This window comes from Paraburkholderia sp. GAS448 (assembly GCF_050435685.1).
GTDB lineage: Bacteria > Pseudomonadota > Gammaproteobacteria > Burkholderiales > Burkholderiaceae > Paraburkholderia.
The window spans coordinates 1-57,671 of record NZ_JBNDKT010000011.1 but is presented as its reverse complement, the minus strand read 5'-3'; the positions used below and the strand labels follow the sequence as shown (position 1 = coordinate 57,671).

Below are 57,671 nucleotides of genomic sequence, written 5' to 3'. Positions count from 1 at the left end.
ATTTTCGTCAAGTATAAATACATGACAAATTTAGTCAAGTATCCCTATCCCCTTTCCGGTTATATAAAAGATAGAAGTCTGCCCTGTCAGCCCGTCAACCGCGGACGCAACGCCGCAATCAGGCCGCGGCAGGCCGCCTCGCACTGGTCGAGCACAAGCTCGAAACCTGCGTCACCGCCAAAATAGGGATCGGCGACTTCCCGGCGGTCCGCCGCCGGCGCAAATTCCATCAGCAGCCGGATCTTGTCGCGTTGCGCCGGTGGGCAAACGCGGTGCAACGCGTCGACATTGGCGCCGTCCATCGCGATCAGCAAATCGAAGCGCTCGAAATCGATGGCGCCAATCTGGCGGCCGCGCAACACTGACAGGTCGTAGCCACGCTGGCTCGCGGCGCGCTGGGCGCGCTCGTCCGGCGCCTGACCAATATGCCAGTCGCCGGTACCGGCCGAATCAATGACGATTCGTTCCGTCAATTTCGCCTCCGCCACCTGATGCCGCATCACGGCCTCCGCAGTAGGTGACCTGCAGATGTTCCCAAGACAGACAAAGCAGATGGAAACGGTTTTCATCGACGAACCATGGTGTGGCGGGATGACGACCGCCAAACCAGCGGCAACAAAATCGCGATTATACAAAGCCTGGCGAAATCACGTTTGAACTCGCCGAGCTGTATTTAGAAGGTGGGCGGTGCCGGTAGCGAAGCCGTCTCGCGCATGTTTTTGGTCGCCGCACTGGCGTCGTCGACGAGCCCGTACGACACCGCGCGAGCGAGTTCGGCAGTCAACTGACCGGCAGCGAGAGGTGCCTGAGACGCGCGCGAAGCGGCGTCGCTGCAAGCGTGAATGTAAGCGGCGGCGGCAAGCGGGAGGATCACCGCGAGTGGCCAGTACACCAATATTGTCTTTTTCATGATGTGTCTTATCTGGGATTGAGGCATGTGAGTTCGTGACCCACTTTGCCCAGTGGAAATCATAGATGGAGACGCAATCAGGAAAAACCCACCCCCGCGAGATACAGAGTTGTCCAGGATGAAACAGTGAGATCGTGGCGTTCGTCTTGCGGCGTCCGGATCCCGTGCGCTCACGAAAGAAATCCTTACAAAATCGAACAAAGCAGCCGTAACAAACAGGATAGAAAGGTGTCTTACCGACACGAAAGCTTTGCAGACCACCCCGCCATGAAACGCATTACCTCGATTTTCGCAATAGCGGCCACGGCCGCACTGGCCGGTTGCGCTGTGTACCCGGACGGCACGCCGGCGTACGGCGGCTACGCTCCTGGCTATGATCCCGGCTATGGCGATGGTTACGGCTATGGCGCTGCGCCCGTTCCGCAGTCGAATGTCTACCTGGGCTTTGGCGGCTACTCAGGGCCGTCGTACCACGATCATGGATACGGTCGCGGCTATGACCGTGGATATGATCACGGCTACAACCATGACCGGCCGCCTCCGCCGCCGCCGCAGCAGCAGGGCCACGGTGGCGGGCCAGGGCCGCAGGCGGGTAACGGATGGCGCGGCGGCGGGACCCCTGGCGCGGGAGTGGGGCGTTCGCCCCCACACGAAGGTGGCGGTCAGGGCGGCAGAGGGGATCGCGACTCTGGAAGGCAGAGTGCGCAGGACTACAACAGCGGCGGCAGCCGCCATTGATGCCCCGGTTGTCCGCCAAGCAGAGCGGCGCTGTTCTCCCCGCGCCGCTCTGCTTTCCTGAAACACAACGAGTCAGCCGATATAGCTGCGCTGAGCCGCGTACAACTCGCGGAAGGTCCGTCCGACTGGGGCGGGCATATCGCGCGTATTGGTCCAGCCCGAGCCGAGCGGCAAACGCGCAATCGCGCGCCGCTGTCCTCCCATGCGCTCGAGGATCCGTACTGCCAGCCTGGTCAACATCGCATAGGCATCCGGATGCAGCGCGAGATAACCCCATACCGCCAGCCCGAGCCGTTCACGCCACGGGCGCAGATGGCGCTCCATCTGCTTCTCCCGCAGTTTGCGCAGGAGATCCGAAAGCGGAATGCCGACCGGGCAGACGCTGTTGCACTCTCCGCATAGCGTCGCCGCCTGCGGCAGATCAAGCGCCTTGTCGATGCCGACATAGCTTGGCGTCAATACTGAGCCCATCGGCCCCGGATACACCCAGCCGTAAGCGTGGCCGCCTACCTTCTGATACACCGGGCAGTGATTCATGCAGGCACCGCAGCGGATACAGCGCAGCATTTCCTGGAAATCGCCACCAATCAGCCCCGTTCGCCCGCCGTCGACCAGCACCACATACATGTGTTCCGGGCCATCCTGCTCGTCAGGCGCACGCGGCCCGGTGAGCACCGAAAAGTAATTGGAGGTCGCCTGACCCGTCGCCGAACGCGGCAGCAGACGCATCGCCGTCGCGAGATCCTCGAGTGTCGGCAGGATTTTTTCGATACCCGTGACGGCCACATGGAAGCGCGGCATCACCGTACACATGCCTTCGTTGCCCTCGTTCGTCACCAGCGCCACCGAACCCGTCTCCGCAATCAGGAAGTTGCCTCCGGTCACGCCCATACCGGCTGTCATGAAATGCGGACGGAGCATCTCGCGCGCCTCGCGCGTCATGTCGGGAACCTCAGTCAGTCTGGGCCGCTGGTGCGTCTTCGCGAACAGGTCGGCGATCTCATCCTTGTCCTTGTGGATGACGGGCGCGATGATGTGGCTCGGCGCTTCGTTGTCATTGATCTGCAGGATGTACTCGCCGAGGTCGGTCTCGATCGACTGAACGCCCATTTCGCCGAGCACGGCGTTCAGGCGCATTTCTTCCGTGACCATCGACTTTGTCTTGATCACCTTCTTCACATTGTGCTTTCGCGCGATATCCGCGACAAGACGCGCGGCCGCCTGGGTCGTCTCCGCGTAGAGGACGGTCACGCCACGGCGGGTCGCCTCGCGCTCGAAGGTTTCCAGCCAGACATCGAGGTTTTCGAGCGCACGATTGCGGCGCTCCATGAGCGACGCGCGCGTTGCCTGGAAATCGATCTCGGTGATCGCAGCTGCGCGGGCCGAAACGAACTTCGTCGACAGCTTGGTGAGATTCTGCTGCAGACGCTGGTCGGCGAGCTTCTGGCCCGCGCGCGCCTTGAACTGCATCGATTGGACTTGCATGGCGGCCTTGGGAATCCGATAAGTGACGAACGGGCTGCGGAGCGCTGCAAGAGGTCAGGCGTCGCCGGCGAGCACCTGCGCAATGTGCAGCACGCGCGTCGTGTTGTCGCCGGTGCGTCGCAGGCGCCCTTCTATATTGAGCATGCACCCAAGGTCGCCAAGCACGACCGCACCGACGCCGCTGGTCCGGATGTTCGCGCACTTTTCGTCGACGATCGCCGTCGAGATGTCGCCGTATTTCACCGCAAATGTGCCGCCGAAGCCGCAACAGTGCTCGCAGTCCTTCATTTCGTTGACGGGCACGCCCACCTGCGCGAGCAGCGCGCGTGGCTGCGCCTTGACACCCAGTTCGCGCAACCCTGAACACGAATCGTGATAGGTCACAGGCCCTTCAAACTCGCCAGGCACCAGTTTGACGTGCGCCACGTCGGCAAGAAACGCCGTCAGTTCGAACACTTTGGGCTGAAGCCTCCCATAGCGGCCCATCAATTCCGGATCGTTCCGAAAAAGATCGCCGTAATGCGCACGGATCATGCCCCCGCAAGACCCCGACGGCACGACGATATAGTCGAACTGTTCGAACTCGCGCAATGTCTTCTCAGCGAGATCACGCGCGATGCGGCGCTCACCCGAGTTGTAGGCAGGCTGCCCGCAGCAGGTCTGGGCAGGCGGCACCACGACTTCGAAACCCGCACGCTCAATCAGCTTGATGACCGAAAATCCGATCTCCGGACGCATCAGGTCAATGAGACAGGTGACGAACAAACCGACTCGCATAAGCGCTCCTTCGGGAAAACGTCCCCGATTATCCGCTGTTTGGCGTGCAACTCCAACGCCAACGGCCCCGGCAAGCGCACAGTGCCGCAATCGGAGTTCCGCCTCGAACGGCGTTCGCTTTTTTCACAATACGAGATACAATTAGTTTTCCGTTGTCTGATGCGTCATCTGATTTCTCCCCATGAGCGACACCAACCCGGATCCCAAGACTTCGATCCAGGTGATCGAACGCATGATGCGCCTGCTGGACGCCCTTGCTGCGCATAGCGACCCGGTCAGCCTGAAAGAACTCGCCCAACGCACCGAGCTGCACCCTTCGACCGCCCATCGCATCCTGAACGACATGGTGACGTGCAGGCTGGTCGACCGGTCCGACCCGGGCACGTACCGGCTGGGCATGCGCCTCCTCGAACTCGGCAACCTGGTGAAAGCGCGCCTGTCGGTACGCGACGCCGCACTGATGCCGATGCGCGAACTGCACCGCCAGACTGGCCAGACGGTCAATCTATCGGTCCGTCAGGGCGACGAGATCGTCTATATCGAACGCGCGTATTCCGAACGCTCAGGCATGCAGGTCGTGCGTGCCATCGGCGGGCGGGCGCCGCTCCACCTGACTTCTGTCGGCAAGCTGTTTCTCGCCGCCGACGAATCGACCCGCGTACGCGCCTATGCCACCCGCACTGGCCTGTCGGGTCACACGCAGAACAGCATTACCGATCTCGCCAAGCTCGAGCGCGAATTGCTGCATGTGCGTCAACAATCCTGCGCGCGCGATAACGAAGAGCTCGAACTTGGTGTTCGCTGCATTGCGGCAGGCATCTATGACGATACGGGCAAGCTCGTTGCCGGGCTGTCGCTGTCCGCACCTGCCGACCGGCTGCAGGATTCCTGGCTCGGTCAACTGAGCCAGACCGCACTGGTCATTTCAGAGTCGCTCGGCTATCGGCCTGAAGCGCAACCGGGACAGGCTCACGCCCAGCACGCGTAACCGTTCGTTGCCCTGTTTCGGCTCGGCCGCATAAGCAAAAAGCCCCGCAACAGCGGGGCTTTTTGCTTTCAGACAGCCGTTCGCGAACAGCAAACAACTCAGGTACCCGAGCCGCCAGCGTCGGCGCTTGTGATATGCCCGTCACCACCGTTGTCCAGCCACGTACGCAAGCGCGTCGCATCGGCGAAACGCGAATACTTGCCCGACGAATCGAGCAGCACGATGATCATCGGATGGCCATTGATGGTTGTCTGCATCACGAGACATTCGCCCGCTTCGTTGATGAAGCCGGTCTTCTGCAGACCGATATCCCACGTCGGGTTGCGCACCAGCGCGTTCGTGCTGTTGTACGCGAGCATGCGCTTGCCCGTGTTCACCTCATAGCTGCGGTCAGTCGAGAAACGACGAATCATCGGGTATTGATACGCCGCGTTCACCATCTTCACGAGATCGCGAGCGCTCGAGACGTTCTGGCTCGTCAGACCCGTCGGGTTCTCGAAGTGCGTGTCGTTCATGCCGAGAGCCTTCGCCTTCGCGTTCATCGCCGCGAGGAACGCTGGCCGGCCGCCCGGGAAATAGCGCGACAGCGCGGCCGCCGCGCGGTTTTCCGACGCCATCAACGCGATATGCAGCATGTCCTCGCGTGACAGCACCGAGCCGACAGACAGGCGCGAGCCCGTGTTCTTCTCGTAATCGCGATCTTCGTCGGTAACCTCGATCTGCTCGGTCATTGCCGCTTTCGAGTCAAGCACCACCATCGCGGTCATCAGCTTGGTGATCGACGCGATCGGCACGACGGCGCGCGAATTTTTGTCGAAGAGCGGTTCGGACGAATTCTGATCGACCACGTACGCCACGCTGGAACGCAACATCAGTGCGTCGGGCGTCTCATGCAGCCCAAACGCCTGACCGACGGTGGGTTGACGCGGTTCGAAGGCGACCCTGCGCATGGCCAAATGATGGCGGCCGTTCATCGTGTAAGAGACGCGCTTTTTCTTCACCACGGTGCGCGGCGCATCATCGGCGTTCGCCGCCACAGCTTTCGCTGTCTTCGGCGACCCGGCTGCTGCCGCAGCGGTCTTTTTAGCGGAACGGGTAGCCTTCGCCGGCTTGGCGGGCGCGGTGGTCGACGCGGCAAAAGCGTCGATCGGCGCTGCGAACGCCGCTGTGATGACGAGGGAAGCGGCCACCGACAGAGCGGTGCCCAAGGCCGCGCCGTGGATCACTTTCAGCGACGAAAACATGTCGGTTTTCATTGGTGTTCTGTATAGAGCGGCTCGAGTTGTCCGCAAGTGTAGTAAAGCCACGAAAAATTAGCAATATTAAGCACTTAAACGCGCTCTTTAAACCGGCTTGTAAGGTCCGATTGTAAATTACCAATAAGTACGGCGCGCCCGATCAGAAAAAACGATCAGAAGCGCCGGAATTCGTTTGCGCATCAAGCTGAGCTCGATATCTGACTCCCAGCATAACGGCAAATTCGAAACAATCTTGATCAGGGGAAATACGCTGTCGTTACTGACAACCGGCATCCGGATGCCGGCCTGATGGCCGGGAACGGCCTCCGGGCTGCCGTCGACGTCGCTCCGCAACAGTCTTAAGCAGTCGCTGCGGAACCTCGTACGCGCATTCGACCTTGAAGTACCTGTAACGTTCAATGACAGATTTTGGTTTACTTGCCTTGACGATTTCCGGCCTCCAGGCTGGCCTGCTTCCCTATCGCAATACGCCCGCGGCAGTGCGCCGGGAGCCAGCATTTCGCGCACCAGCGCGGTGCGACGACTTTTTCCGGCGCGGTCATCCCAATGTCATAGGTACTTCATAACCTGTTGTTTCATCGATAATTTCTCGCTATTGTGCGACGCACAAAAAGTGCTTGACATTCAAAACGGCTGTCCTAAAATGGTAACCATTGTTGCGATGCACAAAACATCGTTACCGATTGTGTAGTTGACTGGTTTTGCCATTAACCCAACACGGTCTGCACCAGACGGATCGTATTCCAGGAGCGTAAACATGACTCTGCTGACCCCTGAGCAAATCGCCGCAGCACAAAAAACCAACCTCGAAACCCTGTTTGGCCTGACGGCCAAGGCGTTCGAAGGCGTCGAAAAGCTCGTCGAACTGAACCTGCAAGTGGTGAAGTCGACGCTCGCGGAAAGCCAGGAAAATGCACAACGTGCTCTTTCGGTGAAGGACGCGCAGGAACTCCTCACGCTGCAAGCCAGCCTCGCGCAACCGGTGGCTGAAAAGGTCCTGTCGTACGGCCGTCACGTGTATGAAATCGCATCGGCAACGCAAGCTGAATTTGCCCGCGTCGCTGAAGCACAGTATGAAGAGCAGAACCGCAAGGTGCAGTCGCTCGTCGAGAACGTCGCGAAGAATGCTCCGGCCGGTTCGGAAACCGCTGTCGCTGTGATCAAGTCGGCCATCACCGCCGCCAACACCACGTACGAAACGGTCCACAAGGCTACGAAGCAAGCCGTCGAAATCGCTGAAAGCAACTTCAACGCAGCGGCTACCGCCGCGTCGAAGGCTGCCTCCCAGGCAGCAGCGCAGGCATCGCGCTCCGCCAAGAAGGCTGTTTAAGCTAAACGGACGTCGGTAACCTCCAGACGAAGCAACAGCGCCACGCAGTTCGCCGTGTAACGCGGCCACTGCGTGGCCCGACGCTCCGATACGTTCGAACAGTGCGTATCGTTTTCCCGGCCACCGCCGGGTTCTTTTTTTGGAGCGCCGGTTTTGTCGGCTGTCAGGCCGGCTTTCCTGGCGGTTGACCGGTCTGCCGTTACATCCCAGCCGAAAAAAACGGCGCGCCCCATCAAGGGCGCGCCGTTTTGCCTTGTCCCCTGCGGGGGTTACTTCTTTTTCTGCGGAGGCAGATCCGTACAGACGCCTTCATACAACTCGGCAGCCATACCGATCGATTCGCCAAGCGTCGGGTGCGGGTGGATCGTCTTGCCGATATCCGTCGCGTCCGCGCCCATTTCGACGGCCAGACAGACTTCGCTGATCAGGTCGCCAGCGTTCAGACCGACGATGCCGCCACCGATCACGCGGTGCGTCGCCTCGTCGAAGATCAGCTTCGTGAAGCCTTCGTCGCGGCCATTGGCAATCGCACGGCCCGAAGCGGCCCACGGGAACACCGCCTTGCCGTATTTGATGCCTTCGGCCTTGCACTGGTCTTCCGTCTTGCCGGCCCATGCCACTTCCGGATCCGTGTACGCCACCGACGGAATCTGCAGCGCGTCGAAGTACGCTTTCTCGCCGTGCGCCACTTCCGCGGCGACGTGCGCTTCGTGCACGGCCTTGTGCGCCAGCATCGGCTGACCGATGATGTCGCCGATCGCGAAGATGTGCGGCACATTCGTGCGCATCTGCTTGTCGACTTCGATGAAGCCACGGTCCGTGACCGCAACGCCCGCCTTCTCCGCACCGATCTTCCTGCCGTTCGGGCTGCGTCCCACTGCGACGAGCACGAGGTCATAACGTTGCGCTTCGGCCGGCGCCTTTTCGCCTTCGAACGACACGTAAATACCGTCGTCCTTCGCGACGGCTCCGGTCGTTTTGGTCTTCAGCATCACGTTCGCGAAACGCTTGCTGTTGTACTTCTCCCAGACCTTGACGAGATCGCGGTCAGCGCCTGCCATCAGAATGTCGAGCATTTCGACGACTTCGATCTGCGCGCCGAGCGTCGCGTACACGGTTGCCATTTCGAGACCGATGATGCCACCGCCGACGACGAGCATGCGCTGCGGAATCTGGCGCAACTCCAGCGCGCCGGTCGAATCGACGACGCGCGGATCGTCCGGCATGAACGGCAGCTTCACGGCCTCCGAACCGGCTGCGATGATCGCCTGTTTGAACTTGACGACCTTCTTGCCGCTTTCGGTCTGCACTTCCATATGGTGCGGATCGACGAATGTACCGGTGCCCGTTACGACTTCGACTTTGCGCATCTTCGCCATGCCGGCGAGGCCGCCGGTCAGCTTCCTGACGACGCCCGACTTGAAGTCGCGCAGCTTGTCGAGATCGATCTGCGGCTTGCCGAACGTGATGCCGTGCGAGCCGAGCGCTTCGGCCTCATCGATAACGAGGGCCGTATGTAGCAGCGCCTTCGACGGAATACAGCCGACGTTCAGACACACACCGCCGAGCGTCGCATAACGTTCGACGAGCACGGTCTTCATACCGAGGTCGGCCGAGCGGAACGCAGCCGAATAGCCGCCGGGGCCCGAGCCGAGCACGACCATGTCGCACTCGATATCCGCGTTGCCCGAAAAACTGCCGGCCTGCGGCGCAGCGGTAGCCTGCTTCTGCGCTGCCGGTTGTGCGGCCGCTTGCGCAGGCGCTTTCTCAGGCTCTTTCGCGGCTTCTACAGACGCTGCTTTGGCCGATCCGGCACCGGCCGACTCGACGATAGCGATGACGGTGCCTTCCGATACCTTGTCACCGGTTTTGACCCTGACTTCCTTGACGGTGCCAGCGGTATCGCTCGGTACTTCGATGGAAGCCTTGTCGGATTCGAGCGTCATCAGCGCCTGTTCAACCTCGATGACGTCGCCCGGTTTGATATTCACTTCGATGACATCGACATCCTTGAAATCACCGATGTCCGGTACCTTCACTTCGACGAGACTCATTACTGTCCCCTTCTCTTATTGACCGGGTTGATGACGGAGCGCCGCCGAAAGATTGTTTTCATCGGGCCTGAAAGCTGGCCTTTACCTACTTTTCTTTGGAAGACGCCCCGAAGGAAGTCCCCTTGCGGGACAAGGAAAAGTAGGTGCCGCCCCGCACAGGGGCAGCGCCAATTGACCGACGAGAAAGCAGGTTCAGCGAGCGACGTGGATAAAAGTCAAATCCACGTCCCAGCGCCAGCGCGTCCAAGCAACAATCAAAGAATCACACGCCGGAAATCGGCAAGAATCGCAGCAAGATAAGCGTTGAAGCGAGCCGCTTCAGCGCCATCGATCACGCGATGGTCGTAAGACAACGACATCGGCAGGATCAGCCGCGGCACGAACTGCTTGCCATCCCAAACCGGCTTCATCGCGCCGCGCGACAGGCCGAGAATCGCGACTTCAGGCGCATTGATGATCGGCGTGAAATGCGTCCCGCCAATCCCGCCCAGCGACGAAATCGAGAAACATCCGCCCTGCATCTGATCCGGCTTCAGCTTGCCTTCGCGGGCTGCCTTCGACAGATCGGCCATTTCCTTCGCGATATCGACGAGCCCCTTCCTGTCCGCATCGCGGATCACCGGCACGACGAGCCCATTCGGCGTATCGGCGGCAAACCCGACGTGGTAGTACTGCTTGAAGACGAGGTTGTCGCCATCGAGGCTCGCGTTGAACGTCGGGAATTTCTTCAAGGCGAACACCACCGCCTTGATCACGAATGCCAGCATCGTGAACTTCACGCCAGCCTTCTCATGTTCCTTGTTCAGTTGCACGCGCAACGCTTCGAGTTCGGTGATGTCCGCTTCGTCGTTGTTCGTGACGTGCGGGATCATGACCCAGTTGCGATGCAGGTTCGCGCCCGAGATCTTCTTGATGCGCGACAGCGGCTTCGGATCGACCGGACCGAACTTCGCGAAATCGACCTTCGGCCACGGCAGCAGATTCAGCTCGCCGCCACCTGCTGCAGCCGGCGCAGCCGCCGGTGCCGCGCGCTGGCCTGTCATCACACCCTTCACGAAAGCGGTGATGTCGTCCTGCGTGATGCGGCCCTTCGGACCCGTACCCTGCACACGCGACACATCCACCCCCAGCTCGCGTGCGAACTTGCGCACTGAAGGCGAAGCATGGCTCGCGCTGCGTGTACCGCCCTCGCCCGCCGGAATCAGCGGGGCCTGAGCGAGCGCAGACGGCGCGGCCGGAGCCGGCGCAGGCGCCTGTGGCGCATCGGACGGCGGCTCTACTTCATGCTTCGGCGCCGGCGCAGCAGCAGCTGCGCCACCCGCGCTTTCGAGCAGCACGATCACGGAGCCTTCCGACACCGCATCGCCCACCTTGACCTTGATTTCCTTCACAACGCCGGCGGCCGGGCTCGGCACATCCATGGTCGCCTTGTCGGACTCGAGCGTGACGAGCGACTGTTCCTTCTCGACCCTGTCGCCGACCTTCACGCCGATCTCGATCACCGGCACATTCTTGTAGTCGCCGATGTCGGGCACCTTCACTTCCTGCACAGCGCCGCCCGCAGCGGGCGCGGCAGCCGGCGCCGCGGCCGGAGCAGCAGGCGCCGCAGCGGCAGGCTGAGCCGCAGCCGGGGCTGCCGCCGCGCCACCTGCAGCGCTTTCCAGCACGACGATCAGCGAGCCTTCCGACACGTTGTCGCCGACCTTCACCTTCACTTCCTTGATCGTGCCCGCAGCCGAACTGGGCACATCCATCGTCGCCTTGTCGGATTCGAGCGTAACGAGCGACTGCTCTTTTTCGACGGTATCACCCGCCTTCACCAGCACCTCGATCACAGGGATGTCCTTGTAATCGCCGATGTCCGGGACTTTGACTTCGATCGCTTGACTCATTGTTAGTGTCTCCTGGGCCGCGCACGCCTCCCTGCCTTTTCAGGCAGGGAGACGCACGCATGGCACTCGGGGGCGATGCCTTAGACGGTCATCGGGTTGGGTTTGGCAGGATCGAGGTTGTACTTCTTGAGCGCCTCGGCGACGACCTTGCGTTCGATCGTACCTTCGTCTGCGAGCGCATTCAACGCCGCGACGGTAACCCAGTAACGATCCACTTCGAAGAAGTGACGCAGCTTTTCGCGCGTGTCCGAGCGGCCGAACCCGTCGGTACCGAGCACGACGAAGCGTTGCGGCACGAAGGCGCGGATCTGCTCCGTGAGCGCACGGACGTAGTCGGTCGATGCGATGACCGGACCCTGCGCGTCCTTCAGCAGCTTCTCGACATGCGAGAGCTTCTTCTCTTCGGTCGGGTGCAGCAGGTTCCAGCGCTGGACTTCGTGGCCTTCGCGCGCGAGTTCGGTGAAACTCGGCACGCTCCACAGGTCGGCTGCGACACCCCAGTCGTTCTTCAGCAGGTCGGCGGCAGCGATCACTTCGTTGAAGATCGTGCCCGCGCCCATCAACTGGACACGTGGCGCCTTCTTGTCAGCGTCGGCTTTCCTGAAGGCGTACATGCCCTTGATGATGTCGGCCGCTACGCTATCGCCCTGCGGAATCGCCGGGTGTTCGTAGTTCTCGTTCATCACCGTGATGTAGTAATACACGTCGTCCTGGTCAGCGACCATGCGGCGCAGGCCATCCTGCATGATGACCGCGAGTTCGTAGCCGAACGTCGGGTCATAGCTCAGGCAGTTCGGCACCGAAGCGGCCCACATGAGCGAGTGCCCATCTTCGTGCTGGAGACCTTCGCCGTTCAGCGTCGTACGGCCGGCCGTGCCGCCGAGCAGGAAACCGCGCGCACGCATGTCGCCGGCGGCCCATGCCAGATCGCCGATGCGCTGGAAGCCGAACATCGAATAGAAGATGTAGAACGGGATCATGATCTCGCCGTGCGTCGAGTACGACGTCGCGGCTGCGATCCAGTCACACATCCCGCCGGCTTCGTTGATCCCTTCCTGCAGAATCTGGCCGGTTTCCGATTCGCGGTAAAACATCAGCTGGTCGGAATCTTCCGGAACGTACTTCTGGCCTTCCTGATTCCAGATACCGATCTGGCGGAAGAGACCCTCCATACCGAACGTACGCGATTCGTCCGGCACGATCGGCACAACGCGTTTGCCGAGCGACTTGTCCTTCAGCAGGATGTTGAGAATCCGCACGAACGCCATCGTCGTCGAGATCTCGCGGCCTTCGCCCGTGCCCTTCAGCAGCGGCTCGAACGCGGCGAGATCCGGCACCGGCAGCGATTCCGCCTTCCGGCGACGCGCCGGCAGATAACCGCCCAGATCCTGGCGGCGGCTGCGCATGTACTCGAGTTCCTTCGAACCTTCTTCGAACTTGAGGTACGGCACGTGGACGAGATCGTCGTCGGAGATCGGCAGACGGAACTGGTCGCGGAATTTCTTCAGCTGATCCACCTGCATCTTCTTCTGCTGGTGGGTAATGTTCATCGCCTGGCCGGCTTCGCCCATGCCGTAGCCCTTGATCGTCTTGGCGAGGATCACGGTCGGCTGGCCCTTCGTCTGCGATGCTTCGTGGAACGCCGCGTAGATCTTGTGCGGGTCATGGCCGCCGCGGTTCAGGTTCCAGATCTCATCGTCAGACCAGTCGGAAACCAGCGCCTTCAGTTCCGGCGTATTGAAGAAGTGCTCGCGGACAAAGGCGCCCGACTCCGACTTGTACGTCTGGTATTCGCCGTCGACCACATCCATCATCCGGCGCATCAGCACGCCCGACTTGTCGCGTGCGAAGAGCGCATCCCAGCGGCTGCCCCAGATCACCTTGATCACATTCCAGCCGGCGCCGCGGAACTCGCTCTCGAGCTCCTGGATGATCTTGCCGTTGCCGCGCACCGGGCCGTCGAGACGCTGCAGGTTGCAGTTGATGACGAACACGAGGTTCTCGAGGCGTTCGCGGCCAGCCATGCCGATCGCGCCGAGCGATTCCGGTTCATCCGTTTCGCCGTCGCCGAGGAACGCCCAGACCTTGCGGCCTTCCGTCTTCGCAATGCCGCGCGCCTGCAGGTACTTCATGAAGCGCGCCTGATAGATCGCCATGATCGGGCCGAGACCCATCGAGACGGTCGGGAACTGCCAGAAATCCGGCATCAGCCACGGGTGCGGATACGACGAGATGCCCTCGCCGCCCACTTCCTGGCGGAAGTTGTCGAGCTGGTTCTCGGTCAGACGGCCGAGCAGGAACGCGCGCGAGTACACACCCGGAGACGAGTGGCCCTGCACGAACACCAGATCGCCGCCGTGCTTGTCCGACGGCGCGTGCCAGAAGTGGTTGTAGCCGACGTCATACAACGTCGCGGCCGAAGCGAACGAGGCGATATGGCCGCCGACGTTCGTGTCCTTGCCCGCGCGCAGCACCATCGCGATGGCGTTCCAGCGCGTGTATGAACGGATGCGGTGTTCGACATCCTGGTCGCCAGGATTATTTGCCTGACGTGAAACCGGGATCGTGTTGATGTAGGGGGTGTTGGCCGAGAATGGCAGATGCTCGCCGTGGACACGCGCAAATTCGATCTGTTTTTCGATCAGATAGTGAGCGCGGTCCGGCCCGACCGCAGAAATCACGCCATCCAGTGCTTCCAGCCATTCACCGGTTTCCTGTGGGTCGTCGTCTTTTTCGGCGGCGACATATTTCATCACTTCGTCGGGTACAGCGGACATGCTCGTCTCCTGAGTATGGGGAACGCTCTATGAACAGACGACGCGGACGAAGCCCGACCGCGACAACTTTCGGGCGATTGTAATAAGGGGGCCAACCTCCACGCAACAAAAATTTCAAATTGCGAGATCATTTCTCATAATGCGGTAAATTGCTGCGGCGCACACTGAATTCACCGGCCTCCTGCAGATACGTCGGCTAGTTTGCTCCGATTAGAGCCGCTTTCGGTCATTTTTTGCGTCATTTCGCCACGACTCGCTGCGTTACAATGCCAGCCATGTTGACCGATCGGCTTTTCGCACGCTCGGCGCGACCGTCCGGTTCGCCGGCGGATACGTCGCCGTCTCGCTGGCACCATGGACCATGGTGGTCGAATTCCTATTTGCTGACGCCGCTCCTGTCGATCCTCGTGTTCCTGATCGTCATGAGTCTGATTCTGTGGAGCCTGAACCGGCGCGAACAGCAGCAGCAGGAAGACACGCTCTACCGTAACGTCGCGTGGGCGCAGCAGCAGATCCGCCTGTCCATGACGGGCGCCCAGGAACAGATCCAGGCGCTGGCGCGCGACCTCGCCGCCGGCCATGCCGACCAGCATTCGTTCCAGGTGTCCACGGCGGACATCATGCAGGGGCATCCCGAGATCCTCTACATGAACTGGTACACGAGCCTGCAGCAGCCGCGCTGGCCGAACACCGCGCTGCCGCTCTTCGGCCAGCGTCTCGCGAAACCCAACGACGCGCAGATGGACGAAGCTGTGAAGGCCGCCTTCGCCGAGGCGCGCAACACGCGCCGCCAGGTCTATTCGCCGCTCATCTACGACGATGTCGGAAACGGTTATCTGACGCTGCAAACGCCGGTGTTCCGCGACCGTGAGTTCCTCGGCACGATTGCGGCCGTGTTTTCGATCGAAGGCATTCTCAAGCACGACATCCCGCCCGAGCTGTCCGCGAAGTACAAGATCTCGATCATCGACGTGAACAACCACGAGCTGGCCACGACGTCGACGCGCCCGCGCCTGCCGCGCGATGCGTTCTACGACCTGCCGCTCGATCCGCCGGGCCAGGGCGTGTCGGTGCGCGTGTACGCGTACCCGCAGATGACCAACTTCACGAACAACACGCTCGTGTGGCTGGTGGCCGGCCTGTCGTGTTTCGTGCTGTGGAGCCTGTGGAGCCTCTGGAAGCACACGCGCCAGCGCTTCGAAGCGCAGCAGGCGCTGTATGCCGAAGCGTTCTTCCGGCGCGCGATGGAGAACTCCGTGCTGATCGGCATGCGCGTGCTCGACATGCACGGGCGCATCACGCACGTCAACCCCGCCTTCTGCCGCATGACCGGCTGGGACGAAAGCGACCTGAACGGCAAGACGGCGCCCTTCCCTTACTGGCCGCGCGACGCGTACCCCGAAATGCAGCGCCAGCTCGACATGACGCTGCGCGGCAAGGCGCCGTCGTCGGGGTTCGAGCTGCGCGTGCGCCGCAAGGACGGGTCGCTGTTCCACGCGCGCCTGTATGTCTCACCGCTGATCGACAGTTCCGGACGCCAGACCGGCTGGATGTCGTCGATGACCGACATCACCGAGCCGAAGCGCGCGCGCGAGGAACTCGCTGCGGCGCATGAACGTTTCACGACCGTGCTCGAAAGCCTCGACGCCGCCGTGTCCGTCCTCGCCGCCGACGAAGCCGAGCTGCTCTTCGCCAACCGCTATTACCGGCATCTGTTCGGCATCCGCCCGGACGGCCATCTGGAACTGGCAGGGGGCGGCTTCGACAGTTCCCAGGCGTCGTCGGATTCGATCGACATGGTCGACACGTACGCCGGCCTGCCCGCCGCCGCGCTGACCGAAAGCACCGCCGACGCGCAGGAAGTCTACGTGCAGGGCATCCAGAAATGGTTCGAAGTGCGGCGCCAGTACATCCAGTGGGTGGACGGCCATCTGGCGCAGATGCAGATCGCGACCGACATCACGACCCGCAAGCAGGCTCAGGAACTCGCGCGCCAGCAGGACGAAAAACTGCAGTTCACGAGCCGCCTGATGACGATGGGCGAAATGGCGTCTTCGCTCGCGCACGAACTGAACCAGCCGCTCGCCGCTATCAATAACTATTGCTCGGGAACCGTCGCGCTGGTTAAATCTGGTCGGACAACTCCTGACAACCTGTTGCCCGTGCTCGAAAAAACCGCCCAGCAGGCGGTGCGCGCCGGCATGATCATCAAGCGGATCCGCGAATTCGTGAAACGTAGCGAACCAAAGCGCCAGCCTACCCGCGTCGCCGATATCGTCGCGGATGCAGTCGGCCTTGCCGAGATCGAGGCGCGCAAGCGCCGGATCCGCATCGTCACCGATCTGCGCTCGCGTCTGCCGGTGATCTACGTCGACCCGGTGCTGATCGAGCAGGTCCTCGTGAATCTGCTGAAGAACGCCGCCGAAGCGATGCACGATGCGCGGCCGAACGCGGTCGATCCGGTGATCCGCGTCGTCGTGCGGCTCGACAGCGGCTTTGTCTGCGTCAGCGTGGTCGACCAGGGTCCGGGCGTCGACGAAGCGATGGCCGAGCGCCTCTTTGAACCGTTTTACAGCACCAAGTCCGATGGCATGGGTATGGGGCTCAATATTTGCCGCTCCATCATCGAGTCCCATCGCGGCCGCCTGTGGGTAGTGAACAACGTCGAAGCCGACGGTCACATCACAGGCGCCACGTTCCATTGCAGTCTGCCTATTGGAGAGCCGGACGGCCCGAGCAACGGCGGGTCAGAGGCGCCGACACCACAAACCGTTACGGGAGAGACATGAATACCCCAGTCACCACACAGGAAACCGTCTTTGTCGTCGATGATGACGAGGCCGTGCGAGATTCGCTGCGCTGGCTGCTGGAGGCGAACGGTTATCGCGTGCAGTGCTTCTCCAGCGCGGAGCAGTTCATCGACGCCTACCAGCCCGGCCAGCACGCGGGCCAGATCGCCTGCCTGATTCTCGACGTCCGGATGCAGGGCATGAGCGGGCTCGAGCTGCAGGAGCGCCTGATCACCGACAATGCGTCCTTGCCGATCATCTTCGTCACGGGTCACGGCGACGTGCCGATGGCTGTGTCGACGATGAAAAAAGGTGCAATGGACTTCATCGAGAAACCGTTCGACGAAGCCGAACTGCGCAAGCTGGTCGAGCGCATGCTCGACAAGGCGCGCAGCGAAAGCAGCAGCGTGCAGCAGCAGCGCGCCGCCGCGGAGCGCCTCGGCAAGCTGACGGCCCGCGAACACCAGGTGCTGGAGCGGATCATCGCCGGACGGCTCAACAAGCAGATCGCCGACGACCTCGGTATCAGCATCAAGACCGTCGAAGCACACCGCGCGAACATCATGGAAAAGCTCAACGTCAACACAGTCGCCGATCTGCTGCGACTCGCGTTGTCGAACAAGCCGCAACCGCAGTAACCCGCCTGCCTCGCGTGCTGAAGAGACCCGGACCGGGCTCTTCAGCACGCCCAAGCCGCACCACCCCTTCCGAAAGACCCCGCGCCCAGCGCCGGCGAAGCCCTGCGCGCTCGGCCCGCGCGGGCGGCGACGGTATAATGTCCGACTTCGCAGCGACGCAGAATCTGTGCCGCGCGCTTTTCGCGACCCGACACCTTCGTGCCGAAAAGCGCCACGACGCACGCACCGTGTCGCGCACCCCGCATCCCGAACTGCCCATTCTCGACCGACCATGACAGCCACCCTCATCGACGGCAACGCCCTCTCCAGGACCCTTCGCGCCGACGTCGCCAGCCGCGCCGCCGCCCTTACCGCCCGTGGCCATCAGCCGGGCCTCGCCGTCGTGCTGGTCGGCGACAATCCGGCAAGCGAAGTGTATGTCCGCAACAAGGTCAAGGCCTGTCAGGACAACGGGCTCTTTTCGTCCTACGACCGCTACCCTGCAACGTTGCCGGAAGCCGATCTGCTTGCGCGCATCGACGAACTGAACCGCGATCCGAAGATCCACGGCATCCTCGTCCAGTTGCCGCTGCCGCCGCATATCGACAGCCACAAGGTGATCGAAGCAATTGCCCCTGAGAAGGATGTCGACGGTTTTCACGTGGCCAACGCAGGCGCGCTGATGACCGGCATGCCGCTGTTCCGGCCATGCACGCCGTATGGCGTGATGAAAATGTTCGAGGCCTACGACATCCCGCTGAAAGGCGCGGATGCGGTGGTGATCGGCCGTTCGAACATCGTCGGCAAGCCAATGGCGCTGCTGCTGCTCGAAGCCGGCGCAACCGTCACGATCTGCCACAGCAAGACGCGCGATCTGGCCGCGAAGACGCGCAACGCCGACGTCGTCGTCGCCGCGACCGGCCGCCGCAACATCCTGACGGCCGACATGGTGAAGCCGGGCGCAGCGGTGATCGACGTCGGCATGAACCGCGACGACGCAGGCAAACTGTGCGGCGACGTCGATTTCGCCGGGGTCAAGGAAGTGGCCGGTTTTATCACGCCGGTGCCGGGCGGGGTCGGCCCGATGACGATCACGATGCTGCTCGTGAATACCATCGAAGCCGCCGAGCGCGCCGCAGGCGCGGTATAACCGGCGTGCAGTCCGATGGCAACGCATGCGGCCATCGGACACTACCGCGCGTTTCCGTCCGCTACGGCATCAGCGCGCGGCGCTATCGGCGGCGATGGCCGGCACAGGATGAACCGTCTCACGTGCAAGGCGGCCCCGGCACCAGGCGAGCACAGGACGTTCGACGAAGTGCCATGAAGCGGCCGCACAGAGCAGAATGAACGGTGCAGCGACCAGCGTGGCTTGAACGTGATTCAGATGGGGAGCGACGCTCGCCACGGATTGCTGCATCATGAACCCGTATATATAGATTCCGAACGAGTAGTCGTTACGCGGCACAAAGCGGCGCAACGCGGGCGTCGAACCTGTCCATAGCACGCCGTACACGAAAGTCACATAGAAGAGCGGCTGGGCAGCGGCTGTGTCACGAAACACCAGAAAGATCATCAGGAACGCGGTTGCGGCCAGCCCGTTGATATGAACGCGATCGCGCCAGCTATAGAGCAGCATGCCACCCATGAAGAACAGTTCTGGCCAGAAGGAATAGCCGCCCGCCTTCTCGGAAAAATCGCGCAGCGACAGTTCGAACGGCGCAAATCGCACGCGTACGGCAAACGCCACGAGACCCATCGCGACGGCCACGAATACGCCACGGCGGCTCGATAAAAGACCCAGAACACCGGCGACAAGAACGATCAGATAGCACCTGACTTCGAGCGGCAGTGTCCATAGCGGCGCGCAGATATCGCGTTCGAACCGGTTGTGTTCAAACACCCCCGGCAACACCCAGCCTCGTTTGAACGCGAGGGTGGACGCGTTGTCGAGGTTCATCCACGTCGTATGCGACGCGAAGTATTCTGACAACGGCAAGGTCGTGAACAATGGCCCGATCACGAAGATGGCAAAGAGCGAGCCCCCCGCAACCGCCGGCCAGAGGCGCGCAACGCGCAACGCGATGAAACGCGGCGCCGAACGCTGCCGGTCGTAACTCGCCGTCACGAGAATGCCGCTCATCAGGAAGAACGCATACACGCCGAGACTGCCCAGGCCGTCGAACCCCAGTGCGGTACCCAGCGGGTCGATCGCGGGATCATTGGGCTGCATGAGGTACGCATGGCACCAGACCACCAGAATGGCAGCGACCAGACGCACCAGATCGAAGTTGTTCCCCTTGCGAGATAGTGCTTGCGAGAGATTCATCGCCTTGATCATCCAGGAAAGACGGGAAATGGCCTCCGGACAGGCTGCCTGCGCGCCGCGATGGCCAGACTTGAATCGTCGCGCAAGGCACCGGCGCTCACTGTGCGTTGCGTCACAGTTCAGACCAGGACGGCCTGCCCGACCATCACGGCCCACGCCAGAAGCGCCAACTTCTGATAATTTGCTGCTTGACCCGGTTGGAAACGGCGTGTCCCGCCCCAATAATCCGGTTATGGGAAGCCGTACGCCCCGCCCCGCGTTGCCCTTTTTATCCGCGACAGACAGGAAGCCTTATGTCAGCCAACACCCGCACGAATCCGGACAATCCGCTCCTCGATTTCACCGACCTGCCGCGCTTTGGCGAAATCCGCCCTGAACATGTCACCCCGGCTCTCGACGTGCTGCTTGCCAACGCAAACGCCGCGGTCGAACGCGCCAGCGCGCCGGTGACGCCCGCGTCATGGGCCGACGTCGTCGAACCCGTCGAGCGGGCGACGGAACCGCTGTCGCGCGCCTGGGGCGTGGTCGGCCACCTGAACGCCGTGGCCGACACGCCAGAATTGCGCGCCGCCTACGGCGAAAACCTGCCGCGCGTGACCGAATTCTGGTCGAGCGTCGGCCAGAATCTCGCGCTTTACGAGAAATACAAGGCGCTCGCGGCAAGCCCCGACTTCTCGTCGCTCACGGGCGAACGCAAGAAAATCCTCAACAACGCGCTGCGCGATTTCCGCCTGTCGGGCGCCGAACTGCCGGAAGACCAGAAGCCCCGTTTCGCCGAATTGCAGGAGCGCCAGGCCGCGCTGTCGAAATCGTTTTCCGATCATGTGCTCGACGCGACCAATGCCTATGCCTACATCGCCACGAGCGAAGCCGAGCTGGCCGGCCTGCCGGAAGACGTCATCGAAGGTGCCCGCGAAGCTGCGCAGAAAGACGGCAAGGACGGCTGGAAATTCACGCTGCATTTCCCCTCGTATTTCCCGGTGATGCAGTACTCCGAAAACCGCGCGATGCGCGAGACGATGTACCGCGCGTATGTGACGCGCGCCTCCGAACTGGGTGCAGCGTACGGCAACGGCAAGACCGAATGGGACAACACCGCGATCGTCGCCGGGCAGCTGGAACTTCGTGACGAAGAAGCGCAGATGCTTGGCTTTAATAATTTTGCGGAAGTGTCCCTCACACCGAAGATGGCCGAGTCGCCGGCGCAGGTGATGGGGTTTCTCGAAGATCTCGCCACGCGCGCACGTCCGCACGCCGAACAGGACTGGAAGGAGCTGCGCGAATTCGCCGCCAGCGAACTCGGCCTGACCGAGATGCAGCCATGGGACATGACGTTTGCCGGCGAGCGTCTGCGCCAGAAGCGCTATTCGTTCTCCGAGAACGAGGTCAAACAGTACTTCCCTGAAGACGCGGTGCTGAAGGGTCTGTTCAAAGTCACCGAGACGCTGTTCGATGTGCGCATCCGTCGCGATGAGGCGACCGTGTGGCATCCGGACGTGCGCTTCTTCCGGGTCGAGAATCAGGACGGCGGCCTCGTCGCGCAGTTCTACCTCGACCTCTACGCGCGCGAAGGCAAACGCGGCGGCGCATGGATGGACGATGCGCGTACGCGTCGCAAGCTCGCGGAAGGCGGCGTGCAAACGCCGGTCGCGTACCTCACGTGCAACTTCTCGGCGCCGGTCGGTGGCAAGCCCGCGTGCTTCACGCATGATGAAGTGATCACGCTCTTCCACGAATTCGGCCACGGCCTGCATCACATGCTGACGCGTGTCGACGAACTCGGCGTGTCGGGCATCAACGGTGTCGAATGGGACGCGGTCGAACTGCCCTCGCAGTTCATGGAGAACTTCTGCTGGGAGTGGGATGTGCTGAGCGACATGACATCTCATGTCGAGACGGCTGCGCCGCTGCCGCGTCCGCTGTACGACAAGATGCTGGCCGCGAAGAACTTCCAGAGCGGCCTTGGCACGCTGCGCCAGATCGTCTTCTCGATGTTCGACATGACGCTGCACGTCGACTTCGATCCGTCCGGCCAGAAGAGCGCGAACGACCTCGCCCGCGAGATCAACGAGCGCTTCCACGTCGTGCCGCAGGCTTCTTTCTCGCGCTGGCCGAACACGTTCAGCCACATCTTCGCAGGCGGCTACGCGGCGGGCTACTACAGCTACAAGTGGGCGGAGGTGCTGTCCGCCGATGCGTACGCCGCGTTCGAAGAAGCCGCGAAGACCGCGAACGGCAGCGTCCTCGATGCCGCAACGGGCACCCGTTATCGCAAGGAGATTCTCGAAGTCGGCGGCAGCCGTCCGGCAATGGAATCGTTCAAGGCGTTCCGTGGCCGCGAGCCGACCATCGACGCGCTGCTGCGTCACAACGGCATGACGCCGGGCGTCGCGACGCATTGAGTCTCACAGCCATCTCTACGGTTATCTGAACGGCCGTAGCGAGACAAGGACAAAGCCGGTGATCGCCTGTGCGCTCACCGGCTTTTTTACGTGCGCGTGCACGTCCACGTCCGCTTGCGCGCGGCTAATCCCGCGAGGTGACGACGCTCAGCGGTACAGCCTGAAATCGACGTGGGCGGGTCGTCCAGGCAGCGTGAGCGTCGCCTGCGCGGCCGGTGAACGGCTGACCACCTTGCCGCGTCGGACCACGGCAAGCCGTGCCGCCCGCAGACGGATGGCTTCGACGGGATCGCGTGCATCGAGCAGCACGAGATTCGCATCGCAGCCTGGCGCGATGCCATACCCTTCGAGGCCGAGAATGCGTGCCGCGTTCACGGTGACGGCGTTAAAGCATGCCCGCATGCCGTCCTGGCCCGTCATCTGTGCAACGTGCAAGCCCATGTGCGCGACTTCGAGCATGTCGCCAGAACCCAGGCTGTACCAGGGGTCCATCACGCAGTCGTGACCGAAGGCGACATTGATCCCTGCAGCGAGCATTTCCGGCACGCGGGTCATGCCGCGGCGCTTCGGATAGGTATCGCTGCGGCCCTGCAAGGTGATGTTGATCAAGGGGTTTGCGATCGCCGCAACCCCTGCTTCGCGCATCAGCGGCAGCAGTTTGCTGACATAGTAGTTGTCCATGGAATGCATCGATGTCAGATGCGATCCGGTGACGCGCCCATGCAGCCCCAGACGATGCGTCTGGGCCGCGAGTGTTTCGATGTGACGCGACATCGGATCGTCGGACTCGTCGCAATGCATGTCGACGCGCAAGCCGTTTTCGGCTGCGTATTCGCACAGCAGACGGACCGACTCCGCCCCATCGGCCATCGTGCGTTCGAAATGCGGAATGCCGCCGACCACGTCGACGCCAAGCGAGATCGCACGCTTGAGATTGTCGAACGCGCCGGGACTGCGCAGCACGCCATCCTGTGGAAACGCAACCAGTTGCAGATCGAGATAGGGCGCCACGCGCCGCTTCACCTCGAGCAGCGCCTCGACCGCAAGCAGCCGGGGGTCGCACACATCGACGTGCGAACGGATCGCCAGCAGCCCGCGCGCGACGGCCCAGTCGCAGTACTGCAGAGCGCGCTCGACCAGCGCTTCCTGCGTCAGTTGCGGCTTGAGTTCGCCCCACAATGCGATGCCTTCGAGCAAGGTCCCTGACGCGTTCACGCGCGGCAGACCGTATGACAACGTGGCATCCATGTGGAAATGCGGATCGACGAACGGCGGTGTGACGAGCGATCCGGCGGCGTCGATTTCTTCCGGGGCCGTGGCGGCGAGATGGGGTTCGACGGCGAGAATGCGGCCGCCTTCGATGCCGATGTCGACAGGTTCGTTGCGACCAGGGGGAGAATCGGGCAGCACGGCACGACGGATGATCAGGTCCATAAGCGGCTCCTTTGACTGCCTTCGATTCTATCGGCGTCTAAAAGGCTGCGGGAGTCCGTGTCCGGAACGTCACGTTCAAGAGAGGCCATTCGTGTTCTTCCGAAACACGTGACTGTGAGACGAGGAAAGGAGATCATCGCCGATGACGGCAGGCCGCCCGCGTGGCTGTCGAAACGCTGCGGCACAAAACAAAAAACCCGCCGGAGCGGGTTTTTGTATGCGACCGGAAGATCGCAAGCTCACGCATGACATGCTTCGAAGCAGAAAACACCCTTGCCTCAAAAACAGTCGTATCGCACAAGCTATACAGCGTTGGTTGCGGGGACAGGATTTGAACCTGTGACCTTCGGGTTATGAGCCCGACGAGCTGCCAGACTGCTCCACCCCGCGTCAGAGGAACCGAATTGTACTGACGTACCCACAGCCCGTCAAACATTCATGCGAATTAATTTGCGCGCTTAAAGATCGGCTACCGAAGCGCCTTCGATCTTTCCATCGATGATGTCTGCGCCGTACTGACTCGCGCTGCGTTTCGCCACGCCGAAATCGGCGAACGTCAACTGACGTGTGAGGCGAAACACGCGGCTCGCCTTCGATCCGCTGATTGCGCCCGGACGGCATACGCGTACCGCAACGTCATAACCCTCGGCGTGCTTCTTATGGCCGTCGAACTTGTTGAACGCCCTCGAGAAAACCAGGGGATGTACTTCGAAGTCCTTGTACAGAACCGGGTAAGGATCGGCCATGATGGGCCCCCAAAACGTGTGTGTCGTTTCACTATACGCCGCGCGATGGCGTATCCCGCGAATTATTTACCCCTGGTCGACTGCAGGCACCTCAGGGCGCGGCCGCGCCGGGTCCGCGCACCGGTGAATCCCCAGACCGCCGTCGACGCCCTTCAGGTAAACTTGAAGGCCATCGCGCAGCCCATTTCGACACAGAATGAAAATCGCCACCTGGAACGTCAATTCCCTGAAGGTTCGCCAGCAGCATGTGATCGACTGGCTGGAACTTAGCCAGACCGATGTCCTGTGTCTGCAGGAGCTGAAACTGCCCGACGAAAAATTCCCGCGTGCCGATCTCGAGGCAAAGGGATATCGAAGCTGGTTCGCCGGCCAGAAGACATACAACGGCGTCGGCATCCTCGTGCGCAACGGCGTGGAAGTCGACGAGACCTCGATCGTGCGCAATATCCCCGGTTTCGACGACCCACAGCAGCGCGTGATCGCCGCGACGATAGCGGGCGTGCGCGTGATCTCCGCCTACTTCCCGAACGGCCAGGCGCCCGGCACCGACAAGTTCGTCTACAAGCTGGGCTGGCTCGATGCACTGCACGACTGGATCGCAGGCGAACTCACGCAGCATCCGAAACTCGCGCTGCTCGGCGACTACAACATCGCACCTGAAGACCGCGACGTGCACGACCCGAAGGCCTGGGAAGGCCAGAACCTCGTCTCGCCTGAAGAGCGCGCGCAGTTCGTGCGGCTCGTCGAACTTGGCCTCGTCGATGCATTCCGGCTCTTCGAGCATCCGGAAAAAACCTTCACATGGTGGGATTACCGGATGCTCGCGTTCCGGCGCAACGCGGGTCTGCGCATCGACCACGTCCTGCTGTCGAAGGCACTCGCGGCGACGTGCACCGCATGCGATGTCGACAAGGTGCCGCGTAAGTGGGACCAGCCGTCGGACCACGCGCCTGTCGTCGCACAGCTCGCTTGAGAACGCTCAGGCCGCACGAAGAGCGCGGCTAACAGGAAACGACAGCGCGATGATCCACATTGCGCCGTCGTCCTCCTGAGCAGGAAGAAGCAGCGACGTCTATCCGAGGCACGACCACAGAAAGCGGTACACCATCGCATCGTAGGCGGCGCGCTCCAGCGCATCGGAGCCCGCGCCGTGGCCTCCGTCCGTGTTCTCCCAGTACCACACGTCAACGTGTCCGAGCGCCTGCATGCGCGCCACCATCTTGCGGGCGTGTCCGGGATGCACGCGGTCGTCGCTCGTCGATGTGGTGAACAGCACCGGCGGATATTTCGCCTCAGCCGTCGCGCGGTGATACGGCGAATAGGCGGCGAGCGCGCGCGCTTCGTCGGGATCGTCCGGGTCGCCATATTCGTCCATCCATGACGCGCCCGCGTGCAGCAGGTGATAACGCTGCATGTCCAGGAGCGGCACCTCGCACACCACTGCGCCAAACAGTTCGGGACGCTGGGTCATACATGCGGCAACCAGCAGCCCGCCGTTGCTGCCACCCTGGATGCCGAGTTGCTCGGCCGTGGTCACGCCATCCGCAATGAGGGCCTCGGCAACGGCAATGAAATCGTCGAACGCACGCTGACGATCTTCGCGCTGGGCCGCCAGATGCCAGTCCGTTCCGAACTCGCCGCCACCGCGAATATGCGCGACGACGTAGACACCGCCCTCTTCCAGCCAGCCGATGCCGGGACCGACCAGGTAGTCCGGTGTGAGCGGCACGGCGAAGCCGCCGTAACCCGTCAGCAGACACGGGCTGGCAGTGGACGTTCGCGCCTCGAGTATGCTGCGCGCGCCGACGATCGTGTACGGCACCCGCGTGCCATCCTTCGACCGGGCATGGCCGCGCGTGACCGTCAACGGCTGGGCGTCGAACTGTGTCGGCCAGCGGTCGAGCAACTCCCACGCGGACAGGTCTTCTTTCGCGAGATCCGCGAGGCAGTATTCGGGCGGCTGCAGATAATCGTCGACATCGACGTAGACCTCGTCGTTGAGCGTCGACTCGATCGGCGACACGTCGACCTGCGCGGCCGGCGCGTCCTCGCGCGACGGAAACATGCGCGACTCCCACTGCCAGCCACCCTCCGCCGTCTGACGTGGTTGCCAGAGCCGGGTCCGGCTTTGCACGTCATCGAGCCAGGACACGATCAGGATGTTGCGCGTGTGCGTCCAGTCGCATGCGGACGTGAGCGGTGTGGGTATGAAAAGCGGGACGAAGCGGCGGCTGCCGGCCAGAAACTCGGTTTCGCGAATCGCGAGCAATGCGCCGCCTGGATAGTGCGCGTCGTTGCAATCCCAGTCGAGACGCGGCTCGAGCAACAGCCAGCCGTGCCAGCCGCCGACCGCGACGTGCGGCGGCACATCATAACGCTGCCAGGTTCCGCTGGCGTCGGGCCAGTACGTATGCGAGTCGAAGAAATCGACATCGCGCACGGCCGAATGACGCATTTCCACCGGATCGTAATGCGCCTCGACGCCGATGTCGTCGAACTCGCCGGCGAACACCACCGGTGCGTCGGCAAGCGCCGTGCCGCGTGTCCAGCGGCGCACCTCGCGCGGATAACCGGAACGCGTGAGCGTCGCCTCGCCGTTGTCCCAGCCGACGTACGCCGTATCGCGATCGATCCACGATACCGTGTGCTTGCCCGCCGTCGAAATCGCGAAGCCATCGTCGACGAACCGTTGACTGTCGATGTCGAACTCGCGCACCACCGTTGCATCGGAGCCGCCCGGCGACAGCGCGATCAGCGCGCGATCGCCATCGGGATAGAGGATGTCGATACCGGCGCACACCCACGGCGTGGCTTCCGCCTCGCCGAGCGCATCGACGTCGAGCAGGTTCTGCCATTGCGGCTTGCCGCTGCGCCAGCTTGCCCACGGCGTGCGTCGCCACACGCCCTTCGGATTGCGATCGTCCTGCCAGAAATCGTACGCCCAGTCTTTCCAGCGAGTCGGGATAACAGGCCGTTCGCGCGGCAGATACGCGCTGGCAAGACGCTGCGTGAGCGTATCGAAGCGCTCGCCACTGCGCCGCGCGCTGCGCGTGCGCGCGTTTTGCTGCTCGACCCACGCGAGCGACACAGGCGCATGAAGTTCTTCGAGATGCAGGAATGGATCGGGACTACGAGGCCAGGGGCGTGCAACGGGCATGGTGGGCTGTCAGAAGAAGAACAGCGTCGATTATGCCTTGCTGCGGACGGCTGAGCCGGTTGATGCGTATTCTGCACGTCCACAGGCGCTTGACGACAATGTCTGGTGCAATGCCCAAATGCCCAATACCCAGACGAAGAGGCCGTCCACGCGTGCCCCCAAAAGGAAAGCGCGCCCGGACGGCCTGCCTCACGTGAGACCGTGAGATATCGCTATTCGAGATTCAGCTCCTGAATCTTGCGGGTGATCGTATTACGGCCGATGCCGAGCCGTTCGGCGGCTTCCACCTTGCGTCCACGGGTGAAGTCGAGCGCTTCGCGAATGACCGCGGCCTCGAAGCGGCGCGACAGGTCATCCATGACGTCCGCGGCATTCTCGCGCAGCATCCGCGCGACCTCGGTGCGCAACCCGCTTTCCCATATGCTGACGGGGACGCTCGCGGGCGCCCCGCCCGCCGCCGCTGGCATCGAAGGCGATGACGCCGCGCCGTTCGTCCCGGCACCGGACACTGCACCGCCCACCTCCGCCGCGAGGCCGGCGCCGCCGGCGATATCCGCGCCACCGGTCTGCCCCGGCACGAGATCCGGCGGCAGATCCTTGATCTCGATGGTCTGCGCCGGCGCCATCACGGTCAGCCAGTTGGCGAGATTCTCCAGCTGACGCACGTTGCCCGGAAACGGCAGCGAAGCGAGATACGCGAGCGCTTCGTCGGACACGCGCTTGGGTTCAACGCCAAGATCGCGCGCGCTTTTCTGCAGGAAATGACGCGTGAGCAGCGGAATGTCTTCGCTACGTTCCCGCAGTGCCGGCAGACGCAGCCGGATCACATTGAGACGGTGGTACAGATCCTCGCGGAACAGCCCCTGACGCACACGCGATTCAAGATTCTGGTGCGTGGCCGCGATGACTCGCACGTTCGCGCGCAGCGGATTGTGGCCGCCGACACGATAGAACTGACCATCCGACAGCACGCGCAACAGACGCGTCTGCAGATCGAACGGCATGTCGCCGATTTCATCGAGAAACAGTGTGCCGTTCTCGGCCTGTTCGAAGCGGCCCTGGCGCATCGCCTGCGCGCCTGTAAATGCGCCGCGCTCATGGCCGAAGAGTTCCGACTCCAGCAGGTCCTTCGGAATCGCCGCGGTGTTCAGTGCGATGAACGGTCCGCTCGCGCGTGGGCTATGTCGGTGCAGCGCGCGTGCAACAAGCTCCTTGCCGGTGCCTGATTCGCCGGTGATGAGCACGGTCGCCGCAGAATGGGACAGGCGGCCGATGGCGCGAAACATGTCCTGCATCGCCGGTGCCTGGCCGAGCATTTCCGGTGCATCGGCGACACGGTCGTCCCATGTCTGTTCGCCGCGCATGCTTTCGTCGACGGCGCGTCGGATCAGCTCGACAGCCTTGTCGACATCGAACGGCTTCGCGAGATATTCGAATGCCCCGCCCTGAAACGCGGCGACCGCGCTATCGAGATCCGAGAACGCCGTCATGATGATGACGGGCAGGCCCGGCACCCTTTCGCGCACGGTCTGCAGCAGCTCGAGGCCGGAGCCGCCAGGCATCCTGATGTCGGAGACCAGCACCTGTGGGCTGTCGTGATCCAGCGCGCCTGCCGCCTCGCGCACATTCGCGAAGCTGCGGGTCGCGAAGTTCTCGCGTGCAAGGGCTTTCTCGAGCACCCAGCGGATCGATTGATCGTCGTCTACTATCCAGATCGGCTTCATATGGTGGGTCAGAGGTCTTGAGGTGCGTGTCGGCGTATTCACTAAAGCGGGTTACTCGAGCGGCAGCAGAATCTGAAACTCGGTGTGGCCCGGCCGGCTATCCACTTCGATCAGACCGTCGTGCTGCTGCACGAAGGTCTGCGCGAGCGTCAGACCAAGACCGCTTCCATCCTCACGCCCCGAAACGAGTGGATAGAAGATGCGGTCCCGGATTTCCGCTGGAATGCCGGGGCCGTTGTCGATGATATGCAAGTCCAGTGCCAGCTTACAAAGCCGTTTCGCAATGGTCACCTTGCGTGCGACACGCGTGCGCAATTCAATGCGCGCGTCGCCCTGTGAAATGCGTTCGCGCAACGCTTCCGCTGCATTGCGCACGATGTTGAGCAGCGCCTGGATCAGCTGCTCCTTGTCGCCGCGCAGATCGGGAACGCTCACATCGTAGTCGCGCTCGACCGTGAGGCCGCGCGGAAACTCCGCGACGATCACGGCACGCACGCGCTCGCACACTTCGTGAATGTTCACGTCACCGACGATATGCGGATGACGGTGCGGCTCCAGCAGCCGGTCGACCAGCGTCTGAAGACGATCCGATTCCTTGATGACGACCTGCGTGTACTCACGCAGTTCGTCGCGCTCGCGCGCGCTGAGTTCGAATTCGAGCAGTTGCGCCGCGCCGCGAATGCCGCCGAGCGGATTCTTGATTTCGTGCGCGAGATTGCGGATCAACTGCTTGTTGACTGCGGTCAGATCGTGGATGCGTTCCTCACGATCCGAACGCACATGGCGCTCGTTCTCGAAGAGTTCGAGCAGCACGTAATCCTGCGCGCTCTCGAGAAAACCCACGATCGCATGCACATGCAGCGGTTCGTGTCCGGGCCGTTCGAGCACCGCGTCGAGGTGGGTTGCGTGAAAACGGTTTTCGGCGATTGCAGCGATCGTGACGGAGAGTTCGTCTGCGTTCGAAAAGATGTCCGGCCACGCCATTTGTGTGAGTTGCCGGCGCGACAGATCGAGCATCGATTCAGCCGACGGGTTCGCAAACGCGACGCGCAACGTGCGCTTTACCAGCACGAGAACAACCGTGGGCAATGCCTCGAATCCAGGCAACAGACCGGAATCGATGAGCTGCGCATCGCCCGATAGCGGCTCCGCGTGCCCTTTCCTTGCCTTGATCAGATTCTTCAGATCCATCGTGTGTCAGTCTGGCCGCTATGAGACGTTGAGGGGGCGAACACAGCTAGTCTGAGTGTTGCAAACGCTCCCGACGGTTCAACGAAAAAGGGACGGCGCCGCCGTCCCTTCGTGACCGATCGCGAACGTCGGGCGTGCGCTTCGCCGTACTGCAGGCGAAGCGCCATCGCCGCTTACAGCGAGTAGTACATTTCGAATTCGATCGGGTGCGTGGTCATGCGCACACGTTGCAGTTCGCCTTCCTTCAGTTCCAGGTAAGCGTCCAGCATCGCGTCGGTGAACACACCGCCACGCGTCAGGAACTCGCGATCCTTGTCGAGGGCGTCCAGCGCCTGATCGAGGCCAGCACACACGGTCGGGATCTTTGCATCCTCTTCCGGCGGCAGGTCGTACAGGTTCTTGTCAGCGGCTTCGCCCGGGTGAATCTTGTTCTGCACGCCGTCGAGACCCGCCATCATCAGCGCCGAGAACAGCAGGTACGGATTGGCCATCGGGTCCGGGAAACGCGTTTCGATACGGCGACCCTTCGGGTTCGATACGTGCGGAATACGGATCGATGCCGAACGGTTGCGTGCCGAGTAGGCCAGCTTCACCGGTGCTTCGAAGTGCGGCACGAGACGCTTGTACGAGTTCGTCGTCGGGTTCGTGATCGCGTTCAGTGCACGGGCGTGCTTGATGATGCCGCCGATGTAGAACAGCGCGAATTCCGACAGCCCCGCGTAGCCGTTGCCGGCGAACAGGTTCTGGCCATCCTTCCAGATCGACTGGTGAACGTGCATGCCCGAACCGTTGTCACCAACAACCGGCTTCGGCATGAACGTCGCCGTCTTGCCGTACGTGTGCGCGACGTTGTGGACGATGTACTTCAGTTGCTGCGTCCAGTCGGCGCGCTGCACGAGCGTCGAGAACTTCGTACCGATTTCGTTCTGGCCCATGCCCCCGACTTCGTGGTGGTGCACTTCGACCGGAATGCCGATCTGTTCGAGCAGCAGACACATTTCCGAACGGATGTCCTGGAAAGAATCGACCGGCGCGACCGGGAAGTAGCCGCCCTTCACACCCGGACGGTGACCCGTATTGCCGCCTTCGAATTCCTTGCCCGACGACCACGGTGCTTCTTCCGAGCCGATCTTCACGAAGCAGCCCGACATGTCCGTGTTCCACTGGACCGAGTCGAAAATGAAGAATTCCGGTTCCGGACCGAAGTAAGCCGTGTCGCCAAGGCCCGTGCTCTTCAGATAGGCTTCGGCGCGCTTTGCCAGCGAGCGCGGATCGCGTTCGTAACCCTTGCCGTCCGCCGGTTCGACGACGTCGCAGGTCATGACGAGGGTCGACTCTTCATAGAACGGGTCGATGAAGGCTGTGTCTGCGTCCGGCACGAGCAGCATGTCCGACGCCTCGATGCCCTTCCAGCCGGCAATCGAAGAACCGTCGAACGCATGGCCGCTTTCGAATTTGTCCTCGTCGAATGCCGACACCGGCACCGATACGTGTTGCTCTTTGCCGCGCGTGTCAGTGAAACGGAAGTCGACAAACTTGACGTCTTCGTCTTTGACGAGTTGCATGACGTCGGCCACGGATTTACTCATAACCTATTCTCCTGATTAACGAATTCGGCGGATTTAGCCGCCGCCCCAATCTAGCTGACCCGCCCCCGCACGTCCACCCGAACTCTCAGGTCTGACGAAAAAGCCGGCGGCCGAATCGATCGGGCCGTATAAAGCAGCTTCTGTGCCATGTATGCGCCAACCCGGCGCAGAAGCCCGTCCTGACGCGCCCTAACGGGGAATTGCCGCACACTCGGCGTAGCGCTGGCGTCATCCGTGGCCCGACGAAAGCACCATGTTTGTGCAATGCGCCGTGGCATACCGCCGGACCTTTTCATTTTGGTGCAGAAATTATTTTTCGCACCATTATTGAGCATATCACCCGTCGGCTGCGCCGTGCATCGACCGGATGGCCCGATTACGCGCGATACGTCCGCCGCGCTAGAATGATCTTTTGGTCCGACGGAATTGAGGGGAGATTTGCTGCCATGAGCACGCTCGAACAGTTGTACGCCCAGGCCGACAAACGGCGCACCGAGAACCACTTGCCCTACGCCGGCGCGCTGTCGCCCGCCGAGGCGTTCGAGCTCCTGCAACTGGATCCGCGCGCCCGCCTCGTCGACGTGCGCACCCGCGCGGAACTCGACTGGGTGGGCCGGCCGGTGGTGGGTGACGGACAGTACGCGCATGTCGAATGGACACGCTACCCGGGTGGCGTGCCGAACGCGGAATTCCTCGATCAGCTGGGTCAGGCCGTGTCGCCCGACACTCCGGTTCTGTTCCTGTGCCGCAGTGCCGCGCGCTCGAAGCTGGCTGCAATCGCAGCCACACAGGCGGGATTCGGGCAGGCGTTCGACCTGCTGGAAGGCTTTGAAGGGGACAAGGACGGCCAGGGGCATCGGAAAACGGTTTCGGGCTGGTGCTTTCGCGGTCTTCCGTGGATCGGGGCCTGAAGTCGCGGGAATCAATCCTATGACTTCGGCTGAGCAGCCTCGGGCTCGACGATGTCGCCGCCGAGCAGATGCACGCCTTCGCGCAGCTTCACGAAAGCCGCAGCAACGGCTTCTGGCTCGCCCTTCACACCCAGATCGATGTGACGGCGTGCGTAGACGCCGCCGCGCTCGGCATCCCCGACACTCGGCAGACTGAACACGCGTACGCCGGGGAAGTCGTGCTCGATCTTCTCCATCAACGGCGTAAGCGTCGACTCCGGCAACTCGAACACCAGCAGTGACTTCTCCGCATGCGGCATCGCGTGATGCAGGTGCGCGTACTTCGTATCCAGCACCCACTCGATCATGGGCCACGCCATCACCGGGAAGCCCGGCACGAAATGGTGGTCGCCAACCGAAAATCCAGGAATCTTGTTGTAGCCGTTCGGAATGATCGACGCGCCCTTCGGGAACGTACCCATATTGAGCCGATGACGGTTTTCCGGTGAGTCGAGATTGGGCGGCGAACCAGACGGATCGACGTGCATGTCGCGAATCCGCTCCCGGATCAGCACGGCCGCCTCCGGGTGCAGCTCCAGCGGCACACCGAGCGCGGCCGCCGCGCACTGGCGCGTGTGATCGTCGGGTGTGGCGCCGATGCCGCCCGTCGAAAATACGATATCGCCGGAAGCGAACGAGCGGCGCAACGTGGCCGTGATGCGCTCTGGATCGTCGCCGACGTACTCGGCCCAACCGAGCGCGAGCCCACGCTGGGTCAGGAGCTGGATGACTTTCGGCAAATGCTTGTCGGTGCGTCTGCCCGACAGGATTTCGTCGCCGATGATGATGACGCCAAATGCCATGACCGCCTCTTCTTCGATAAGGGAGTTCAGTAAGGAAGCGTCGCCGCCGCCGTGCGCGCGCCATGCTCTTCCGCGCGCATGCGCTGCAACGCGCGCAGGCAGTAATTGCCGAACCACAGCGCCGAGAAAACCAGGATGAATGCGTAGATCCAGATCGTCGCCGCCGTGACCACCGGAAACAGCACAATCAGCCAGACCGAGGACGCCCACAGCAGCGTCGGCAGCGAGCCGAGCAGACCGCTCGCGACCCCGATCAGCAAAAGCGGCAACCGGTGGCGCCGCACCAGCGCGCGCCGCTCGGCGCTGGTCGCGTGCAGTGCAAGCGCGTCGTACGTCATCACGCGGTAGGTGAGCCAACCCCACAGCAACGGCGGAATCAGTGCGAAAAACGGCGGCACCAGCCACAGCGGCACCGTGACGATCAACAGCACAAGACAGATGAGCGTCGTCCACAGCGCGTGCGCGAGACTACCGTACCACGTTCCGCCGCGCCGCATCTCCAGCCCGGAGAACTGCCGTGCGGACAGATGGCGGATAACCGCCGGCATCGACAGCGTCGCGATCAGCAGCAGCACGGTCACGACGATCAACGGTATCGCCAGTGCGATCACGATGAAAGGCGCGACCACCGCATGCAGCGACGAAAAACCAAGCCAGTCGAAGAGGCCATAAAGCGTGGTGGTGAACGTCCAGCTCTCGAGCCACGTGCGCGTGGTGCCGATCAGCGTCTGCCAGGAGAACCAGAGAAGCACACCCCACACGAGCGCGGCTGCCGCGAACGGCACGAAGGTCAGCCAGAGCATGCGCGGGTGGAGCGCGCTGGTGAGTGCGCGTCCGAACGAGCGCAACAGGTCATTCATGCGAGCCAGTGCCGGTGAATGCAACAGTGAAAATGGATGAACGAAACAGGAAACGTCAAAACGCGTCAGGAAACGTCAGCGAACACGAACAGGATAAACCAGGGACTGCGCCGCCCGTAAGAGCGTCGGCGCGTGCAGCCATCATGCAGCGGCGGGATCAGACCGCAGCCGCGTCCTCGTCCGGCGCCCGGCTTCGGGCAAGACGCCGGGCAATGCGCACCAGCGCGAGCCAGTGTTGCGCCCAGATACCCTCGCCGTACTCGTGGCCCTGAAGCTGCTCGCGAATGCCCGTGGGCTCCGTGACACGGCTCCACGACGCGCTGCCAAAAAGGATGTCCCACCACGGGAACAGTACGCCGAAGTTGCAGCCGTATTTGAGACCTTCGTGGCCATATCCGATCGCATGATGCCGGCGATGAAACGTCGGGCTGACCAGCAGACGTTCGCCGAGCCAGCCGAAATACAGGCGGATGTTGGCGTGCTGCACGCTCTGCGCGAGGTTGGTGATCGCCACCAGCACCACGAACTGCGACGGAGGCACGCCGATAATGAGCGCGATCGTCGCGAAGAAACACGCCTGCAGCAGATCGTCGAGCAGATGGTTGCGATCGTCGGTCCAGAGCGACATCTGGCGCTGGCTGTGATGAACCGCGTGCAGTTCCCACCAGATGCCGATGCGATGCTCCCAGCGGTGATACCAGTAGCCCGCAAAATCGAGCACGAGCAGGTACATCAGGAACGTCACGAGCGGCTGCGTGGTCACGCCCGGCCACAGGTTGTCGAAGTTGATGTTGGCGATGTCATGCAGCCGCAGCCAGCCCTGCACGGCGTCGAAAAACGGCTGCAGCGAGAAAAAGAACAACAGGTTCAGGATGCCGAGCTTCGCGATCCACGTGTAGAGCACGTCGACCCGCACGGCCCTGCGGTTTTCCCACCGCTCCACCGGACGCAGCGCTTCGAGCGGACGCAGCACCGCGTACATCGCCAGCACCTCGAGCACGCCGACGATCACCCAGTAGAGGCTGTCGTAGGTGTCCTCGTCGTAGTCCATCAGGTTGAACCGGAACAGAAGCGGCTGCACGACATTGACGTACAGCAGCGTCTGCACGGCCGAGACGAAGCTATCGAGAGACGAGAAAATCAGGTGGAGCATGTTGCCCGCTGTGCTTTCACGAGGGATACTTCATGAGACGCGTGCCGCGCGTGCCTTGAGCTCATTACGCACCGTTCGGCGCCGTCACGGGCGCGCGATCGAAGAAATAGATGCCGTGCGGCGAACGGCCAACGGCGATCGTCTGGATCAGCTTGCGCGTCGTCAGGTCGATGACGCCGATGTGCTTCGCGAAACGGAACGTGACCCACAGATAGCGTTTGTCTGCTGAAAGCTCCATGTCGTCCGGCCCAGGCATCAACCCGGTGATGTCGCCCACGTTCGTGAGCGAATCTTCATCGATGATGCTGATCGTGCTCGCCACGCGATTCGACACGGCAACGTGTTTGCCGTCGGCAAGCGAGCGGAAGTTGTGCGCGCCCTTGCCGGTTGGAATCGTTTTCACGATCTTCTGGTTGCGCCAGTCCACCACGGCGACGTAGTCGGCGCCCGTCATGCCGATGAGCAGGTATTTGTCGCCCGGCGTCATCCACAGGCCGGCCGGCACCTTGCCCACCTTCATCTTCCACTTGACCTGCTGCGTGGCCAGATCCACAGCAGCAAGTTCGCCCGACACCTGCAGCGTGACGAACACCGTCTTGCTGTCATTCGAGAACGCCATGTGGCTCGGCATCACGGCGAGCGGCAGATGGCTCGCGAGCGTCATGTTGTGGCCGTCGTAGTGGTAGATGTCGAGGCGGTCGAGGCGAAGCCCCGTCGTCACGAGCCACTTGCGATCCGGCGAAAAGCCGATCTGATACGGATCTTCGATGTTTTCGACCCAACGCTGCACCTGTCCCGTTTTCGGGTCGACGAACATCAGGTTGTTCGACACCGAATTGGCGACGATCAGCGACGAATTGTCGGGTGTCACCATCAGGTGATGCGGTTCCTTGCCGGTGGGGATCGTGGCGACCACCTGCCGCGTCGCTTCGTCAATCAGGCTTAGCGTCGCTTCGCCGGAATTGAGCACGATCACGTTGTTCGCGTGCGCTGTCGAGGAAAAAAAACCTGCTGCGGCGACGAGCGTCGCGCCCGCGGCAAACGTGCCGGTCAAGCCGGAAAGGAAAAAATTGCGCATGGAAACTCACTTCGGAGAACAGCCGACATTGTAGAACGTTTGCCCCGTCGAGCGGTTGATCCAGGTCGTGTTCAGCGCATGAAAAGGCGAGAGATCATGAGGCGCTTGCCGGGAGCCAAAATCGGGCACACGATACGACCCCGCAGAAAGACGGCGTGGTCGTCGCGTTGCCAGGCCAAAGCCCGCGCCCAGCGTGCGGGCACGTTCAAAGATCCCGCAGGCGAACGCCCCGGGCGCACCGGGGCTGCCGCGTCCAACTCCGCCGCCTCACCGCTGCATCGATTCCCACACCTTGTACAAACGTTTCACCGACACCGGCATCGGGGTGCGCAGTTCCTGCGCGAAGAGCGAAATCCGCAGTTCTTCCAGCATCCAGCGGAATTCCGCCAGCCTCGGGTCCATCACGCCACCGCGCTGCGCGAGCGCGCGCTGATAGTGCTGCAGGAGCGGTGCAAACTCGGCGAACTGCCGTGCGTCGCGGGCCGGATCGGCTTTCAGCTTGTCGATGCGTAGCGCGATGCCCTTCAGATAGCGCGGAAAATGCGCCAACTGGGCATAAGGGGTATCGACAACGAAACGCTTGCCGATCAGCGCATCGAGTTGACCCTGCATATCCGCGTACGCCGTCGCGAACGACTTCGCCTGCGCCAGCTTTTTGGCGACGGTCGCGTATTCGCCGAGGATTTGCCCGACCAGCCGCGCGATTTCCTGCGCGAGCAGCGTCAAACGGCTGCGGCCTTCGTCGCGGCGCGCGTGGAAGCTGGCGTCATCGGCGGGAAGCGGATCCTGCAGACAGGCGCGATCCAGCGCGGTGTCGATCAGCTGGTCGCGCAGTTCTTCCTGCGTGCCGCGCGGCATGAACTGCATCGCCATTTCGCGCAGGCCCGGCAGGTTCTTTTCCAGATACTTGATCGGCTCGCGCAACTGGAGCGCAAAGAGGCGCCGCAAACCCGCCCGATGAATCCGCGCGGCTTCGTCCGGCGAATCGAAAACCTCGACGTCGCCATGCGTGCCGCGATCGACCAGCGCCGGATAGCCGAACAACGTCTGCCCGCCGCGACGGATTTCGAGCAGCTCAGGCAGCGTGCCGAAATTCCACGTCGTGAGGTTTTCGTACAGGGCCGTGGCCGGCGCGTCGCCCGACGCCGCGGTCTGCGGCGCGGCTCCGGCCTGCCCCCGTGCACCGCCACGCGCCGCCGTGGCGCCCGCCGTATCGCGCGACGCGCCGCGTGGGTCGCCGGAGGCTGCCGCCGGCGCACCAGACGTCCCGCCGAGCGCAACACCGGCCGCGCTCGCCGCGATTTTCTGGAAATGCTGCTGCGCCTGGCCGCCCAGTTCCGAGCGCAACTGGGCCAGATTGCGACCCATCGCAAGCTGGCGGCCGTGCTCGTCGATGACCTTGAAGTTCATGAAGAGGTGCGGCGGCAGCGTCTCCAGCTTGAAGTCCGACTGTTTCATCGGGACCTGCGTCTGCTCGCGGATATCCGCGATAAGCGCCTCGAGCAAACCGCCCGCGCCGAAACGCGGACCACTCGTCCGGTCGACAAAACCAGCCGCATAGTCGGGCAACGGCACACAGTGCCGGCGCAATTTCTGCGGCAACGATTTCAGCAGCAGTTGCGTCTTCTCCTTCAGCATGCCGGGCACGAGCCATTCACAGCGCCGTGCATCGACCTGATTGAGCGCGTAGAGCGGCACGGCCAGCGTCACGCCGTCGCGCGGCGAGCCCGGCTCGAAGTGATAGGTCAGCGCCATCTCGACGCCCGACATCGTCATCCGCTTCGGGAACAGATCGGTCGTCACGCCGGCGGCCTCATGCCGCATCAGATCATCGCGCGACAGGTACAACAGGCGCAGCTTGTCTTCCTGCTGGCCGCTCTTTTTGACTTCGTCGCGATACCAGCGCTCGAATCCCGCACCCGTGTAGATGCCCTCCGGAATCGTCTGGTCGTAGAAGGCGAAAATCAGCTCGTCGTCGACCAGCACGTCCTGACGACGCGACTTGTGTTCAAGCTGCTCGATGTCGGCAAGCAGCTTGCGGTTGTGCGCGAAGAACGCGAGCTTCGTGTCGAACTCGCCTTCCACCAGCGCGCCGCGAATGAAAAGCTCACGGGCGCGCGCCGGATCCTGCCTGCCGAAGCTCACGCGCCGCCGGTGATAAATCGGCAGGCCATACAGCACCGCCCGCTCATAAGCCGACACCTGCGCCGCGCGCTTCTCCCAGTGCGGCTCCGACAGCGACTTCTTCAACAGATGCGCGCCGATCCGCTCGATCCATTCCGGCTCGATCTTCGCGATACAGCGCGCGTACAGCCGGCTCGTCTCGACCAGTTCCGCTGCGATCACCCAGCGCCCCGCCTTCTTCACCAGTGCCGAACCCGGCCACAGATAGAACTTGATGCTGCGCGCACCGAGATAATACGGTTCGTCGTCGGCTTTGAGACCGATGTTGCCGAGCAGGCCAGTGAGGAGCGCCAGATGGATCTGCTCGAAGGTCGCTTCGGATTCGTTCAGCCGCCAGCCGTGCTCGCGCACCACTGTCAGCAGTTGCGAATGCACATCGCGCCATTCGCGCAGCCGCAGATGCGACAGGAAATTCGCGCGGCACGCATCGACCAGCTGTTTGTTCGACTTCTTGTGCGCGACCGCTTCCTCGAACCACGCCCAGATCTTCAGCCACTGCAGGAATTCGGAGCGATCGTCGGCGAAGCGGCGATGCGCCTGATCGGCCTGCTCCTGCGCCTCGATCGGCCGATCGCGCGGGTCCTGCACCGACAGCGCGCTCGCGATGATCAGCACCTCGCGCAGCGCCTGCTGGTCACGCGCGGCAAGAATCATCCGGCCGACGCGTGGATCCAGCGGCAGCCGCGCGAGCTCGCGGCCAAGCTGCGTGAGTTCGTTGTCGTCGTCGACGGCGCCTAGTTCGTTCAGCAGTTGATAGCCGTCGGCGATCGCCCGGCCCGGCGGCGGCTCGATGAATGGGAAGGTTTCGATCGCGGTCAGGTGCAGCGACTTCATCCGCAGGATCACCGAGGCCAGCGACGAGCGCAGGATTTCCGGATCGGTGAAACGCACGCGCGACTGGAAGTCGGTGTCCTCGTACAGACGGATGCAGACGCCGTCGGCCACCCGACCGCAGCGCCCTGCCCGCTGGTTCGCCGCCGCCTGCGAGATCGGCTCGACCTGAAGCTGCTCGACCTTGTTGCGATACGAATAGCGCTTGACGCGCGCGAGGCCCGTGTCGACCACGTAGCGGATACCCGGCACGGTCAGCGAGGTTTCCGCGACGTTGGTCGCCAGCACGATGCGGCGCGCGTTCGACGGTTTGAACACACGTTCCTGCTCCGCCGCCGAGAGACGCGCGAAGAGCGGCAGGATCTCCGTGTGCGGTGGATGGTGTTTGCGCAACGCCTCGGCGGCATCGCGAATCTCGCGCTCACCGGGCAGGAACACCAGCACGTCGCCCGAACCTTCGCGACACAGTTCATCGACGGCATCGACGATCGCGTCCATCAGATCGCGATCCGCCTCGCGCTGGTTCTTCGGCCGCTCGCGCGCCGCCGGGCTCTCCGCGGCTTTCACCGCCGGGCTGTCTTCCGCGACCGGCCGGTAGCGCACCTCGACCGGGTACAGCCGGCCGCTCACCTCGATCACCGGCGCGGGCTTTTCGTCGCTGCCGAAATGGCGGGCGAAGCGATCGGCGTCGATCGTCGCGGATGTCACGATCAGTTTCAGGTCAGGCCGCTTCGGCAGGATCTCCTTCAGATAGCCGAGCAGAAAATCGATGTTCAGACTGCGCTCGTGCGCCTCGTCGATGATGATCGTGTCGTAGGCCGTCAGCAGCGGATCGGTCTGCGTTTCGGCGAGCAGGATGCCGTCCGTCATCAGCTTGACCGACGCGCCGGGCGCGAGATTGTCGGTGAAGCGCACCTTGTAGCCGACCACTTCGCCAAACGGCGTGCCGAGTTCTTCCGCGATCCGCCGGCCGGTTGCCGACGCCGCGATCCGGCGCGGCTGCGTATGGCCGATCAAACCGGAACCCCCTGCGCCGAGCCCGCGGCCCAGCGACAGGCAGATCTTCGGCAACTGCGTCGTCTTGCCGGAGCCCGTTTCGCCGCTGACGATCACCACCTGATTCCGCTCGATCGCCCGCGCGATTTCGTCACGCCGCCCGGAAACCGGCAAGGCTTCGGGGAACGTGATCGGCGGGATCGGATTGGGCTCGACGACGCGGGGCGCGCGCGGCGGTCTCTTTTCTCGCGGCTCACGCGCGAGAGCTGCATCGCCAGGCGGCTGGCCGGATGGCTGGCCAGCTTCCCGCGGCGAGCGTTGCGCGCGTGCATCACCCGCGGGCTTCGCCTGACTATTTTTCGGCGCACGCCGAGCCTCGCCGCCCGGCCGTGAATCCGGCTGTGGCGGTTTCTCCGGCAACCTCCGCTGCGACGGCTGCGACGCCGTCGGCGCCGCGTCCGGCCCACCGCGACGCGCATCGTGCGTCTCGCGCGGACGGTTGCGCGGCGGCTGCGCTTCGCGCGCACCATCGGCGTGCGTCTCTTCGGGATTGCGTTGCCCGGCGTCAGGCGACTTATTCACGTTCGCCGCAGCGGGACTTTTGGGTACATTCGACATGGGGGCGCATTATAATCCCGGCATGAATTCCCAAACCGACCTCGTCCCCACGCCCGCGAGCGCTCCGGCCACGTCCGGCGCCACGGAAAACCTCGCACAGCATGCGCAATTCGTCGACTGGATGCGTTCGGTCGCGCCTTATATTCACGCGTTCCGCAACAAGACGTTTGTCGTCGGATTCGGCGGCGAAGTGGTCCATCAGGGCCTGCTGAATGCGCTCGTCTCCGACATCGCGCTATTGCAGGCGATGGGCATCCAGATCGTGCTCGTCCACGGCTCGCGACCGCAGGTCGAAGAGCAGATGAGCCTGCACGGCGTGGAATCGGAGTTCTCGCACGGCATGCGCATCACCGACGCCCGCGCGCTCGAATCCGCGAAGGAAGCCGCCGGCGAAGTGCGTCTCGACATCGAGGCCGCGATCAGCCAGGGCTTGCCGAACACGCCGATGGCGCACGCGCACATCAGCGTCGTGTCGGGCAACTTCGTGACGGCGCGGCCGGTCGGCATTCTGGACGGCGTCGATTTCGCGCACACCGGTGTCGTGCGCAAGATCGACGCGGATTCGATCCGTCATTCGCTCGCGAGCCGCAAGCTCGTGCTGCTTTCGCCGCTCGGCTTCTCGCCCACCGGCGAAGCGTTCAATCTGGCGATGGAAGACGTTGCTTCGGCTGCGGCGATTGCGCTGCGCGCCGACAAGATCGTGTTCCTCACCGAAACGCCCGGCCTGATGGACGAAAGCGGGTCGCTCATCCGTGAGCTCTCGCTCGACGACGCCTACAAGCTGCACGAAAGCGGTGAGCTGCAAGGCGACGAGGCCTTCTACCTGAAGCACTCCATCCGCGCCTGCCGTGGCGGCGTGGCGCGGGCGCACATCGTGCCCTACGCGCTCGACGGCAGCCTGCTGCTCGAACTGTTCCTGCACGATGGCGTCGGCACGATGATCTCGTACGAGAACCTCGAAAGCCTGCGCGAAGCGACGCCGGACGACGTCGGCGGCATCCTGACGCTGATCGAGCCGCTCGAATCGGACGGCACGCTGGTGCGGCGCGGCCGCCACCAGATCGAACGCGACATCGATCACTTTTCGGTCATCGAGCACGATGGCGTGCTGTTTGGCTGCGCGGCGCTCTATCCGTACACGCAGGAGCGCATCGGCGAGATGGCATGCCTGACGGTCGCGCCGGAGGCGCAAGGCTCCGGCGACGGCGAACGGCTGCTCAAACGCATCGAACAGCGCGCCCGGGCGCGCGGCCTCACGCGCATCTTCGTGCTGACGACGCGCACCGAACACTGGTTCCTGAAGCGCGGCTTCGTGAAGGCAACGGTCGACGACCTGCCCGAAGACCGCCGCCGTCTCTATAACTGGCAGCGCAAGTCGCTCGTGCTGATGAAACAGCTCTGAGCGTCCCCATATCAAGCGACTGCCGCCCCACATATCGATTACAGGAGAAGCACAGCATGACTCGTACGGTTCAATGCGCAAAGCTCGGCAAGGAAGCCGAAGGCCTCGATTTCCCGCCGCTGCCCGGCGAACTTGGCAAGCGCATTTACGAAAGCATTTCGAAGGAAGCCTGGCAGGCGTGGCTCAAGCAGCAAACGATGCTGATCAACGAAAACCGCCTGAACATGGCCGATCCGCGCGCCCGCCAGTATCTGATGAAGCAGACCGAGAAGTTCTTCTTCGGCGAAGGTGCCGATCAGGCTTCGGGTTACGTGCCGCCGTCGCAAGGCTGATCCCGGCGCTTCTGGGCACGTTCGAGGTCAGGTCCGCGCAGGTTGCGCGGATTTTTTTTGCCCCCACCGCCCCTCCAGCCGGGCCGTTTTCAGCACCCTTTTCAATCCTGCACAATCCGCCGGATCCCACGCCAGCCGTGGGATTGAGCAAGGCCAGCCGCACTCCGCCCAAGACCCCGGTTTGCACGATCCACCGGCATCGTGCTACGATGTGCATCGTTTCAACAGCAATTCACCTTCATTCGCATTCAATTCGACAGCCTCGCGGTTTGCCTATGGCACGCTGCAGGCGACGGGTTGAATAGTTTTTATACAAGAGGGCTTGTCGGTCACGTCGCATGACATCGCGATAAATCACCGGCCTTTTTCGTTTCAAGCCGTTCAGCGGCGCAGGCGGACCCCCGGTCTGGTCAGCGTCCTCATGCATCTGCCCCCCTTCCACGGCCACGCAGGTGCAACAGTCAGCAGCAACTCGAACGAGTGCACTTTCGCGACGATCTTCGCGAGGCACGGACGTTTCTTTTCCGTTCCGAACGGGGTCGATGGCTGCCACATGGCTATCGATCATCGACTGGCGACGGAGCCGTCCGCGTCGTTTTCGCGAAACTGCACTTTCCCGGCAACCGTGGCGGATCGCTCATGCGTTTCAGCCGCAGTCATTGGAGTATCAACCTTGACCGCTTCCAGCAACGGCTTCTGGCGACATCACAAAAAAGAACACAGCCTCACCCTCGACGACATCACGATCGTCGACAAATCCCTCCTGAAGCGAGCCGTCGGCGCAATGGCGCTCGGCAACGCGATGGAATGGTTCGACTTCGGCGTGTACAGCTACATCGCCGTCACGCTCGGCAAGGTGTTCTTCCCGTCGAGCAGCCCGTCCGCGCAGCTGATCGCGACCTTCGGCACGTTTGCCGCGGCGTTTCTCGTACGGCCGGTGGGCGGCATGGTGTTCGGACCGCTCGGCGACCGCATCGGACGTCAGCGCGTACTCGCGATGACGATGATCATGATGGCGCTCGGCACTTTCGCGATCGGCCTGATCCCGAGCTACGCGACGATCGGCATCTTCGCGCCGGTGCTGTTGCTCGTCGCGCGTCTTGTGCAGGGCTTCTCGACCGGCGGCGAGTACGGCGGCGCGGCGACCTTCATCGCGGAGTTCTCGACGGATCGGAAACGCGGCTTCATGGGCAGCTTCCTCGAGTTTGGCACGCTGATCGGCTACGTGATGGGCGCGGGCACGGTGGCGCTCCTGACCGCGACGCTGTCGCACGACGCGCTGCTGTCGTGGGGCTGGCGTGTGCCGTTCCTGATCGCGGGTCCGCTGGGTCTGGTCGGCCTCTATATCCGGATGAAGCTCGAGGAAACGCCGGCGTTTCGCAAGCAGGCCGAACAACGCGAAGCCGAAGACAAGGCCATGCCGAAGCAGTCGTTCCGCCAGTTGCTCGCGCAGCACTGGAAACCGCTCCTGCTGTGCGTGGGCCTCGTGCTGATCTTCAACGTCACCGACTACATGGCGCTGTCGTATCTGCCGAGCTATCTGTCGGCGACGCTGCATTTCAACGAAACGCACGGCCTCTTCCTCGTGCTGCTCGTGATGCTGCTGATGATGCCGATGACGCTGTTTGCCGGCCGCCTGTCGGATACGATCGGCCGCAAGCCGGTGATGCTGGCCGGTTGCGTCGGCCTGCTCGTGCTGTCGATCCCGTCGCTGCTGCTGATCCGCACGGGCGGGTTGCTGCCGGTGTTCTGCGGGCTGCTGATTCTCGGTGTGCTGCTGTCGTGCTTCACCGGCGTGATGCCGTCGGCGCTGCCCGCCCTCTTCCCGACGAAGATCCGTTACGGCGCGCTCGCAATCGGCTTCAACATTTCGGTGTCGCTGTTTGGCGGCACCACGCCGCTCGTGACCGCATGGCTCGTCGACTCGACCGGCAACCTGATGATGCCCGCTTACTACCTGATGGGCGCATCGCTGATCGGGATCGTGTCGGTGCTCGCGCTGAGCGAGACTGCGCGCAAGCCGCTGCTGGGTTCGGGTCCGTGCGTGGCGACGCGTGCGGAAGCGCACGCCGTGTTGCGCGGCGAACGTGAAGCCGCGGAGATGGACGAAGAATATGCCTCGGTAGCGACTGCGCAGGCTTGAGGCACTCAGCGCACCGGCGTTATCGCGGCGCGTGCGCCTGAGAGCAGGTAGAAACGGGCCAGCCTTGCGCTGGCCCGTTGTTCATTCGATCAACCGATGAAGCGACGCTTCGGCCCGCGCGCCGTCGATCACGAGCATGCCTGCCGACACGGGCAGCCTGAAGCGTCTCGGACCCGCACTGCCCGGATTGACGAAGAGCACGCCATCGCGATCCTCGACAAGCGGCTTGTGCGAATGTCCCGTCACCACGACACCCATGCTCTCGGCGCGGGGATCGACGCGCAGATCGGCAATATCGTGAACGACGAAAATCTTCACCTGCTGCACGGTGAGCATCGCGTGCGTGGGCAGCGAATCGGCCCAGGCGCCGATGTCGTTATTGCCACGCACTGCCGTCAGCGGCGCGAGTTGCGCGAGTGCATCGAGCACGGGCTGGCCGCAGATATCGCCCGCATGGATGATCGCGTCGCAACCCGAGAGCCAGGCCAGCGCTTCCGGGCGAACCAGATTGTGCGTGTCCGAGATCAGTCCGATGCGGGAAATCGTGGGACGTGCTGGCATGATGTGCTCGATCCGGTTCAGTTCCTGATGCGGCCGGTGAAAAAGCGCTTCGCGCGCTAAGGCGTCTCGGCCAGTTCAACCTGCCCGGCCACGGTGTGCGACGCGCGCCGGCTGCCGACCAGCCGCTTCGTCGCACCCTGTACCACGATCGAGACAAGCGCCGCGCAAGCGAAGGTGAGCAGTACACCCGCATGCGGCAAAAGCGCCATGACGACCATGAAGAACGCGGCGAACGATGCACGCCCGACCACCATCCCGCGCAGCAGCAACGCAACGAAGCCCGCACCGTGCGCGCGCTGGGCGGACACCGCAAGCACGATGCCGAGCAGCGGAAACACCGACAGCATTCCGCTCCACACCGCGCCCATGGATGCCGACAGCGCCGTCGCCGCGACTGTCAACGCCGCGCCGGCGAACATGCGCAGCGCAAGATCGCCAGCCCCGATGCGCGCCTGCGGCAGCACGCCGCTGACACGCGGCAGCCACGTCTGCGAAATCGCCACAGCGGCGCAAGCGGCAACGAGCGCCCACGGCAATTGCACCGGAAGGCGCGCAAGCAGCATTGCCGCACACCACCATGCCGCCAGCCCCGCGATCAACGCGAGGGGCCACGCGTAGCGACGGCACGTCCATGCATAAGCAAAATTGAACGCTTCGGATGCCGCGATCGCGGCAATCGACGCCACCGACGCATGCGCGGCAAACTCCGGTCCTCGTTCGAGCGCGAACAGCAGCACGATCGGCCCGGCGACCACCGGCAGCCCCGCCAGCCACCCCGCGACCGATGGTCCCCATACGCGTCCGGCGAAAGTCAACGCGGCGAGGAACGCGGGCACGAGCGCCAGTTTGAGGGCGAGCATCGTCAAGACTCCAGCACGTGTTCGACGCGCGTGTCCGGCACAAACCAGATCGCCGCTGCAAACGTATAGAGCGCAACGGAAATCCACGGCACGAAGAACGCCAGCACGACGCCCGCCAGATAGATGACGACCGACAGCTTGCCCTTGAGATCGCGCCCCACCGCTTTGGCCAGTGGCGAGTCCGGGCCGTGATGGTTGATCAGGACATGCATGAGAATGAAGTATGCGATAGCCGCCATGCACAGCACCACGCCGTACAGCGCGGTCGGCCATGCGGACAGATGGCTTTGGCCGATCCAGTGCGTGACTGCCGGCAGCAGCGACAGCCAGAACAGCAGATGAAGATTGGCCCACAACGCCGCACCGTTTATCTTCTGCACGGCGTGGAACATGTGGTGGTGATTGTTCCAGTAGATGCCGACGTAGATGAAGCTCAGCACATAGGCCAGAAAGATCGGGATAAGTGGACGCAATGCAGTGAGATCGACACCTTCCGGGACCTTCAGTTCGAGCACCATGATGGTGATGATGATGGCGATCACACCATCGCTGAAGGCTTCGACGCGTCCCTTGCCCATCTGCCGGCTCCCCTGTCGTGAAGCGGCCGTCACGCGACAACCGCGCCGACGATTATCCGCGACGCAAGCGACGTTTGTCGAATCCAGGAAACGCTCCCGGCTGCGCAACCGAAGGTGAAGGGCTCACCTTGCCTCAGCCGGGGCTTCCTCGTAGTGAATCGCGAGCCAGAACGTCGCTTCACCCGCATGTGTCCATGCCACCCGGTGGCGGCAATGCGCGGGAATGCGGACGTAGTCGCCCGGCCGCATAGAGTGTGGCTCGGCCTCACCGTCGAACTCGAGCGCCGCCTCGCCCGACAGCAGCACGACCCACTCCTCGTGCGGATTGTCGTACCAGAAGCCTTCCGGACTCGCCTGCCCGGTCGACACGATCCGCTCGATGCGCACCCCCTTGCCTACCGCCAGCGTATCGAAACGTTCGTCAGCCGACTCCGGACCATCGACGCTGAACAGGTTGCCGAAGTCGGCCTTCGCCCCGCCGCCGTGGAGATAGTGGATCGACATCAGACGAGGGGCCGCAGGCCATCGAGCAGCGTCGGAATCAGTTCGCTGATCGTCGGGTGGATGTGCATCGCACGCTGCAATGTGGTGTACGGCGCGTCGGCGGCCATGATGTCGATGAACGTGTGAATCGCTTCGTCGCCTTCGATGCCGAGGATCGCGGCACCGAGGATCTTTTTCGTGTCGGCGTCCACCAGCACTTTCATGAAACCGTCGGTCTCGCCGCGCTCGCGCGCGCGGCCGACACGCGACATCGGCATCCGCGCGATCAGCGCCTTTTTGCCCGACTTGCGCACCTGATCTTCAGAGAGCCCGACACGCGCGAGCGGCGGGTCGACGAATACCGCGGAGGCCATGATCCGGCCGTCGACGCTGCGCTTGCCGTTCTCGAACAGATTGGCCGCGACGATCTGGAAATCGTCGTACGAGGTGTGCGTGAAAGCACCCCGTCCGTTGACGTCGCCGATCGCCCAGACGCCCGGCACACTCGTGCGCAGTTCGCTGTCGACGGGAATGATGCCGTGCCTGTCGGTCGCGATGCTCGCGTCTTCCAGGCCGAGATCGTCGGTGTTCGGCCGGCGGCCGGTCGCGAACAGCAGATGCGAGGCGTCGAGTGCCGGCGCATCGCCCGCGAAATGGATGCGTACAGCGGTGCCGTCACCGCCGAGCGGCTCGAGGCGTGCCGGATTGGCGCCGAAGCGAAACTCGACGCCTTCGCGCTGGAGGACGTCCTGCACCCCCTTCGCGAAATCGGCATCCTCGCGACTTAGCACGCGCTCGCCGCGAACGATCACGGTCACGCGACTGCCGAAGCGACGAAACACCTGCGCGAATTCGAGCGCCACATAGCTCGCACCGCACACCGCCAGGTGCTTCGGCAACGTGGTGAGATCGAGCAGCGACGAGTTGGTGAAATAGCGGACGCCTTCAACGCCCGGAATCGGCGGAACGATCGCCCGCGTGCCGGTGTTGATGAAGATAGTGGGCGCTTCGAGTTCCTGCGCGGGCTGGCCGTCGCGTGCTTCGATGCTCAGCCTGTGCGCGCCGGTGAAGCGCGCATGGCCAGTCAACACGCTGACGTTGTCTGCCCCGCGCAGCCACTTTTCGACGCCGCGGCGCGACTGACCAATAATCTCGTCCTTGCGCGCCTTGACCCGCGCAAGGTCCACCGAAATGTCCCCGGCAATCTGGACGCCGTACGCGGCCGCGTGGCGGACGACATGCGCGGTACGGGCGCTTGCGACATACGACTTGGTCGGCGTGCAGCCGACGTTCACACAGGTGCCGCCGAACGCAGCACGCTCGATGACAGCCGTCTTGCGGCCATTTTCACCAAGACGCACCGCGAGCGGCGCGCCGCCCTGGCCAGTGCCGATCACAATTGCGTCGAAATGCTGGGGCATCGAACACCTTCCGTAGCCGGGGTAAGGGTCGCGCCATATTACACGTGGTTTCCTGTGGTGAGATGTCAGTGGCGCGCCGCGCGCGGACGGGTGTCAGACCTGGCCGGGCTCTTTCAGGCGTCGCAATGGACGTGGCAGAACAGCTCGCGCGAGCGTTCGAGCGCCGCGCGTGCGCCTTTGGTCGCGACGACCAGCCCCACCTGGCTCAGATTGAAGTCCAGCGACACCATCAGCTGCATGAGCGACACCATCGGCAGCACCACTGCCGGGTGATAAAGCTGCCGTTCGATCAGGTCTCTCATGTCTGCTCCTCAAGCGCTTCGCCGCTTCGGCAACGCGCCGCAACCAACGATTCGATGGAAGCAATTCTAGGAGCGGTATGTCTAGAGATAAACGTGCAAAACGCGAAGTCACTTGTCAGCGGAGAAGAACAATCGGCTGCGCCGCCTGGCGGCATCCGCGCGGCGCAACGGCCGCACCTTGCCGGGGCACGCCGCGCTGCCCAGCCGCGCTGGCCGTCCGGGCGGCGGCCTCTCCCCTTCAACGCGTCATTCGAGCGGGGTCGCAACAAACTCGGGCAACGCCTCGGCGCGGGCAGAAAACGCGGCGAGCGCCGGATAACGGGCCGGATCGACGATATCCCCGAGCATGAACCGCGTAAAACGCCAGCCGACCGCGAGCGTAATGTCCGGCTGCATCAGCCTTTCGCCGCAAAGCCAGCCCGGCTTGCCGGCAACCAGCTCCTCGAGAATGCCGAACGCGGCGTGCATCTGTGTCTGGACGCGCTCGACCCACGGCTCGTGCTGTCGCTCCACCGGCCGCAGGTTGCGTTCGTAGACGTTCTGCATGACCTTTTCGGTCGCGGCCAGCGCAAAACCGGTGATGCGCAGTGCCTGCAGGCGCGCGGCCGGGTCTTGCGGCATCAGCCGCTGTGCCGGGGCCACCTTATGATCGAGATGGTCGAGGATCAGCGTGGAATCGACCAGCTGGGTGCCGTCGTCCTCGATGAACGTGGGAGCCTTCACCACGGGGTTGATCTTCGCGAATTCGTCGAACTGGCGAAACACCGACACGCTCCGATGTTCGAACCGAAGACCAAGCACCGCGAGCGAAATAGCCACACGACGAACGTAGGGAGAATCCATCATGCCGATCAACTGCATTGTTCACCTCTTCTGATTCTGGTTTTAGAAGTTTCACTACGAAAACGACAGCGAAAAGGACAGCGAAACCGCCCCGGCCGGCACGGCCCGGCCGGCTGGGGCACAAACAAACCGGGCAATGGTCAGCGGGCGCGCCGCTCGCGCACGGCGCTCGCGAGCGCATCCAGCACAGGTGCGGTCTGCGCCCACGACAGGCAGGCATCGGTAATGGACACGCCATGCCGCAACGGCACCCCCGGCTTGAGGTCCTGACGGCCCTCTTCGAGATGGCTTTCGATCATCACGCCGATGATGCGTTGTTCGCCCTGCGACAGTTGCCGGGCGAGATCCTGCGCGACCTCGATCTGGCGCAGATGCGACTTGCCCGAATTCGCATGGGAGCAGTCGACCATCACCTGCTCGCGCAGGCCCAGTTCGCGAAGGGCAGAGCAGCTTGCCTCGACGCCCGCGCTGTCGAAATTGGGCCCCTTCTTGCCGCCACGCAGGATCACGTGGGCGTCGTCGTTGCCGCGCGTTTCGAAGATCGCCGCCATGCCCATCTTGGTCATGCCCATGAAGGCATGGCTCGCGCGTGCGGCGACGATCGCATCCGCGGCCACCTGAACGCCGCCGTCGGTGCCGTTCTTGAAGCCGATCGGGCAGCTCAGGCCCGAAGCAAGCTGGCGATGGCTCTGGCTTTCCGTGGTGCGCGCGCCGATGGCGCCCCACGCGATCAGGTCGGCGATGTATTGCGGACTCAGCAGGTCGAGAAATTCCGTGGCGGTGGGCAAGCCGAGACTGCTGATTTCGAGCAGCAGCTCGCGCGCGCGGCGCAGGCCTTCGTTGATGCGAAAGCTACCGTCAAGCTGCGGGTCGTTGATATAGCCCTTCCAGCCCACCGTCGTGCGCGGCTTCTCGAAGTAGACGCGCATGACGATCAGCAGGTCTTCCTGCAGTGCGTCGGCGGCCGCTTTCAGGAGGTGCGCGTATTCGATCGCCTGGTCATGGTCGTGGATCGAGCACGGGCCGACCACGGCCACGAGCCGGTCGTCGCGGCCATGAAGGATATCCGCGATCGCCGCGCGGCTATTCTCGACGAGCGTCTGAACGGTGGGAGGGACAGGCAGTTCGTCCTGCAACAGCGCAGGCGAGATCAGTGGACGTACCGCACCGATGCGGACGTCGTCGATGCGGGTGGTGTCCTGGGTCGAGTCGGCACACCCGGCCTCCTGATCGTGTGAGGGATTGTCAATGCGGCTCAAGGTCGTCTCCGGTATGCATGGTGGCAGCAGCGTCGATTATCGCATTCGACGGCGACCGGATTGCCCGCTTTTGCTTACGAGTTGGTGTAGGCGCTGCACCAGCCGTGGGCCGCGACCTGCTTGCTGCCGAACAGCACGCAGCCACCGTAGGGTTCGCCGGCGTTGCCCTGATAGAGCGAGCAGTTGCTGCAATCCTGCCCGGCGACGAAGTTCGGAAAGCGGGTTTTGTCGACTTTGGCGGCGTCGACCCGATAGCCTAGCTTTTGCGCGGCCGGGTCGGTTTCGCTGAGTTTCGCGTCTTCGCCGAACGCAACGCCGGATAACGCAAGCGACGAACCAATACCTGCGCCAAGGATGAGAAAGCTGCGACGCGATGCCTTCATGATGGGACTTCACTCGCTGTGTAATGGGGGCCGAAATGCAGACTGCGCGGCGGCGTGGGCAGCCATTGCGCGCGCACCTGGATGACAGTATCGCAGGACGCGGCAGGATCTGCTGCGTGCCGGTTCAGGGTGTAGCTCTGTCGGACAAAGACACTTGCAGATGCGTTGCATCATGCTGGATTACCGCACGCTGACAGTCTGATTTCAGCTTGCCGCCGCCCTCAGCATCGTCGACGTGCGCGACTGGGCTTTCAATCCGTTTGCCTGGCAGTTAATGTTCGTGCCCGGTATTCTGTGTCGCGTGCAGCCGGTTCCGGAACGCTTCCATGTATCGGATGCCGCGCGCTGGCTCACCCGCCTCGCGCTTACCGCCGTGCTCGCGTTCGCCGTCGTCTAGCTTTTCGTGCTGACGCAACCGTTGCCTGGCCAGCTCAAACAAAACCTGTCGGTGCATCGTGTGATCAACTTCGTCGCCATTGCATGGCTTGCCGCCCGCTTCGTGCACAGCGGCGGCATCGCGCGCGGCTCGAACGACTGGAAAGCGCATCAGTCGCGGGCGGCCGTCAACGGAGCGGGCTGCGGATGACGCGCCGCCGCGGCCGGACACTCACCGCGCGGACGCTCGCCTGCGCAGCGCTGTCGATCGCCAGCGTCGACGCAACTGCGGCGCCGAAGGAGCCGACGCTTGCCACGCGTTGCGCGGAACTCGCCGGTCTCGAACTGCCCGCCGAAACGATCGCACTGCCGACGCGCGGCGCGCGGATCGATGCTGCCACAATCATTCCCGCGACCGCGCCTCTCAACCAGAGCGGCGAATACTGCCGGATCACCGGCAGCATCCGGGCATTCAAGGCAAACGCTCCCGACATCCGTTTCGATCTGAATCTGCCGCGCCAGTGGAACGGGCGGGCGCTGCAGATCGGCGGGGGCGGCTATAGCGGGGTTGTCGTCAGCGGCACCGGCGTGATGCCATTTTCACCGGTCCGTGCCCCGCTCGCGCAAGGCTACGTGACGTTCGGCGACGATTCCGGCCATGTCGGCAATTCAGGCCTTGCGGTGTTCGGTCTCGTCGACGAAGCCGTGGTCAATTTCGGCTATGGGCACCTGAAGAAGACGCACGACGTGGCACTCGCGCTGATCGAACGCGCCTACGGCCGGCCTCCCGAGCATACGTATTTCGCCGGCGGTTCGACAGGCGGCCGCGAAGGCTACACGGCGATGCAACGCTTCCCCGACGACTACGACGGCGTCATCGCCAATTCGCCGGCGCTCAACTTCTCCGGCGTGCGGCTCCTGGGCGTCAAGGTCGGCCAGACGGAATACGCGTCGCCAGGCGGCTTCCTGCCGCCGGCATTGCTGGAGCGCATCTATCAGCGCACGCTCGACGTATGCGACCGGCTGGATGGCGTGGCCGACGGCATCGTGAGCGACGTCGAAGGCTGTCGCGAGCATGAAACGGAAGTGATCGACTCGCTGCGCTGCCCAGCCCACACGCGGCCGCCCGGCGACGACCTGTGCCTCTCCAGCCAGCAACTCGCGACGCTCGCCGTGCTGCGCGACGGACTCTCGCTGCCCTACCCGCTCGCGTGGGGCGTGAACCGCTATCGCGGCTACAACGTGTTCCAGGGCACGCAGTTCACCGGCATGCTCGGCCTCGCGCACGATCCCTTGCGCCTGCCGGCCCCGACGATCGCCGCGAACGGCTATCTCTTTGCCCAGGGTGACGGCTATATCCGCTATTTCGTGACCCGGGACGCGAACTTCGATTCGCTGAAATTCGACGTGCTGCATCCGGGCAGGTATCAGCGGCAGGTCGTGGCGCTGTCGCAGACGATCGGCGCCATGAGCACCGACCTGACCCGCTACATCGCGCGCGGCGGCAAGCTGATCACGCTGCATGGCCTCGCTGACGAAGTCATCAGCCCGAACCAGACGATCGCGTACCACGATGCGCTCGTCGATCGCTTCGGCCGCGAGCGGGTCGATTCGTTCATGCGGCTGTACATGGTGCCGGGGTTCCAGCACGGCAGCGGCGTGTTCATTCCTTCGGCGGATCTGCTTGGTGCGCTCGATAGCTGGGTCACGCACGGCGTGTCACCCGAGACGCTGATCGCGACGGATATTGCGGCTGCAACGAACGGCCGCTCGCGGCCGCTATGCCGGTATCCGGGCTTTCCGCGCTATCTGGGCAAGGGAAACGTGGACCACGCCAGCAGCTTCGTCTGTGCAGTGCGGTGAACGGCTCGAACGCACTTCAAACGTACTCAGACATTCGGCGCCTCCGGCACCTTGTGCCGGATGGCGCAGCAGGAGGGTCGTTGTGGCCACGTGCATCGAGTTCGAGGAAGGAGTCGTTCCGCGGACTGGTTGAAATCGCGGCAAGCGCGATCGCCACTTCAGAGGGTGAGATGGGGAGGTGGACGGCGGGATGAAGCCCGGGCCGTTTTTCGGCGGCCTTCGGGCGACGGGACAGCGCTTACTGCGGACGGCGATGCGCTTCGGCAATGATCGCGCATGTCTGCAGATGCAGACTGAGTGCGTGCTGTAGGGCGGCTCGCACGCGTGCAAACCAGGTCGTAGTGGCGGGGGCAGAGACGGCAGTGACGTTGTTCATGCTGGACTCATTTATAGGTGTTAACACCTAGGTAATAACCCGATTATAGACGAGTTATGCGGCATCGCAACATGTCAAAAATAAATCGTGCGGCGCCCCTGTCACCCGCGCTCCTGCAAAAAAAGCACGAGCGACAGCGCGCCTGACACGGAGTTCAGGCGTTCCTGGTTGTTCCGTTCCCGGAGAACACGCGTGGTTGCCCCGTCGGACTGGAAGCTCCGGTAAGGCTCTGCACCAGCACCGGTAACCCATCGAGGCGATGTCCTTGCTATCGTCAATTTTCCGACCGCACATTGCCGGTCGCTTCGATTGACAGCCATGAAACTGATTGCCCAGACCCTTCTCGTCGCCGCGCTGCTGGCCTGCGGAGCCGGCACCGCACTCGCGCAAAATCCGCCGCCCGACATCGACGGCGGCCCTCGGGGTCACGAACCCGCGCCGCCGGGACCGGGCTTTGCCGTCATCAACGATCTCGAACATCTGCAAAGGCTTTATGACCTGAGCGGGCGCGAAGGCGAAATGAACACGGTGTATCACGACGTACTGCAAAAAACCCAGGATCCCCTGATCCGCCACTACGTGTACGACGCACTCGCGCGCAACCAGTTGCGCCCGGCCAATGCAGATCAGGCGATCGCGACGATACGTACGAGTCTCGACGAAGACCTGACGGCGCTGGCGAAGCATCCGCCTGCGCCTCCTCGCGGGCCCGCACAGTAAGCGAAGACCGTGGCGGCGGCCGGTGCAGTGTCCGGGCACCGTCACGGGTCCGCAGGATGCCTCTTCATACGAACAGGGAAATGATTCCGCCAACTGTGAGCCCCGCGGCCAGCCACCTTCCCGCGGTATAGGACTCGTTGCTGTTTTCCTTTGGCATGTCCGGCCGCTCCAGCCCCAGCGCACCGTAGGTGAACGACTTGGCCGGCGACACCTTCACCGGGTCCTCCTGATCGTCGCCCGCGTCCTGTGCCGTGTCTGGATGCGGCGTGTCGCCAGCATCACCGCCGGTGGTTTCGCCGGTTTCGCTGGAGGCCGCCGCTGCACCCGCAGCCGAAATGTTCACGGCTGAATCCTGCGACTCAGCCTCGAGTGGCTCAACTGCCGCACCCGCCTCGTCCATCTCGTCACTGAGGCTCTCCTCTTGCGCAGCCAGGTCCGGGCCCGTCATCGACCGCCGCGCTGTCGATGGCAAGCCGGCATTGCCTCGCTCTATGACTGTGTTCGAGTCGCCGATTTGCATAAGCTCTTCCCTCCTCTTTCAAGCTGGCGTCGCACGGCCGCGACTGCCGGATTGCGAAGATGCATCCATCGATGGCACACGCTTCAATGACACAGGGTTGTGCAGGACAACGCGTTCATCCCGATGGCGCGCGATCTAGATCGTCACGTCGACCACCAGCCCGATCGGTGTCCATTTGACGCCCTTCGTTTCTCGGCTCAGACCATCGAGCACGTCGGCGAGCGACACCATGCCGCCCGCGTTGTCCGCTGCGGGCGCCGCATACGCCTGCAACGCATCGTTGAGTTCCGTGACGGCGCTGTCGCCCGATCCGCCTGTCGTATCGGGCGAATTCGACGTCGTGACATCGTCGAGTTGCCAGTCCCATTCGTCGCTTGACGCGGCGACATCAGGCAGCGTGGAGCGGACTGTCGCTGCGAGTTGCCCGATTGACGAGCCAAGGTCGTGATAGGCCGCGCTGACGGCGTCGGGTGCCCCGGTGTCGCTGCCGTCCTGCGCAGGCGTGCTGAGCGAGTGTTGAAACACCAGCGCCTGATATAACGCCACGAGGAACCGCTGGCTTGCGGTCTTCGCCGTCCCTGATTGCGCGCTCTGAACAGTGCCGTCCGAACCGTATTGCGACGTGCCCGAGCCTGTAGCTGTGGTGCTGGCCGCCTGGATGCTGTCCGGGTCGATGCCCAACTGCTGCAGCGTCTGCTGGAGCGCCACCAGCAGAGCGTCCCCGCTTCCGGACGACGTCGATGAACTGTCGTCCGGCGCATGCGGCTTCTTCGGCGGCGGGGTCGTTGCGTTCGGCTTCAAATCCGTCGGCGAGACGGGCAGGTTCGATTCTGGCGACATGGATTTCCTTGTTGGACGTTCTGCGCTGTCGGACCAGTCATGCGAACAATGGGCACGACGCCGTGTGCATCTAGCGATGCTGTCCGTCGTGCGGGGCATGGCTGGTCCACTCGAGCTATCGACCAACGGGAAGTCTGACTGTAGGGTTGGTAAGGCGAAGTAAGGCCAGGATCGCTAAAGCCCGTTAGGCATTGATTGTGGCCCGCTGCGGCGCAATCGGTGCGGTGCGATGTGTTGCGAGAACGAATCTCAAACGGGAATCGATGCTGCTAACGCAAGCGACCACACCCGACATGATTTTCAAACGGTTCGCCCGCAAGGCAGCACACTGCGAGTGCCTGAACCAGATGCAGGCGCACATGGTGCTCGCGCTCAAGGCGCAGGCTCAGAGCCGCGCGACGGTCACCGCATGCGGACAGATGTGCGGACAAAACGCGAACTCTGCGGCCATTCACACGAACGTCGCCAAGGCGTTCGCGCGTGACCGCCAGCCATCGCGACATATGATGTACAACGTTCAATATTAACGACGCACGCGCAAAGCACGAGCGGGGCAGCATGGACGCCAATCTGTCGGGACTGACCGTTTTCGAGCGCATCCGCCGCTGTATTGAAAGCGGGCTGGCTTTTTCGTTTCTGCGAGCGTAGGCATCAGCGCAGAATAATTGACAGTCTTTAACCGACATTTAGGAGTGCTCCGGTTGATTCCTTTTCCATGTTCGCGATACGTTGCCAACGGGCAATCCGCA

At 63.0% G+C, this 57,671-nt stretch carries 47 protein-coding genes, 1 tRNA gene and 1 pseudogene; 16 read left to right on the top strand and 33 right to left on the bottom strand.

All coding sequences use genetic code 11. The features are described 5' to 3' along the window. Positions 1 to 86: 86 nt before the first annotated feature. Together P3T23_RS20785 and P3T23_RS20780 are read right to left on the bottom strand one after the other, a co-directional pair. Positions 87 to 569 carry a low molecular weight protein-tyrosine-phosphatase gene (locus P3T23_RS20785; RefSeq protein ID WP_429318018.1) on the bottom strand — a complete coding sequence of 161 codons (483 nt, stop codon included), beginning with the start codon at positions 567 to 569 and terminating at the stop codon, positions 87 to 89. A gap of 104 nt (positions 570 to 673) precedes the next feature. Further along, complete coding sequence (locus tag P3T23_RS20780) at positions 674 to 910, bottom strand: hypothetical protein (RefSeq protein ID WP_429318017.1); 237 nt, start codon at positions 908 to 910, stop codon at positions 674 to 676. Positions 911 to 1,177: 267 nt separating this feature from the next. Here P3T23_RS20780 and P3T23_RS20775 point away from each other — a divergent pair, with 267 nt between their 5' ends. After that, a complete protein-coding gene (locus tag P3T23_RS20775) occupies positions 1,178 to 1,648 on the top strand; it encodes a hypothetical protein (protein ID WP_429318016.1) in 471 nt (156 codons plus the stop codon). Between the two features lie 72 nt (positions 1,649 to 1,720). Here P3T23_RS20775 and P3T23_RS20770 read toward each other — a convergent pair whose 3' ends face one another. Both P3T23_RS20770 and P3T23_RS20765 read right to left on the bottom strand, forming a co-directional pair. Beyond that, the gene (locus P3T23_RS20770) at positions 1,721 to 3,133 is read right to left on the bottom strand and encodes a lactate utilization protein B (RefSeq protein WP_429318015.1); all 1,413 of its coding nucleotides are present in this window, start codon (positions 3,131 to 3,133) and stop codon (positions 1,721 to 1,723) included. 54 nt (positions 3,134 to 3,187) lie between these two features. Continuing rightward, the gene (locus P3T23_RS20765; protein ID WP_429318014.1) at positions 3,188 to 3,910 is read right to left on the bottom strand and encodes a (Fe-S)-binding protein; all 723 of its coding nucleotides are present in this window, start codon (positions 3,908 to 3,910) and stop codon (positions 3,188 to 3,190) included. Positions 3,911 to 4,091: 181 nt separating this feature from the next. On the opposite strand from P3T23_RS20765, the gene P3T23_RS20760 reads away from it, so the two are divergent. Continuing rightward, complete coding sequence (locus P3T23_RS20760) at positions 4,092 to 4,898, top strand: IclR family transcriptional regulator (RefSeq protein ID WP_429318013.1); 807 nt, start codon at positions 4,092 to 4,094, stop codon at positions 4,896 to 4,898. 98 nt (positions 4,899 to 4,996) lie between these two features. Here the strand turns inward: P3T23_RS20760 and pbpG are convergent, their stop codons facing one another. Then, positions 4,997 to 6,154: a D-alanyl-D-alanine endopeptidase gene (gene pbpG / locus P3T23_RS20755; RefSeq protein WP_429318012.1), complete on the bottom strand. Its 1,158-nt coding sequence runs from the start codon at positions 6,152 to 6,154 to the stop codon at positions 4,997 to 4,999. Between the two features lie 760 nt (positions 6,155 to 6,914). Between pbpG and P3T23_RS20750 the strand changes: the two genes are divergently transcribed. Beyond that, complete coding sequence (locus P3T23_RS20750; RefSeq protein WP_429318011.1) at positions 6,915 to 7,487, top strand: phasin family protein; 573 nt, start codon at positions 6,915 to 6,917, stop codon at positions 7,485 to 7,487. A 269-nt stretch (positions 7,488 to 7,756) separates the two neighbouring features. On the opposite strand, the gene lpdA is transcribed toward P3T23_RS20750, so the two are convergent. From lpdA to aceE, 3 genes are all read right to left on the bottom strand, one after another. Next, a complete protein-coding gene (lpdA, locus tag P3T23_RS20745) occupies positions 7,757 to 9,541 on the bottom strand; it encodes a dihydrolipoyl dehydrogenase (RefSeq protein ID WP_429318010.1) in 1,785 nt (594 codons plus the stop codon). Between the two features lie 254 nt (positions 9,542 to 9,795). Next, positions 9,796 to 11,433: a dihydrolipoyllysine-residue acetyltransferase gene (gene aceF, locus P3T23_RS20740; protein WP_429318009.1), complete on the bottom strand. Its 1,638-nt coding sequence runs from the start codon at positions 11,431 to 11,433 to the stop codon at positions 9,796 to 9,798. A gap of 80 nt (positions 11,434 to 11,513) precedes the next feature. Further along, the gene (gene aceE, locus P3T23_RS20735; RefSeq protein WP_429318008.1) at positions 11,514 to 14,210 is read right to left on the bottom strand and encodes a pyruvate dehydrogenase (acetyl-transferring), homodimeric type; all 2,697 of its coding nucleotides are present in this window, start codon (positions 14,208 to 14,210) and stop codon (positions 11,514 to 11,516) included. Positions 14,211 to 14,485: 275 nt separating this feature from the next. Between aceE and fixL the strand changes: the two genes are divergently transcribed. The 3 genes from fixL to folD all read left to right on the top strand — a co-directional run bounded on the left by fixL (position 14,486) and on the right by folD (position 18,766). Then, a complete protein-coding gene (gene fixL, locus P3T23_RS20730) occupies positions 14,486 to 16,999 on the top strand; it encodes an oxygen sensor histidine kinase FixL (RefSeq protein ID WP_429318007.1) in 2,514 nt (837 codons plus the stop codon). Continuing rightward, positions 16,996 to 17,637 (top strand): oxygen response regulator transcription factor FixJ, encoded by a 642-nt coding sequence (gene fixJ / locus P3T23_RS20725; protein WP_133662726.1) that lies wholly within the window; start codon positions 16,996 to 16,998, stop codon positions 17,635 to 17,637. The genes fixL and fixJ overlap by 4 nt, the downstream gene beginning before the upstream one ends. 271 nt (positions 17,638 to 17,908) lie before the next feature. Continuing rightward, the gene (gene folD / locus P3T23_RS20720; protein ID WP_429318006.1) at positions 17,909 to 18,766 is read left to right on the top strand and encodes a bifunctional methylenetetrahydrofolate dehydrogenase/methenyltetrahydrofolate cyclohydrolase FolD; all 858 of its coding nucleotides are present in this window, start codon (positions 17,909 to 17,911) and stop codon (positions 18,764 to 18,766) included. 69 nt (positions 18,767 to 18,835) lie between these two features. Here folD and P3T23_RS20715 read toward each other — a convergent pair whose 3' ends face one another. After that, a complete protein-coding gene (locus P3T23_RS20715; protein WP_429318005.1) occupies positions 18,836 to 19,945 on the bottom strand; it encodes an acyltransferase family protein in 1,110 nt (369 codons plus the stop codon). 293 nt (positions 19,946 to 20,238) lie between these two features. Between P3T23_RS20715 and P3T23_RS20710 the strand changes: the two genes are divergently transcribed. Continuing rightward, the gene (locus P3T23_RS20710) at positions 20,239 to 22,347 is read left to right on the top strand and encodes a M3 family metallopeptidase (RefSeq protein WP_429318004.1); all 2,109 of its coding nucleotides are present in this window, start codon (positions 20,239 to 20,241) and stop codon (positions 22,345 to 22,347) included. Positions 22,348 to 22,494: 147 nt separating this feature from the next. Here the strand turns inward: P3T23_RS20710 and P3T23_RS20705 are convergent, their stop codons facing one another. The 3 genes from P3T23_RS20705 to P3T23_RS20695 form a co-directional block, all read right to left on the bottom strand. Further along, positions 22,495 to 23,781: an amidohydrolase family protein gene (locus tag P3T23_RS20705; RefSeq protein ID WP_429318003.1), complete on the bottom strand. Its 1,287-nt coding sequence runs from the start codon at positions 23,779 to 23,781 to the stop codon at positions 22,495 to 22,497. 313 nt (positions 23,782 to 24,094) lie between these two features. Continuing rightward, positions 24,095 to 24,171 (bottom strand) — tRNA-Met (locus P3T23_RS20700). A 68-nt stretch (positions 24,172 to 24,239) separates the two neighbouring features. Next, the gene (locus tag P3T23_RS20695) at positions 24,240 to 24,527 is read right to left on the bottom strand and encodes a hypothetical protein (RefSeq protein WP_429318002.1); all 288 of its coding nucleotides are present in this window, start codon (positions 24,525 to 24,527) and stop codon (positions 24,240 to 24,242) included. A 196-nt stretch (positions 24,528 to 24,723) separates the two neighbouring features. Here P3T23_RS20695 and xth point away from each other — a divergent pair, with 196 nt between their 5' ends. Then, entirely contained in the window at positions 24,724 to 25,500 is a 777-nt protein-coding gene (xth, locus tag P3T23_RS20690) for an exodeoxyribonuclease III (RefSeq protein ID WP_429318001.1), read from the top strand. Between the two features lie 99 nt (positions 25,501 to 25,599). On the opposite strand, the gene P3T23_RS20685 is transcribed toward xth, so the two are convergent. From P3T23_RS20685 to glnA, 4 genes are all read right to left on the bottom strand, one after another. Beyond that, entirely contained in the window at positions 25,600 to 27,684 is a 2,085-nt protein-coding gene (locus tag P3T23_RS20685; RefSeq protein ID WP_429318000.1) for a prolyl oligopeptidase family serine peptidase, read from the bottom strand. A 212-nt stretch (positions 27,685 to 27,896) separates the two neighbouring features. After that, entirely contained in the window at positions 27,897 to 29,408 is a 1,512-nt protein-coding gene (gene ntrC, locus P3T23_RS20680; protein WP_429317999.1) for a nitrogen regulation protein NR(I), read from the bottom strand. A gap of 51 nt (positions 29,409 to 29,459) precedes the next feature. Further along, entirely contained in the window at positions 29,460 to 30,599 is a 1,140-nt protein-coding gene (gene glnL, locus P3T23_RS20675) for a nitrogen regulation protein NR(II) (protein ID WP_429317998.1), read from the bottom strand. 173 nt (positions 30,600 to 30,772) lie between these two features. After that, on the bottom strand, positions 30,773 to 32,188 hold the full coding sequence (glnA, locus tag P3T23_RS20670; RefSeq protein WP_429317997.1) for a type I glutamate--ammonia ligase: 1,416 nt from the start codon (positions 32,186 to 32,188) through the stop codon (positions 30,773 to 30,775). A 446-nt stretch (positions 32,189 to 32,634) separates the two neighbouring features. Between glnA and P3T23_RS20665 the strand changes: the two genes are divergently transcribed. After that, positions 32,635 to 33,099: a rhodanese-like domain-containing protein gene (locus P3T23_RS20665; protein WP_429317996.1), complete on the top strand. Its 465-nt coding sequence runs from the start codon at positions 32,635 to 32,637 to the stop codon at positions 33,097 to 33,099. 17 nt (positions 33,100 to 33,116) lie between these two features. Here P3T23_RS20665 and P3T23_RS20660 read toward each other — a convergent pair whose 3' ends face one another. The 5 genes from P3T23_RS20660 to hrpA all read right to left on the bottom strand — a co-directional run bounded on the left by P3T23_RS20660 (position 33,117) and on the right by hrpA (position 41,661). Next, positions 33,117 to 33,941, bottom strand: a complete 825-nt coding sequence (locus P3T23_RS20660) for a competence/damage-inducible protein A (RefSeq protein ID WP_429317995.1) — start codon at positions 33,939 to 33,941, stop codon at positions 33,117 to 33,119. Between the two features lie 26 nt (positions 33,942 to 33,967). Next, entirely contained in the window at positions 33,968 to 34,801 is an 834-nt protein-coding gene (locus P3T23_RS20655) for an EI24 domain-containing protein (RefSeq protein ID WP_429317994.1), read from the bottom strand. A 157-nt stretch (positions 34,802 to 34,958) separates the two neighbouring features. After that, positions 34,959 to 35,954: a sterol desaturase family protein gene (locus P3T23_RS20650; RefSeq protein ID WP_429317993.1), complete on the bottom strand. Its 996-nt coding sequence runs from the start codon at positions 35,952 to 35,954 to the stop codon at positions 34,959 to 34,961. A gap of 64 nt (positions 35,955 to 36,018) precedes the next feature. Further along, positions 36,019 to 37,032, bottom strand: coding sequence for a beta-propeller fold lactonase family protein (locus P3T23_RS20645; protein WP_429317992.1), 1,014 nt, complete (start codon positions 37,030 to 37,032; stop codon positions 36,019 to 36,021). Between the two features lie 267 nt (positions 37,033 to 37,299). Beyond that, positions 37,300 to 41,661 (bottom strand): ATP-dependent RNA helicase HrpA, encoded by a 4,362-nt coding sequence (gene hrpA / locus P3T23_RS20640; protein WP_429317991.1) that lies wholly within the window; start codon positions 41,659 to 41,661, stop codon positions 37,300 to 37,302. A 22-nt stretch (positions 41,662 to 41,683) separates the two neighbouring features. Between hrpA and argA the strand changes: the two genes are divergently transcribed. The 3 genes from argA to proP all read left to right on the top strand — a co-directional run bounded on the left by argA (position 41,684) and on the right by proP (position 45,538). Further along, entirely contained in the window at positions 41,684 to 43,063 is a 1,380-nt protein-coding gene (gene argA / locus P3T23_RS20635; RefSeq protein ID WP_429317990.1) for an amino-acid N-acetyltransferase, read from the top strand. Between the two features lie 56 nt (positions 43,064 to 43,119). After that, positions 43,120 to 43,395, top strand: coding sequence for an oxidative damage protection protein (locus tag P3T23_RS20630; RefSeq protein WP_133662708.1), 276 nt, complete (start codon positions 43,120 to 43,122; stop codon positions 43,393 to 43,395). Positions 43,396 to 44,068: 673 nt separating this feature from the next. Beyond that, the gene (proP, locus tag P3T23_RS20625; RefSeq protein ID WP_429317989.1) at positions 44,069 to 45,538 is read left to right on the top strand and encodes a glycine betaine/L-proline transporter ProP; all 1,470 of its coding nucleotides are present in this window, start codon (positions 44,069 to 44,071) and stop codon (positions 45,536 to 45,538) included. Between the two features lie 81 nt (positions 45,539 to 45,619). On the opposite strand, the gene P3T23_RS20620 is transcribed toward proP, so the two are convergent. The 9 genes from P3T23_RS20620 to P3T23_RS20580 all read right to left on the bottom strand — a co-directional run bounded on the left by P3T23_RS20620 (position 45,620) and on the right by P3T23_RS20580 (position 52,228). After that, entirely contained in the window at positions 45,620 to 46,099 is a 480-nt protein-coding gene (locus P3T23_RS20620) for a metallophosphoesterase family protein (protein WP_429317988.1), read from the bottom strand. A gap of 56 nt (positions 46,100 to 46,155) precedes the next feature. Then, positions 46,156 to 46,959, bottom strand: a complete 804-nt coding sequence (locus tag P3T23_RS20615) for a hypothetical protein (RefSeq protein ID WP_429317987.1) — start codon at positions 46,957 to 46,959, stop codon at positions 46,156 to 46,158. A 2-nt stretch (positions 46,960 to 46,961) separates the two neighbouring features. Beyond that, on the bottom strand, positions 46,962 to 47,537 hold the full coding sequence (locus P3T23_RS20610; protein ID WP_429317986.1) for a TMEM175 family protein: 576 nt from the start codon (positions 47,535 to 47,537) through the stop codon (positions 46,962 to 46,964). Positions 47,538 to 47,660: 123 nt separating this feature from the next. Continuing rightward, positions 47,661 to 48,041 (bottom strand): cupin domain-containing protein, encoded by a 381-nt coding sequence (locus tag P3T23_RS20605; RefSeq protein ID WP_429317985.1) that lies wholly within the window; start codon positions 48,039 to 48,041, stop codon positions 47,661 to 47,663. Further along, positions 48,041 to 49,441, bottom strand: coding sequence for an FAD-containing oxidoreductase (locus tag P3T23_RS20600; RefSeq protein WP_429317984.1), 1,401 nt, complete (start codon positions 49,439 to 49,441; stop codon positions 48,041 to 48,043). The genes P3T23_RS20605 and P3T23_RS20600 overlap by 1 nt, the downstream gene beginning before the upstream one ends. 113 nt (positions 49,442 to 49,554) lie before the next feature. Next, entirely contained in the window at positions 49,555 to 49,743 is a 189-nt protein-coding gene (locus P3T23_RS20595) for a hypothetical protein (RefSeq protein WP_429317983.1), read from the bottom strand. A gap of 246 nt (positions 49,744 to 49,989) precedes the next feature. Continuing rightward, positions 49,990 to 50,604, bottom strand: coding sequence for a glutathione S-transferase family protein (locus P3T23_RS20590; RefSeq protein WP_429317982.1), 615 nt, complete (start codon positions 50,602 to 50,604; stop codon positions 49,990 to 49,992). Positions 50,605 to 50,726: 122 nt separating this feature from the next. Then, the gene (locus P3T23_RS20585; protein WP_429317981.1) at positions 50,727 to 51,845 is read right to left on the bottom strand and encodes a 3-deoxy-7-phosphoheptulonate synthase; all 1,119 of its coding nucleotides are present in this window, start codon (positions 51,843 to 51,845) and stop codon (positions 50,727 to 50,729) included. A 74-nt stretch (positions 51,846 to 51,919) separates the two neighbouring features. Next, positions 51,920 to 52,228 (bottom strand): high-potential iron-sulfur protein, encoded by a 309-nt coding sequence (locus tag P3T23_RS20580; protein WP_429317980.1) that lies wholly within the window; start codon positions 52,226 to 52,228, stop codon positions 51,920 to 51,922. 208 nt (positions 52,229 to 52,436) lie between these two features. Here P3T23_RS20580 and opgC point away from each other — a divergent pair. Both opgC and P3T23_RS20570 read left to right on the top strand, forming a co-directional pair. After that, positions 52,437 to 52,793, top strand: a pseudogene (gene opgC, locus P3T23_RS20575) (OpgC domain-containing protein); the annotation flags it as partial. A 17-nt stretch (positions 52,794 to 52,810) separates the two neighbouring features. Continuing rightward, positions 52,811 to 54,466, top strand: coding sequence for a tannase/feruloyl esterase family alpha/beta hydrolase (locus P3T23_RS20570; RefSeq protein ID WP_429317979.1), 1,656 nt, complete (start codon positions 52,811 to 52,813; stop codon positions 54,464 to 54,466). Between the two features lie 238 nt (positions 54,467 to 54,704). On the opposite strand, the gene P3T23_RS20565 is transcribed toward P3T23_RS20570, so the two are convergent. Next, a complete protein-coding gene (locus tag P3T23_RS20565; protein ID WP_429317978.1) occupies positions 54,705 to 54,842 on the bottom strand; it encodes a hypothetical protein in 138 nt (45 codons plus the stop codon). A 318-nt stretch (positions 54,843 to 55,160) separates the two neighbouring features. On the opposite strand from P3T23_RS20565, the gene P3T23_RS20560 reads away from it, so the two are divergent. Beyond that, positions 55,161 to 55,562, top strand: a complete 402-nt coding sequence (locus tag P3T23_RS20560) for a hypothetical protein (RefSeq protein ID WP_429317977.1) — start codon at positions 55,161 to 55,163, stop codon at positions 55,560 to 55,562. Positions 55,563 to 55,626: 64 nt separating this feature from the next. Here the strand turns inward: P3T23_RS20560 and P3T23_RS20555 are convergent, their stop codons facing one another. Together P3T23_RS20555 and P3T23_RS20550 are read right to left on the bottom strand one after the other, a co-directional pair. Next, positions 55,627 to 56,082 carry a hypothetical protein gene (locus tag P3T23_RS20555; RefSeq protein WP_429317976.1) on the bottom strand — a complete coding sequence of 152 codons (456 nt, stop codon included), beginning with the start codon at positions 56,080 to 56,082 and terminating at the stop codon, positions 55,627 to 55,629. 135 nt (positions 56,083 to 56,217) lie between these two features. Further along, entirely contained in the window at positions 56,218 to 56,922 is a 705-nt protein-coding gene (locus P3T23_RS20550; RefSeq protein WP_429317975.1) for a hypothetical protein, read from the bottom strand. 263 nt (positions 56,923 to 57,185) lie between these two features. On the opposite strand from P3T23_RS20550, the gene P3T23_RS20545 reads away from it, so the two are divergent. After that, positions 57,186 to 57,449: a hypothetical protein gene (locus P3T23_RS20545; RefSeq protein WP_429317974.1), complete on the top strand. Its 264-nt coding sequence runs from the start codon at positions 57,186 to 57,188 to the stop codon at positions 57,447 to 57,449. Positions 57,450 to 57,671 lie beyond the last annotated feature (222 nt).

Coding starts and splice junctions, on each gene's coding strand:
- P3T23_RS20600 (WP_429317984.1), bottom strand. CDS start 49,441: ATGCCCCAGCATTTCGACGCAATTGTGATCGGCACTGGCCAGGGCGGC.
- P3T23_RS20580 (WP_429317980.1), bottom strand. CDS start 52,228: ATGAAGGCATCGCGTCGCAGCTTTCTCATCCTTGGCGCAGGTATTGGT.
- P3T23_RS20760 (WP_429318013.1), top strand. CDS start 4,092: ATGAGCGACACCAACCCGGATCCCAAGACTTCGATCCAGGTGATCGAA.
- P3T23_RS20660 (WP_429317995.1), bottom strand. CDS start 33,941: ATGGCATTTGGCGTCATCATCATCGGCGACGAAATCCTGTCGGGCAGA.
- P3T23_RS20695 (WP_429318002.1), bottom strand. CDS start 24,527: ATGGCCGATCCTTACCCGGTTCTGTACAAGGACTTCGAAGTACATCCC.
- ntrC (WP_429317999.1), bottom strand. CDS start 29,408: ATGAAGCCGATCTGGATAGTAGACGACGATCAATCGATCCGCTGGGTG.
- P3T23_RS20770 (WP_429318015.1), bottom strand. CDS start 3,133: ATGCAAGTCCAATCGATGCAGTTCAAGGCGCGCGCGGGCCAGAAGCTC.
- hrpA (WP_429317991.1), bottom strand. CDS start 41,661: ATGTCGAATGTACCCAAAAGTCCCGCTGCGGCGAACGTGAATAAGTCG.
- folD (WP_429318006.1), top strand. CDS start 17,909: ATGACAGCCACCCTCATCGACGGCAACGCCCTCTCCAGGACCCTTCGC.
- aceF (WP_429318009.1), bottom strand. CDS start 11,433: ATGAGTCAAGCGATCGAAGTCAAAGTCCCGGACATCGGCGATTACAAG.
- P3T23_RS20550 (WP_429317975.1), bottom strand. CDS start 56,922: ATGTCGCCAGAATCGAACCTGCCCGTCTCGCCGACGGATTTGAAGCCG.
- lpdA (WP_429318010.1), bottom strand. CDS start 9,541: ATGAGTCTCGTCGAAGTGAAGGTACCGGACATCGGTGATTTCAAGGAT.
- P3T23_RS20630 (WP_133662708.1), top strand. CDS start 43,120: ATGACTCGTACGGTTCAATGCGCAAAGCTCGGCAAGGAAGCCGAAGGC.
- P3T23_RS20620 (WP_429317988.1), bottom strand. CDS start 46,099: ATGCCAGCACGTCCCACGATTTCCCGCATCGGACTGATCTCGGACACG.
- P3T23_RS20595 (WP_429317983.1), bottom strand. CDS start 49,743: ATGAGAGACCTGATCGAACGGCAGCTTTATCACCCGGCAGTGGTGCTG.
- pbpG (WP_429318012.1), bottom strand. CDS start 6,154: ATGAAAACCGACATGTTTTCGTCGCTGAAAGTGATCCACGGCGCGGCC.
- P3T23_RS20710 (WP_429318004.1), top strand. CDS start 20,239: ATGTCAGCCAACACCCGCACGAATCCGGACAATCCGCTCCTCGATTTC.
- P3T23_RS20565 (WP_429317978.1), bottom strand. CDS start 54,842: ATGAACAACGTCACTGCCGTCTCTGCCCCCGCCACTACGACCTGGTTT.
- P3T23_RS20785 (WP_429318018.1), bottom strand. CDS start 569: ATGAAAACCGTTTCCATCTGCTTTGTCTGTCTTGGGAACATCTGCAGG.
- P3T23_RS20545 (WP_429317974.1), top strand. CDS start 57,186: ATGCTGCTAACGCAAGCGACCACACCCGACATGATTTTCAAACGGTTC.
- P3T23_RS20705 (WP_429318003.1), bottom strand. CDS start 23,781: ATGGACCTGATCATCCGTCGTGCCGTGCTGCCCGATTCTCCCCCTGGT.
- xth (WP_429318001.1), top strand. CDS start 24,724: ATGAAAATCGCCACCTGGAACGTCAATTCCCTGAAGGTTCGCCAGCAG.
- P3T23_RS20555 (WP_429317976.1), bottom strand. CDS start 56,082: ATGCAAATCGGCGACTCGAACACAGTCATAGAGCGAGGCAATGCCGGC.
- P3T23_RS20765 (WP_429318014.1), bottom strand. CDS start 3,910: ATGCGAGTCGGTTTGTTCGTCACCTGTCTCATTGACCTGATGCGTCCG.
- P3T23_RS20780 (WP_429318017.1), bottom strand. CDS start 910: ATGAAAAAGACAATATTGGTGTACTGGCCACTCGCGGTGATCCTCCCG.
- P3T23_RS20715 (WP_429318005.1), bottom strand. CDS start 19,945: ATGAATCTCTCGCAAGCACTATCTCGCAAGGGGAACAACTTCGATCTG.
- P3T23_RS20560 (WP_429317977.1), top strand. CDS start 55,161: ATGAAACTGATTGCCCAGACCCTTCTCGTCGCCGCGCTGCTGGCCTGC.
- P3T23_RS20570 (WP_429317979.1), top strand. CDS start 52,811: ATGACGCGCCGCCGCGGCCGGACACTCACCGCGCGGACGCTCGCCTGC.
- glnL (WP_429317998.1), bottom strand. CDS start 30,599: ATGGATCTGAAGAATCTGATCAAGGCAAGGAAAGGGCACGCGGAGCCG.
- P3T23_RS20685 (WP_429318000.1), bottom strand. CDS start 27,684: ATGCCCGTTGCACGCCCCTGGCCTCGTAGTCCCGATCCATTCCTGCAT.
- P3T23_RS20615 (WP_429317987.1), bottom strand. CDS start 46,959: ATGCTCGCCCTCAAACTGGCGCTCGTGCCCGCGTTCCTCGCCGCGTTG.
- P3T23_RS20665 (WP_429317996.1), top strand. CDS start 32,635: ATGAGCACGCTCGAACAGTTGTACGCCCAGGCCGACAAACGGCGCACC.
- P3T23_RS20655 (WP_429317994.1), bottom strand. CDS start 34,801: ATGAATGACCTGTTGCGCTCGTTCGGACGCGCACTCACCAGCGCGCTC.
- argA (WP_429317990.1), top strand. CDS start 41,684: ATGAATTCCCAAACCGACCTCGTCCCCACGCCCGCGAGCGCTCCGGCC.
- P3T23_RS20605 (WP_429317985.1), bottom strand. CDS start 48,041: ATGTCGATCCACTATCTCCACGGCGGCGGGGCGAAGGCCGACTTCGGC.
- P3T23_RS20775 (WP_429318016.1), top strand. CDS start 1,178: ATGAAACGCATTACCTCGATTTTCGCAATAGCGGCCACGGCCGCACTG.
- P3T23_RS20645 (WP_429317992.1), bottom strand. CDS start 37,032: ATGCGCAATTTTTTCCTTTCCGGCTTGACCGGCACGTTTGCCGCGGGC.
- P3T23_RS20750 (WP_429318011.1), top strand. CDS start 6,915: ATGACTCTGCTGACCCCTGAGCAAATCGCCGCAGCACAAAAAACCAAC.
- fixL (WP_429318007.1), top strand. CDS start 14,486: ATGTTGACCGATCGGCTTTTCGCACGCTCGGCGCGACCGTCCGGTTCG.
- P3T23_RS20590 (WP_429317982.1), bottom strand. CDS start 50,604: ATGCAGTTGATCGGCATGATGGATTCTCCCTACGTTCGTCGTGTGGCT.
- P3T23_RS20610 (WP_429317986.1), bottom strand. CDS start 47,537: ATGGGCAAGGGACGCGTCGAAGCCTTCAGCGATGGTGTGATCGCCATC.
- P3T23_RS20650 (WP_429317993.1), bottom strand. CDS start 35,954: ATGCTCCACCTGATTTTCTCGTCTCTCGATAGCTTCGTCTCGGCCGTG.
- aceE (WP_429318008.1), bottom strand. CDS start 14,210: ATGTCCGCTGTACCCGACGAAGTGATGAAATATGTCGCCGCCGAAAAA.
- fixJ (WP_133662726.1), top strand. CDS start 16,996: ATGAATACCCCAGTCACCACACAGGAAACCGTCTTTGTCGTCGATGAT.
- glnA (WP_429317997.1), bottom strand. CDS start 32,188: ATGAGTAAATCCGTGGCCGACGTCATGCAACTCGTCAAAGACGAAGAC.